The sequence below is a fragment of the Hyphomonas sp. NPDC076881 genome, assembly GCF_050269995.1.
GTDB lineage: Bacteria > Pseudomonadota > Alphaproteobacteria > Caulobacterales > Hyphomonadaceae > Hyphomonas.
Map to the genome: position 1 here is coordinate 1 of NZ_JBNNJJ010000015.1, position 55,264 is coordinate 55,264.

A 55,264-nucleotide genomic window follows, 5' to 3' on the forward strand; every position below is an offset into this window, starting at 1 on the left:
CACCAGCTGATGCGGATGAGCGCGCCCGTGCGGCCGGCGGCCTGGACGTGTTTTGCGGCGATCCGCATCTGCCAGACGAACACCCACCAGAAGAAAGGATGCACGAGCGCGAAATACTCCGCGAGCGCTGGTTCCTTGCTGAGACGGGCGACACTCATCATGGGACGGAGCATACGCCCGGCGCGGGAGGGGGTGGACAAGGATTGCGGGATTTATTTTTAAGGCGTTGAGGGGATTGGGGATTTTGTAGATTATGGCGTGGGAATTGTTGGATAGGGCGGCGGCCCTCACCTCCCATTGCTGCGCAATGGGCCCCTCCTCTCCCGCTTCGCGGGAGAGGGGTTTTGCGTTGCGCTTGCCGCAAAGTCCCAACCCCTCTCCCTCTGGGAGAGGAGGGGCCCGCGCCCGTCAGGGCGTGGGAGGTGAGGGTCTTGAGGGCGGCCGCCCTGCCCTAGACGAGATACCGCGCAAGGGTTTCGGCGAGGCGGGGGATGTCGCTGGCGTGGAGGCCGGCGATGTTGATGCGGCCGGAGGACGGCATGTAGATGCCATCGGCCTCGCGCGCCTTGGCGGTGTCCTCTGCCGAGATCGGCAGTTGCGAGAACATGCCGTTCTGCGTCTTGAGGGCGGCGAGCAGGTTTGAGCCGGTATGGCTGACCAGGGCATCGGCGAGGGCCACGCGCAGGGAGATCATCCGGGTACGCATGGCAGTGAGTTCGGCCTCCCATTCGGCGCGCAGGTCCCGATCCCCCAGCACCGTGGCGACGATGCCGGCGCCATGGGCGGGCGGCATCGACCAGGTGGCGCGGCCCATATCGGCGACATGGGTGGTGGCCGCCGCGATGCCTTCGGCATCCTTCCCGATGGCGAGGAAACAGCCGGTCCGCTCCCGGTAAAGGCCGAAATTCTTCGAGCAGGAATAGGAGACAAGCGCTTCGCCCGCCTCCTCGATGAAGGCGCGCACGCCGTCCATGTCCTTGTCGAGGCCGGAGGCGAAGCCGTGATAGGCGACGTCCAGAAGCGCGATGACGCCCTTGTCGCGGCAGAGCCTGCCCAGCGCGCGCCAGTCGTCCGTTGACGGATCGATACCGGTGGGGTTGTGGCAGGGGCCCTGCAGGATAATGCCGTCGCCGGGCTCGGCGGTGGAGAGGTCTGCCAGCGCGCCGAGCTTGTAGAAGGCGCCGTCGCGGGCATAGGCATAATCCTTGACCTCAAGGCCGAGGGATTTGACGACGTTGGGATGGTTGGGCCAGGTGGGCTTGGACACCCAGACGCGGCGGGTGCCCATGCGGCGCATCAGGCCGACGCCGAGGAACAGCGCGCCGCAGCCGCCGGGGGCGGTGAAGGAGAGGACGCGGTTTTCCTTCAGGGCCGGATGATCGGCGCCGAACACGAATTTCTCGATATGGGCGCAGAAATCGGTGTTGCCGCGCGGGCCTTCATAGACCTTGGTGGTCTGGGCAGCGAGGAGCTTGGCCTCTGCCTTGCGCACGGCGGAAAGGATCGGGGTTTCGCCATGCTCGTCCTTGTAGACGCCGACGCCGAGATCGAACTTCTCCGAACGCTCATCGGCGCGGTAGGCGGTCATCAGGCCCAGGAGGGCGTCGGGCGGGAGCGTGGAGAGCGGCGAGAAATGCGACATGAGGAGGGCCTTCCCTTTTCTTTCGCGCTGACCCGTATCGGCTTTCCGCCGCATAATAAACCCCGCCCGCTGGCATCTGCGCGCCAGGATTATGCAGAATGCTTCAGGCCGCGCAGGAGGGCTTCGAAGCCGGCGAAGAGTTCTTCGCGGGTGACATCCTGGTAGCTGGAGGCAAGGGCAAAGCCCGCGCCGTTGAGGGCGGACTGGAGCAGGACGGCGGCCGGGCGGATGCGGTCTTCCGGGACGAGGCCCTGGCTGGCGAGATAGGCGGCGCCGCGCATCATGTTGTTCATGCCGAGCTGGAAATCGAGCTCATGCCAGCGGGCCATGCCGAGGACCGAGGGGCCGTCGATCAGGACGATCGACTGGTAATCGGGGCGCATGGCCCAGTCGAGATAGACCCGGCAGCCGGCCAGAAAGGCCGCGTAGGGGTCTGTTTTCGAGCGGGCGGCGGTGGCGGCGTCCCGGGCGGCGGCATCCATTTCCAGCTGCAGCGCAGTCCAGACCTCGAGGAAAATGTCTTCCTTACTGCTAAAATAGTGAAACAGCGCGCCCTTGGTGGTGCCCGCAGACGCCACGATGGCGGCGATACTGGTGGCCGCAAAGCCTTGATTTGTAAACAATTCACGGGCCGCGCGCAGCAAGGCTTCGCGCGTTTCAGCCGCCTGTTCTTTTGTGCGTTTAGGCATCCCCACACCTCTTGCGTCTTACCATACCAGTGGTATGTAAAAAGGGTAACCTTTTTTTGGTTGCGGGTCTTACGGGGCCCACGCTGCTCACTTGATACACTGCAGGCTGGGTGACGCCGGTGGACGGCACGGACTGCATTGCACAGCCGCGAAGCGCTTCGGGAGGAGGAGCCTTCGCGGCTTTTTTTTGCGCTGAATTGACGGCCTGAGCGGGCCTGGGCGCGCCCCGGCGCAGGCGGGAGAGTTTTCTGAACGCACCCTGCGCCGATTGTTATCAAGCGTTCAGACTGGCATTATTACTCAGATTTCAGGGTCGGAAGGGCAAAGCTCACAAGGCGGCGCGCTTCCACGATGGGGAATGGCCCTTGGCGGCCCTCGCTTTGCGGCGGGGGCCGTTTTCACATCAGCTTTCCGCAGCGGCGCTCATATTCTGCAATCGCCTCAGGCATCCATTTGCGGAAGTTTTCGGCGCGGGTGGCGGAGGCCGGGTGGGTGCTCATCCATTCGGGCGGGCGCTGGCCGCCGCCGATCTCACCCATCCGCTCCCACAGCTCGGGCGCTTCGCGGGGGTCGTAACAGGCGCGCACGAGCAGATCGAGGCCGATCTTGTCGGCCTGGGTTTCATGTTCGCGGGAGAAAGCGAGGAAGCCGCCCTGGGCAGCGACGCCGAAAGCCTGCAGGACGGCCTGACGCTGGCCGGCATCCATATCCCCTACCCCGACCGCGAGGGCGACCTGACCGATCTGCAGCATCTGCTGCGTGCTCATCCGCGCGGCGCCGTGATGGGCCAGGGCATGGCCGATCTCATGCCCCATGACGACGGCGAGCTTGTTGACATCGGCGACATCCTCGAGCGTGACGCGGCCATCATAATTGCCGGTGATGTCGAGAATGCCGGTATAGACCGCCACATAACCGCCCGGCAGGCAGAAGGCGTTGGGCGTGGGCGAGTCGACGACATAATAGGTCCAGTCAAACTGTTCCACGACGCCGGGCATCCGGTAGCCCTGCGTGCGATAGTCGTTTTCCAGTTCCAGCGCGGCGCGCTCCAGCCGGGCGCCGATTTCGCGGACCGTTTCCGTCAGCCGGCGGGCGTCTCCCCGGCAGCTCGCCTCATCGGCGCAGAGCACGGTGTTGCCCTGGCTGTGTTCCTGCTGGAGGATCTGCAGATAGGATTGCTGGCCGAGCTTGATCTCATCGGCCACCGACAGGGTGTTGAACTGTTTCTTGCCGGGCGCGAAGGGCACCTCTTTCTGGTTTGACTGCCAGTAGATGAAGAGGCCGATGAGGGCGATGACGATGATCCCGCCACGCCCTCCCAGGATATCGCCGAGCCCGTTGGCGCGAATGGGCTGTCTGGACTGCGGCATCGCCGGGCGCTCCTGAAGATATGTCTGTGCAAGAGTTAACCCAGCGTCTGGCAGGCGAAAAGACACCGCGCGCTGCATTGCGAAGCGGGCCGGGATCGCTATGTTTGCCTCCATGACCGAGCAGACCCCCGCCCCGAAACTCGAGATCCGGATCATTCCGGTGACGCCGCTGCAGCAGAACACGTCCATGATCTGGTCCACCGAGACCAAGGAAGGCGTGTTCGTGGACCCCGGCGGCGAGGTGGACAAGCTGATGCAGGCGGCCGACCATTTCGGCGTCAAGATTGTCGGCGTGTGGCTGACCCATGGGCACCTTGATCATGTGGGCGCGGCGATGGACGTGAAGGCCCGCACCGGCTGTCCCATCATCGGGCCGCACAAGGACGACCAGTGGCTGCTCGACGAGGTGGAAGCCAGCGGCGCGCGCTATGGCATCCGCGACGGGAAGAATGTGCAGCCTGACCGCTATCTGGATGATGGCGACGAACTGGACCTTGCCGGCAATACATTCGGCGTGGCCCACTGCCCCGGCCATACGCCGGGCCATGTGGTGATCTATCATCAGGACGGGGCGCTGGCCTTTGTGGGCGATGTGCTGTTCCGGGGATCTGTGGGGCGTACGGATTTTCCGCGCGGGAACCATCAGCAGCTGATCGATTCCATCACCGGCAAGCTGTGGCCGCTGGGCGACCAGATGCGGTTTGTGCCCGGCCATGGGCCGATGTCGACCTTTGGCCAGGAACGCCAGGACAATCCCTTCGTGGCCGATGCGGTGACCGGCTATAATGGCACAGAGCGCGGCGACGCCGACGAAATGCTGCAACGCCTGTCCAAGCGCTATACCTGAACTCCCTGTAATTTAAGGAACTGATCCATCAAGGCTGCGTTTTCCATCCACTAACAGGAAAGGAACGACCCATGATCGGATACGTGAAACTTGCCGCGATCGGCGCCAGCGCGCTGGCCATGGCCGCGTGCACCTCTTCGGGCACGGCAGAGCGCAATGCGGCTGCAGGCGCAGCGATTGGCGCGGCCGCCGGCGCCGCTATCGGTAACAATGTGGGCGATGGCAATGCCACACGCGGCGCCGCCATTGGCGCAGCGGTTGGCGGTGTGGCCGGCGCAGCCCGCGGCTGCAGCCAGGCCGGGGATTGCGGCACGGGCAACCGCCCCGCCAATTATGATCCGTACAATTACGATAGCGATGGCGACGGCGTTGTCGATGCGCGCGACCGCTATCCCGATGATGCCCGCCGCTGGTAAGCCAGCATCGCTGCATTCCCGCTCCAGGGAGCATGCCCGGCTCATCGCAAGATGATGCCGGGCTTTGCTTTGTTTACTGACTATTTGAACTGACGGGTGGTTGTGGCGTCAATATCCGGATCACCACGTCATAAAGCCACGAGGGCATATCCTTCCGGTCCTGCATCTCCGGGGAGAGGATCTCGCGCTTGTGGAATGCGGTGACAGCGTCTCGCAGCATGGCGCTGGCCTGATCCTGAACGCCCGCCGCGCCGCCCTCCTTGTTCAGTTCCAACAGATAGGCTGTCATCCGGTTGCGTGCCTTGGCAACCTCCTCTCCCGGGGCCTCGGTGTCTCCTGCGGCGAGCGGTGTCCAGTAATCGTCCAGCGAATAGACGATGGAGCGGATGGCAGCTTCGCTACCGATGTATTCCGGCGTGAACCAGAGCGCACGATCAATGACCGCTTCGCCCGGCCCGCTATGAACGCCATACTTTCGCAGCAAGCTTTTCAGCTTGTTGACGTCTGTCTTGTCAAAATAGAAGGCAACGAATTCGTCGTCACCAAGATATGCTTTGGCATTGTCTTCAGCGGCAAGAAGCATCCGCTTAACTTCGTCCGGTTCTGTTACTTGTCCCGTATCGATCAGGCGCAGATACGCTTTCGCCAGCAAGGCACTTGGCGACAGGCTGGATCGGAGGGGCTGGTTCCGGCAGGCTTCGGCAGCGGCTTCCACGAAGGCCAGCAAGGGCGTGTCTGCGGCAGTGCTGATCTTGTAGCTGATGGTTTGTGCGTCAGAGACCAGCCAGCCTTTGCACTCTGGCGGTGTTGTGGCGGCAAGATAGGGATGGACCGTGCCGGCCAATGCCAGGGTCACCAGCTCTCCGATGATCGCGCCCCGGCTGTCTGAAGCGATACTGTAGTCCAGGGTATTATAGAAGTTGTAGCTGGTGGCGATGTTGGTGCGGCGATTACGGGTCTCGTCCGGCCCGGCGTAAAATACATTGGATCGCTCGAACGCCCGCGCAAGATAATTGACGGAATCCTGGGCCGGCGCGCCACCATTGGCCTGGCGCAGACCCCTGAAGACGATCAGATCGAGTTCACCCCCGAGAACATTGATCCAAGCTTGATTGGGACATGCTTTTACATAGCTGTCCATTTGCGGGACGTAGGCCGCCAAGGTCGTGCCATCCTTTATGACCGCCTGAACAGACTCCAGAGCGGCCCCCAGCTTTTCCGTCTCGCAGGTGGCGTCGTCGGCAACTGCCTGAAGCGCCGCGCCGGCCATGAGGGCGGCCGCGCACAGGGCGGATTTCAGGACGTGTCGCACTTGAATATCTCCAGAACCGGACGGCAGCATTGCGGGAGGTTGACATCCGCCGTCCCCGATCAGATTGGGCCGCGTTACTTTACTTCCGACACAATGATGAACTGCGGGGCCTCAACAAGGCCCATGAATTCGCCCATCACGGCCTGGACGGTTTGCCCGGCCATGTCCTCATTGGTGAAGCCATCGAGGTCTGGAATGGCGAAGGCTTCGATATAGGCGATGCCGGGGGCGCCCTCGCCGACGAGCAGGCGCTCGGCCCGGTAGGTGCGGAAGGACTGGACGCGGGCAAGGCTGCGCATGGCGGGCTGGTCGGTGGCGCGCACCCATTCCTCGAACTGCGCCGGGGTGACGCCCTCTTTCAGCGTGTAGAGGATGAAGAGGTTGGGCGTGACTTCGACCGGGGCTTGCCTGACGGCGTCCACCGTGCCGGCGGGGGCATCTGCGGCGGGCGCGGGCACCGGGGCATTGTCACAGGCCGCCAGAAGCAGGGCCAGGGCGGCGGCGGCGAGTTTGGTTTTCATGGGTCTTCCCTCCTGAAGCAGTTGGCAGATGTCACCTGATCGGCGGCCTGCGTTCCCCTTCCGGGCCCGTGCGGCGATAAGACCGGGCAGAAGCGGGACGAAACGCGCGTGTTTCATCTGGATTTCCTCTGCTTCAGCCCGTAGCACCGCGCCAGGCGCCGCGCTTCCCCCCGAAGAGGGGTGTTCGCGCACCTTGCGCCTTGCCCCCGCGCCCGACTCCCTGCTATCGGGCAGCCGTTTGACCGCCTGTGAGGAGACCACGACCCATGCCCAAGCGCACAGATATCTCCTCGATCCTCGTTATCGGCGCCGGCCCGATCATTATCGGCCAGGCCTGCGAGTTCGATTATTCCGGCGTTCAGGCCGTCAAAGCCCTGAAAGCAGAGGGTTACCGGGTGATCCTGGTGAACTCCAACCCCGCCACGATCATGACCGATCCGGAGCTGGCGGACGCGACCTATATCGAGCCGATCCTGCCCGAAGTGGTGGAAAAGATCATCGAGGCCGAGCGCCCCGACGCGCTGCTACCCACGATGGGCGGGCAGACGGCGCTGAACTGCGCGCTGGACCTGCATTATGCCGGCATCCTGGAGAAATACGGCGTCGAGCTGATCGGCGCAAAGGCCGAGGCCATCGAGATGGCCGAGGACCGCAAGCTGTTCCGCGAGGCGATGGACCGGCTGGGCCTGGAAAACCCGCGCGCAGCGATCATTGCCTCGCCAGAGCTGCCTGCCGAACCGGGCAAGCCCAAGCGCTATGACCGCCTGACAGGCCTGAAACAGGCGATGGACGCGCTGGAAACGGTCGGCCTGCCCGCCATCATCCGTCCGGCCTTCACCCTGGGCGGCACGGGCGGGGGCATTGCCTATAATGTGGAAGAGTATGAAGAGATCTGCCGCTCGGGCCTGGCCGCCTCGCCCAACGCGCAGATCCTGATCGATGAGAGCCTGCTCGGCTGGAAAGAATACGAGATGGAAGTGGTCCGCGATACGGCGGACAATTGCATCATCATCTGCTCGATCGAGAATATCGACCCGATGGGCGTGCACACCGGCGACTCGATCACCGTGGCCCCTGCCCTGACGCTGACGGACAAGGAATATCAGGTGATGCGCAACGCCTCGATCGCGGTGCTGCGCGAGATTGGCGTGGAGACCGGCGGCTCCAACGTGCAGTTTGCGGTGAACCCCAAGGATGGGCGCCTCGTCGTGATCGAGATGAACCCGCGCGTGTCGCGCTCCTCGGCGCTTGCCTCCAAGGCGACCGGCTTCCCGATTGCCAAGGTCGCCGCCAAGCTTGCCGTTGGTTACACGCTGGACGAGCTGGACAATGACATCACGGGCGTGACGCCCGCCTCGTTCGAGCCGACGATTGACTATGTCGTCACCAAGATCCCGCGCTTTGCCTTCGAGAAATACAAGGGCGCCGAGCCTGTGCTGACCACGGCGATGAAATCCGTGGGCGAAGCAATGGCGATTGGCCGCAGCTTCCAGGAGAGCCTGCAGAAGGCGCTCTGCTCGCTGGAAACCGGGCTTTCGGGCCTCAACGAACTGCCCTTCGAGAGCGAGAGCGCGCTGCGCCAGGCGCTCGGCATCCAGTCTCCCGACCGGCTGCGCGTGATTGCGCAGGCCTTCCGCATGGGGCTGAGCGTGGAAGACGTGCAGGCCGTCACCTCGTTTGACCCCTGGTTCCTGCGCCAGATCGAAGAGATCGTGAAGACCGAAGCCCTGATCGTGGCCAACGGCCTGCCGGGCAATGTCGCCAGCATGACCGAGATCAAGGCCATGGGCTTCTCCGACAAGCGCCTGGGGGAGCTGACCGGCCATACCGAAGACGCCGTGCGCGCTCATCGCCACGGTCTTGGCGTGCGCCCCGTCTACAAGCGCATTGATACGTGCGCGGCAGAGTTTGCGGCCAAGACGCCTTATCTCTACTCAACTTACGAGCACGCCCCCTTCGGCCAGGCGGCGGCAGAATGTGAAGCCGGCCCCTCTTCGCGCAAGAAAGCCATCATCCTGGGCGGCGGGCCCAACCGCATCGGCCAGGGCATCGAGTTCGACTATTGCTGCTGCCATGCGGCCTTCGCGATGGAAGACCTTGGCATCGAGTCCATCATGGTCAACTGCAACCCGGAAACGGTGTCTACGGACTATGATACATCCGACCGCCTCTATTTCGAACCGCTGACCATCGAGCATGTGCTGGAGATCATCCATGTGGAACAGTCCGCAGGTGAACTCGCCGGCGTGATCGTGCAGTTCGGCGGGCAGACGCCGCTGAAACTGGCAGGCCCGCTTTTCCATGAGCAGGTGCCGATTCTGGGCACGAGCCCGGAGTCCATCGATCTCGCCGAAGACCGCGAACAGTTTGCGGCCCTGCTCGACAAGCTGAACATCCAGCAGGCGCCTTCCCGCACCGCGCGCAGCGTGGAAGAGGCAGAGGTGAAGGCCAACGAGATTGGCTATCCGGTGATGCTGCGGCCTTCCTTCGTGCTGGGCGGCCGGGCGATGGAAATTGCCCGCAATGATGAAGACCTGCGCAAGTTTGCCGCCGAGGCCCTGAAGGTTTCGGGCGACGCTTCCCTCTTCATCGACCGCTATCTGGCCGATGCCATCGAAGTGGATGTGGACGCCATCTGTGACGGCGTGACCGTGCATGTGGCCGGCATCATGGAGCATATCGAGGAAGCGGGCGTGCATTCGGGCGACTCTGCCTGCGCCCTGCCGCCCTTCACGCTTTCGGCGGATCTGCAGAAACGCCTGGCCGAGCAGGCCGCCCAGCTTGCCATGGCGCTCAACGTCCGTGGACTGATCAACATCCAGTTCGCGGTCAAGGGCGAAGACATCTATGTGCTGGAAGCCAATCCGCGCGCCAGCCGCACCGTGCCCTTCGTGGCCAAGGCCGTCGGCGCGCCGATTGCCGGCATTGCGGCGAAGGTGATGGCGGGCGAGGCGCTGTCCAGCTTTGACCTTTCCAACGCCCGCCCGCGCCGCATCGCGATCAAGGAAGCGGTGTTCCCGTTTGCCCGCTTCCCCGGCGTTGACCCGCAGCTTGGCCCGGAAATGCGCTCGACCGGGGAAGTGATGGGCTGGGATGATGATTTCGGCATGGCCTTCCTCAAGAGCCAGCTGGGCGGCGGCGTGCGCCTGCCCGAAGAAGGCACCGTGTTCATCTCCGTGCGCGACAGCGACAAGAAGGGCGCCGAAGAAGCCGCCCGCAGCCTCGCCTCGCTTGGCTTCACCATTCTGGCGACCAGCGGCACGGCCGACCATCTCGAATCGAAGGGCATTCCGGTCAAACGGGTCAACAAGGTGCTGGAAGGCCAGCCCCATATTGTGGACGCCATGATCAATGGCGATGTCCAACTCGTGTTCAACACCACCGAAGGGGCCGCCTCGCTGTCGGACTCTGCGTCCATTCGCCGGACGGCGGTGGCCAGAAAAATTCCTTATTTTACAACGCTCGCAGCGTCTCTGGCAGCGGTCAAAGCCATTGCCAGCATGAAATCACAGGAAATCTCCGTCCGCGCCTTGCAAAGCGCCTGACCGGGCACCACTTGACGCCCTTGATTTTTGCGACAACGCTTTTTGCCGCTAAGAATGAGGGAAACTCTCGATGGAACGCATTCCGATGACCGCTGAAGGCCATGCCGCGCTTCAGGCCGAACTGAAGGTGCTCAAATCCGTTGAGCGCCCGAGCATTATTGCGGCCATTTCCGAAGCCCGCTCGCATGGCGACCTGTCGGAGAACGCTGAATACCATGCCGCCAAGGAGAAGCAGAGCTTCATCGAAGGCCGGATCAGCGAGCTCGACGACAAGCTGGCCCGCGCCGATGTGATCGATGTGAGCAAGCTCAGCGGCGGCAAGGTGCGCTTTGGCGCCACGGTGACGATTGCCGATGTCGATACCGAGGAAGAGCAGACCTACAAGATCGTCGGCGAAGACGAAGCGGATGTGAAACAGGGCAAGATCTCTGTGACTTCCCCCATCGCCCGCGCCCTGATCGGCAAGGAAGAAGGCGACGAGGCCGAAGTGGCCGCGCCCGCCGGCGCCCGCGCCTATGAAGTGATCAAGGTCGTCTACAAGTAAGGCCTAACCGCAAACAAAGGACCGGCCAGCATGGCCTCCCTCGGCCCATCGATCTGGGCGGTCTCCGATGGCCGCGCCGGCAATGCCGCGCAGGTGCGCGCGCTGACGGCCGCGCTGGGCGCGACCAGCCGCTGGATGAAGATTGCTCACATTGCGGGGTCGGCGCACCGTCAGGAGCCGCTGGTGCTGACGCCTCGCGCGCCCTGGCGCTGGCTGCCGGCGGACCGGTGGCCCTCCCCCCTGCATGCCTTGCCGAAGGACCAGCGCGCGCTGCTGACGCCGCCCTGGCCGACAGTGTGGATTGCCGCCGGGCGGCGCTCGGCGCCGATGACGAAGTATGCGCGCGCAGCGTCGGGCGGGAAAACCTTCACGGTACAGATCCTCGACCCTTATGTGGACCCGTCGAACTTTGACCTGCTGGTTGTGCCCGAGCATGACGCGGTGAGCGGGCCGAATGTGGTGCGCACAGTGGGCTCGCCGGCCTATTTCTCACCCGAGGCGCTGGAGGAAGCAGCGCAGGCCTTTGCCGGCCTTGCCGATGAAACGCGCCGGTCTGCGATTGTGATCCTGGGCGGGGATTCGCGGGTGCATACCTTCACCAACGCCGCCGCTGACCGGCTGGAAGGGCAGATGCGCGCGCTGGCGGCCGATGGCTGGCGCCTGCGGCTGACGGCATCGCGCCGCACGCCGGTGCCGGTTGCCGCGCGCTTCCGCCAGATGGCGGGCGATATCGGCGCCGCCTTCTGGGCCGGGCCGCAGGACGGGCCGAACCCCTATCTGGCGTGGCTGCTCTTCTCCAATGCGGCCATCGTGACCGAGGACAGCTCCAACATGCTGTCGGAGGCCGCCTGGCATGGCCTGCCGGTGCATATCGCGCGGCTGGAAGGGCGCGCCGACAAGTTCGACCGGCTGCATGACAGCCTGATCCAGCGCGGCGTGGCCCGCTGGTTTGGCGGACAGCTTGATCAGTGGTCGTACGAACCCCTGCGGGAGGCAGACCGCGTGGCCGACCTCATCGTGGAGAAGCTGCTGGAGCGCTACCCGCCGCCAAGCTTTTCAGGCAGCGTGAAGGCGCCGGACTGGCTGGGCTGAGCCGCTGGAACCTAGAGCTCAAACCTTTTTGCAATGATCTCTGCCGCCTTTTCGGGCGTGGTTTCAGTGGTGTCGACCTCAAGATCATAGCGTGCATTTACATGCACTCTGGCGTGCTGCCAGCGCGCCTGCCCCAGGTCCCGGTCTCCCCGCGCCCGCTCCCTTACCTCACAGGCCTCAAGAGAGGCGTACACACCGACAAAATGAACCGTATGCTCACGGAGGAGCGCTTCGTACGCATGCTGCTCATTCCCCTGCAGCCAGACATCGTCCACGACGAGATCCAGCCCTGCATCGGCAAGGGCTTTGACTGACCGGCGCATACCGTCGAGCAATTGCTGACAGAAATCCCCTGTTTCAATGGCGATCTCCGGCGGGTCAGCGCCCTCGACAGGCAGGAACACAAACGCATCCGGATGATTATTCAGCCGGGGCGGCTGCATGCCCAGGAAAGCGTCCATCTGCACATGCAGAAAATTCCTTGCGGCAGCTTGCTGCAAAGCGCGGGCAAGCGATGATTTGCCCGCGCTGCTGGTGCCGTTGAGAACAACGATAGCCGGCATCAGGCCGCCGCCACGCGCGCGTCGGCCGGCAGGGGCCGGGCGATGAAGCCGCCGCCGAGGATGCGGGTGCCGCCATCGGGGTCATAGAGCACAGCCGCCTGGCCGCGCGCGACGCCTTCATCGGGCGCATCGAAGAACACCGCTGGGGCGCCTTCTTCATAGCCGAGCCAGCCGGGCACGGGCGGACGGGTGGACCGCACACGGATCAGCACGCGCGCGCCCTGCGTGGCGGCCTCTTCCAGGCTGCCCTGCCCCAGCCAGTTGAGTTCTTCCAGCAGCAGGCCGCGCGTCATGAGCGCTTCGCGCGGGCCAACGATGACCCGGCGTTTCGGCGCGTCGATCTTCACCACGAACAGCGGATCGCCGGTGGCCACGCCAAGGCCCCGGCGCTGGCCGATGGTGTAGTGGATGACGCCGTCATGATTGCCGAGGATGCGGCCATCCAGATGCACGATCTCGCCGCCGCGGCCCGAACCGGGGCGCAGCTTCTCGACGACCCTGGCATAGGAGCCATCTGGCACGAAGCAGATGTCCTGGCTGTCGGGCTTGGCGGCGACCTGCAGGCCGAATTTCCCGGCGAGGTCGCGAACCTCCGTCTTCGGAAGGCTGCCCAGCGGGAAGCGCAGGAAATCGAGCTGTTCGCGCGTGGTGGCGAACAGGAAATAGGACTGGTCGCGGCTGGCATCATGGGCGCGGTGAAGCTCTGGCCCATCGGGGCCGTCCACGCGGCGGATATAGTGGCCGGTGGCGAGGCAATCGGCGCCGAGTTCCTTCGCGGTGGCGAGGAGATCTGCGAACTTGACCGTCTGATTGCAGCGGATGCAGGGGATGGGCGTGGAGCCGGAGAGGTAGGTGTCGGCAAAATCCTCCATCACCTGCTCGCGGAAGCGGGATTCGTAATCGAGCACATAATGGGGAATGCCGATGGCATCGGACACGTTGCGCGCGTCGTGAATGTCCTGGCCGGCGCAGCAGGCGCCCTTCTTCTCGATGGCGGCGCCATGATCGTAAAGCTGCAGCGTGATGCCGATCACGTCATAGCCTTCGGCCTTCAGCATTGCGGCCACAACGGAGCTGTCCACGCCGCCAGACATGGCCGCCACAACGCGGGTTTCATGGGGGGGCTTGGCAAAGCCAAGCGAATTGACGCGGCCAGCGGGCCACGCAGCGGTATCGGTCGTCATCTCTCACTCCCACCGGGGTCAAGGCCCGGAGCAGCTGGTTGGTTGGCGGGGATATAGGACAAAAAGGTCGTCGTTGCGAGAGGCCCGCTGACCCATATAATAAATTTACAAGACAGATCAAAATAGAGTTTGAAGTTATAATAAATTATGATACATTGTTCGTGCAACTAAGGAGACTTTCATGAGTAAGTATCACCGCCTAACGACCCACCTCGCCAACCTGAACAAATCTTATTGGCGCGCATCTTTCGATGAAATTGAGCAGGTTCTTGGCTTTGAACTACCGGCGAGCGCACACGAGCATCCCGCTTGGTGGGCGAACCAGGCGGGTGGACATGCGCAAAGTTCGTCTTGGCAGGATGCCGGCTGGCGCACAGAAAACCTTGATCTGGAAAATAAAACCATCACTTTCGTCCGGCGCAACGCTTTTGCCGGCATCGCGCCTTTCCACACCGGATTGGGGGAAGTGAGAGCGGTTGGAACAGCAGATCCCCGCTCTGCCCTCTCGCAACCAGTCCATGCACTGACCATTGCTCAAGCAAAAGCCGGCCTTGCTGCAAACTTTGGCGTACCTGAAGAAAATATAGAAATTATTATAAAGGGTTGAACTTTCAGTTCTAAGCCGCCGCCCTGTTCGCGGTCCCCGCTGCGACCCAGCCCTGGCGGATGTCGCGGGCGGGTTCGAGGAGGTCGGTGAGGCCCTGGAAGGTTTCCCCTTCCCCGAGGAGGATGACGGCGCCGGGCGCCATCTGGGCCACCAGGACTTCGGCGACGCGCATCCGCGCGGCCTTGGACATGCCCGAGAGGACATGGCGGCAGAAGATCAGGTCGAACTTGCCGAGGCCCGAGGCGGTTTCCATGAGGTTGTGCTGGCGGAAGCTGACACGGGAACGGATCGTCTCGTTTGCCTGCCAGTCTCCACTGTCCATCCGGGTGAAGTGTTTCATCAGCCGGAAGATCGAGAGGCCGCGCTGGGCTTCATAGTGGTTATAGACGCCGAGGCGGGCCTTTTCGGTGGAGTATTTGCAGTAATCGGTCGAGAGGATCTCGATCTTGGCGCTGCGCAGGCTGGCGCCGGGCTCATCCTCCAGCAGCATGGCGAGGGAGTAAGCCTCCTGGCCTGAGCTGCCGCCGGCGCACCAGACGCGCAGCCGGCCGGACTGGGTGGCATCGAGCCGCTCGGGCAGAATGGTGTTGATCACCGTATCGAAGACGGATCGTTCCCGGAAAAACCAGGTGTCATGCGTCAGCAGGGCCGAGGCGACTTCGTTGCGGAACACCGGATTCTGGCGCGATTCCAGGCAATGGACGAGATCAGACAGCGTGCCGAAGCCTTCGCGGCGGGCAAGCGGGGCCAGGCGCGCTTCCATGAGATAGGCGCGTGACGGCGGGATCGCCTGACCCGTGGCCTTCAAGGCCAGGTCTGCGAGCACGTTGAACACCGTCTCCTGCATATCCTGCTCCGCCACGAGGCGCGGGCGCCCCAAAGGTTACCGTTAGGCCGCTTTTTCTTAAGAAAGGCTTCAGATCAGCCCAACTTCAGCGAATTTGCTCTCCAGGATGTCCGCATCAAAAGGCTTCATGATGAATTCATCCGCGCCGGAGCGCAGGGCTTCATTGATGTGTTCGGGATCATTTTCAATCGAGCAGAACACAATCCGCGGCACCTTGCCGCCCTCTTCCCGGCGCAGGGCGCGCAGGAAGTCGATGCCATTCATGGTGGGCATGTTCCAGTCCAGCAGGATGGCATCGGGCATGGATTCCCGGCACATTTTCAGCGCTTCAGCGCCATCCCCGGCCTCGGTGACCGAGAAACCGAGATCCCGGACGATACGGGAGGCCACTTTGCGGACAACACGGGAATCGTCGACGATGAGGCAGGTGCGCATGGACGGCAGGGCTCCGGATGGGCGGGAATGCGGCTAACCGGCCACATGCCTGCCTGAAGCGGGTTAACAAAGCCTGACCAGGCGGGATCAGCCCTGAGGTTTGAGGCCCGTGGCCATGAACACGACGGTGCCATCGGCCATCTGGCGGGCATGCAGCGTGCCGCCCAGGCTGTCGCAGGTGAGCTTGGCGAACAGGGGCTGGATATTCTCCGGGCGCCAGCCATGGTCTGGCTCCTCGCCCTTGAGGGCTTTCACCACATCCTCCTTGAGCTTCAGCCGGTCGCCCTTGCAGGTCAGCGTCAGCGTCTTCTGGCCGTTGTCCTCGCGGACATTCACATGGATGACCCCGCCGCGCACGGTGGCGGTGAGGCAGACCATGACGAGGTTCATGATCAGCCGGGCTTCGGCAAAGCTGAGTTCGGGCGCGCCCAGATCCCAGTCGATGCTGGGCTTCTGGAAGCGGAGATAGTCGTCGGTCAGCTTCTTGAACTGATGAACATCTGCGGTGCCGGCCTGCAGGCCCATCGAACCGAAGGCGTAGCGCAGGAACTGCAGCGTGGCGGTCACCCCATGCGCGCCCTCGCGGAGCATCCGTTCGGACTGCTCCTTTTCCTCGGCGCTGCCGGGGCTGTCGAGCATTTCCAGCGAGAGCGACATCGTGGCTGCAGGAGAAACGATGTCGTGACAGAGCCGCGCGGAGAGAAACGCGGCGAATCGCGCATGATCGAGGTTCATTGGTTCAGCCCGTGTGTTGTCAGCATATGCCGCAGGATCAGGTGAGCCGCCGGGACTGTCAACAAATGAGCGATGACACTCCGGTAACAGCCGTGTGGCTCAGGTGCTGGGGCCATCAATATCATCGTGACCATGGCGGGCGCTGTGGAATGTCAGCAGAAAAAGACCCATCGAGAGCGCCAAAGTGAACACGCCGCCCAAAATGAAGGCAAACCAGCCATGGCCGCTGATGCCGATTCCCATTCCCTGCCAGAAAATGGCGAGGCCCCAGAGCAGGACGCCCAGGGCGGCAAAAGCGGCGGCAATCCAAAGGATCAGGCGAAGCGACATGGGGTCATAACCAGGACAAATCCGGACAGTTCCGGACAATTTCGGACATTTCCAGACACCGGATGGACAGCCTGGCACCCGAAAAGGCAAGCCCCGGACGGCTTTCGCCATCCGGGGCCATGCTGTTGCCGAAGCTTACTTCTTTTTCCAGGAACCGGACTCGTCCATGTAGAACTCACCCGCCTGGACCCGCTCGGCGAGCTGTTTCTCGCCGGCGATGCGGGCGACCTGCTGAACGGTTGTGCCGGTTTCAGCCGCCGTCTTCTCATAGAGGGCGCGGCGGCGGTTGTTGATGTCCTGCACCTTGCGGACGACTTCAGCGTCGGCCGAGCCGACCACGCCGAGATAGCCGTCGATACGCTCGCCGATGACGCCGGTAGACCGGGCGGTCTGGATCTGCGGGTCGCCTTGCGCGAAGGCCTGGCTGGCCGTGATGCCACCAAACACCAGAACAAGGCCGAGGATCAGAGTACGAAGAATGGTCATGTGTGTCTCCCCAGGGGACCTGGCTATCAGAACAGGTCAGGGTTGTTCGCGATCAGGTCGGACACTTCACGGTCCAGCTTGATGCGCACTTCCTGCGTGATGTTGACGTTGAGGTCGATCTTGATGGGCTTGTCCGACGGCTCGAGCTTCACGACGTGCGTGCAAGCCGACAGGGCGATGGCCCCTGCCGCGGCAAGTATGACTGGCTGGAACCTCATAAGGCGAAAACTCCTCATATTGCAGGCGGACAATGACACGCCCGTTCTTAACGTCAATCGACGCGGCTGTTGCCTGTCATTCAGGTGGCGGCTGGCCGCCCTCCTCCAGGCCGGTGGCAATGCCGATCAACGTGCTGGCATTGGCTGACTGGAGCCCCTGCTCGATCAGCTGGGTGAGCGGCAGGTTGAAGTTCATCGAAAACTCGAAAGCCTGGCCGGGCGGCATGGTGATGGCCCCGCCCACAGGCACCGAGCGGATATTGCGCCCGGCCAGAATGATGCCTGCCTGCATCTGGTCTGCCAGATCTCCCGACAGGCTGACTTCCAGCACATAGAATTCAAGATCCCGCAGCGCGTTGAAGGCCATGGCCGCGGTGGGATCGTTCTCGGCGGCGGCATTCACCGCCCCGCCGGTATAGGAGAGGCGCCCACCTTCATCGGCCCGCAGGCGCGCATCGCGCACATAGACGGAGGTGGGCGTGAACTCGATCGGGAAGGACCCGCTGACCGTGCCTTCAGCGGCGGTATCGGGCAGTTTCAGCACTTCGATCAGCTGGGTGAGGTTGATCCGGCTGGCGGTGACCTCGACGCGCTGGTCTGCGCCTTCGCTGAGCGACCAGTCGAGCGGGGCAAGCGCCAGCTCTCCCCCGGCGAAGGGGAAGGACACCTCGTCCAGATGCAGGGTCTTGCCCTCTTCCAGATTGAACAGGACGCGGCCATTGGAGAAAGGAATGCCGGGATTGACACTGCTGATGGTGATTTCCTGCTGCGGCGCCGTGGTGAGCTTCATCACATCGGTGAAGCGGACATTGCCCGCGATGCCGCTGACCCGGCCAAGGCGGGTGGTCTGGAAGCCGAAATTGCTGACCGTGAGATCCGCCGTGCCCTGAATATCGCCGCCATTGATGGTGAAGGCCGCGTCACCGTTGAACTCGCCTTCAGCGGCGGTGAAGAGACCGACGAGGCGGCGGGAAATCATCGAAGGCTGAATGCCGCCGGGGAAGAAGACCAGCCGCTGCGAATTGATGGCGGCGGTGCCTTCCAGATCGAAGATGTTGAGGTCGGCGCGGGCTTCGGCGATCTGCGTGCCGGACGTTTCCAGCCGCAGGGGGCCGGAGGCCACCAGGCGCTGGCCTTCGATGCGGCCGGCAAAATCGCCCAGCACAGGCTCATAGATCGGGTCTTCCAGCGTGTCGGCAATCCGGACGCTGCGGGCCGAGACATCGCCCGACAGACCGCCAGGGGCGCTGGTGCCTTCAAAGCCGAAATGCGCCGCCGAGACATTCGCCGGGATCATGCCGCCGCCAAACTGGGTCTGGCCGAGGCCTGCGATGATACGCACCGGCCCGGAACCGGTAGCAAGGCGGATTTCCGGCGCGCCGCTGTCTATCGTGAGGGTGTTCTCGCCCAGCGTCATCGGCATACTGAGCGTATCGGCGCCGACAATCATCTGGAAGCCGTTTGAGAGGGTCCAGTTCACCTTGGCGCTGCGCAGGGCGAGTGTGCCTTCGCCGCCGGAAAACTGCATCGGGACATCGACATTGCCAAGGCTGGCGGCGCCGCTGAGCGGGCTGCCCTGACGGATAAACCGTCCGTCTACGGGGCAAATATTGAAGGAAGCATACGGAATGGTGATGCCGCCCGTGACGATGCCATCCGAGGTGACGGCGAGGCATGGATTGCCATCGGACTGGACACGCAGGCCAGCCGCATCCTGCACGGCGCTGAGCCCGCCGGCGAGGCGCGTGCGCTGAAGGGTGACGCCTTCCAGCTCTCCGGTGAGGGTAAACTCCCCCTGCCCGCGCGCCTGGAAGCCGCCCGCCTCTGCGGTGTAATCAAAGGCGCTGAAATCTGCCGCGATGGTGCGCCCGCCGGCCGGCCAGGGGGCGAGGTTGAGCGACGCGCCTTCGAGGCTGAGCGAGGTCTGGCTGAGGCGCGTGGCGCCGAGGTCTGCCGCCATGCGGGGCATGCCGCCCCCGGAAAGGCGCAGGCTGCCGCTCATCAGCACGTCCCCGCCCTGCACGCGCAGCCAACTGCCGCCATCCGGACCATCCGCCTCCAGACGAAGCCCGGAGGCCGCCGCCAGCGCGGAAGGCCCATCCGCATCAACGCGCAGATCGCCGTCCCGCAGGGTGGCGCGCAGGCCGAAGGCGGTGTCGAAATCCTTCGAGGCGCGCGTCAGGGCGCCGGAGAGGGCTGCGCCATGGGCCTCCAGAACGCCCGGCAGCTTCAGGGCATTGGTGACCGGGGCGAGCGTCTCTGCCGTCAGCGCGGTGCCGTTGAGCTGAACGCCGCCGGTGAAATCGATGCGGCGATCGGCTGAGCGGGCAAGATCGCCGGCCAGGCGCCATTCGGTGGCCGTGCCGGGCGGGCCGGCCAAATTGCTGGCCTCCAGCGAGACCGGGCCCTGAAAGGCGCCGTTCCTGCCTTCAAGCTCGGTATTGAAAGCCGTTTCGCCAACGGACCAGCCGGAGGCCTCTGCCCGGTCGAACTCGACCTGCGCCACCGCAAGGGTGAGCGCGCCGAGGATACTGCCGGCGGACATATCCGGCAGCACGTCAAACTCCGCCCGGCCGCGCGTGCGCAGACCGCTGAGGCTTGCCTCGGGCGAGGCCCCCTGCGCCAGGCGGGCGGACCATTCGAGCGCCGTGGCGCCGTCGCCGCTGAGCGGGAAACTCGTTTCGGCCGCAAGGCTGAAGCCGGTAGCGGTATAGCCGCCAGCCTGCGCCGAATCTGACGCCAGACGCAGCTCGCCGGTGACCTCGCCGCCGGTGATCCGGGCTTTCAGCAGCGCTTCGCCCAGCACCATCCGCGCGTCACCCAGCGCCAGGCGCGCCGGATCAAGCGCCAGGGAGGCGGTGGCGTTCTCCGGAAAGCTGCCGGAGACATTCAGCGTGGCGGCCGCCGCGCCAAAGGGTGTCTGAAGGTAAATGCGGGCGTCACGGATATCGATGGGGGGCGCAGCGGCGCCGCCCTCACCGGAGGGCGCGGCCAGACGTTCCAGCCCGTAAAATTTCAATCCTGTGGCATCCAGAGTGCCCCGCATTTGGAGGCCAGTGATCGAAATTCCATCAATCTGGGGGGTAAACAGCTTTGGCCAGGACAGGCGCGCAATGATCTCCTCGGCTTCTGCCGGCACGTCCGGGCCCGACGCGATGCGCACCCCCGTCAAGGTGGCGCCGCCAAAGCCGATGCGGGTGAAACGGGCGTCGCAGATCAGATCCCGCTCGGCACACCAGGCGTCAAGTGCTTGTTCTGAAATGGGTTTTCGCAGCATCCAGACAAGACCAGTGGAGGCCACAAGGAAGATGGCGGAGCCATAGAGCAGCCGTCTCGGCCAGACATGCTGGCGAGGCGACGCCTCCCCTGAGAGGCGCTTCATCTCCAAAGAGTCGACAGGCTTCACTGGTCCGACCGGCTTGCTTCTTGCTTCTACTACGCCATAAAGTCCTAAAGTGGCATGTAATTCAGGCGTTCCAACCTCTCGAATCCTTAAGTTGATCAGGAGACGAAAATAGGGCGCTGAAGTTCCATTCCAGCCCAAAGGGCCGGGGGGCGTCAGAAGACAGGATACCGAGCTTGAACCAGGACGACTTTCCCATCGCCCCGGCAAACCCGCCGAAACGCAACCTTTCCCAGGGTATGAAAAGCCTCGTTGTGCTGGGTGTTCTGGGGTCGGCCTCAGCGCTTGCAGGCCTAGTAATGGCCGGGCGGCCGGACGCTGCGATCGTGCATACGGCAGACGCGGCGGTGCCCCTGCCCCTGGCCGCGCGGCTGGTGTCCGCGGTGGATGTGGCCGATACGCCGCGCCAGCTGGTGAAGGCTGAAGGCAAGCTGGAGCGGAATGAAACCCTGACCGGCCTGGTCAGCCGGCTGGGCGCGCCTGTGGGCGAAGCCAATGCCGCGCTGCAGGCTGTCTACAGCAAGGATCTGATCGATCACCGGCGCCTGCGCCCCGGCCTGGAAGCGGAAACCTTCGTCGAAGACGGCCGGCTGACGGCGCTGGCCATCAAGGCGGACGCCGATCGCAGCCTGCTGGTGACGCGCACGCTGGAGGGCGGCTGGCAGGCAACGCAGCTGAACGCGAAACTGACCCCCAGCTACAAGCGGGTGGCCGCAGAGATTGACGGATCGATCTATAACGCCGCCCTGAAGCTGGGCGCGGGGGATCAGCAGGTCGTCGATTTTGCCAGCGCCTTTGCCTATGACATTGACTTTCAACGGGAAATTCACCCCGGCGACCGGTTCGAGATTTTCTTCGAGACCTTCGTGGATGAGCGCGGCAACCCCGTGCGCCATGGCGAGGTGTTGTATGCGGCGCTCGACGGGAAGGCGCTGAAGCGCGGCTTCTACCGCTTTGCGCCCAGCGATGACGGCGTGCCGGATTATTTCGACGAGAAGGGCGAAAGCGCCACGAAATTCCTGATGAAGACGCCGATCAACGGGGCGCGCATCTCCTCCAATTTCGGCACGCGGCGCCACCCTATCTCGGGCTATACCCGCCTGCACAAGGGCACCGACTTTGCCGCCCCCACGGGCACGCCGATCTATGCGGCCGGCTCGGGCACCGTGCAGCGGGCGAGCTGGAATGGCGGCTATGGCAATTTCATCAAGATCAAGCATACGCGCGGCTATGAGACCGCCTATGCCCACCTCTCGCGCTATGCCAGCGGACTGAAGCCGGGCATGAAAGTGCGCCAGGGGGATGTGATCGGCTATGTCGGCTCCACCGGCGCATCGACCGGCCCGCACCTGCATTATGAAGTGTATGTGGACGGCAAGCCGGTGAATGCGATGTCGCTGAAACTGCCGACGGGGCGCAAGCTTTCCGAGGAACCGGCCATGCTGGCCGAGTTCCTGCAGTACAAGCAGAGCATCGACTCCCTGCGCAATGGCGGGACGGGCCCGATGGCTCAACTAATGCCTCAGGAAGCGCCTGTAAGCCCCTGAACAGACATCAGAATTCTTAACCCACAGCGAGACTGGCTGCACAAGAATCTCTCCTCTGGGGCGATTCTGGTCCCTTTCTTGCTTCCTCACTGCCAGACCTAGGCCCTTCTCGGCCCCTGGATGGGAGAAACGGCATGAAACGAACGCGAAAACCGCCTCGGATTCCTGTCGCCGTACGGCGTCTGGACATGACTTCCCGTACCGCTGAACGCATCGGCGGGGGCGCGGTTATTCTCATCATCCTGGCGCTTTTCCTGCTGGTGCGGGCCGAACCGGAAACCCTGAAACCGCTGAGCCTGCTGCAGATCAACGATTTACGCGCCGAAGCGGGGCAAACCGAAACCGTGACCCGCAATGGCACGGTGACGGCCAGTGTTTCGGCTATGGATGTGCTCGAAGTGCTGGGCGCGAGCCCGGAAGATGCCACAGCCGCCGCCGTGGCGCTGCGCGACGCCTCACCCACGCGCGGCCAGCGCCTGCGCCCCGGCACGGCGCTGTCGGCTTGGTTCGAGGCGGGGGAAGACGGGCGCGAGCGGCTGGCCGGCGTCAGCGCCAAGCTGAGCCCCAAGGCAACCCTGGTGGCCAGCCGGAGCAGCGATGGCCGGTTCACGGCCAATCTTCTGTCCGCCCGCACGACCACAGCCCTGCACCGCGTTGCGGGCCGCATCGACACGAGCCTCGCTGACGCCATCATCGCCGGGGGCGGCACCCGCCAGCATGCCGACATGTTTGCCGGCCTCTTCCCCGAAGATCCTGCCCTGGCCAAAGGCGGGCGCAGGGGCGAGCGGTTTGATGCCGTGATTGAAGTGGTCACCGATGAGCGCGGCAATTTCCTGGAGGCAGGCGATCTTGTCTTTGCTGCCTTCAATGGCGCCAAAACCTCCGGCAGCTGGTACCGGTTTACGCCGGAAGATACGGGCCTGCCCGAATTCTTCAGCCGCAGCGGCATTGCGGGCGACGAATTCCTGCTGCGCGATCCGGTGCGCGGGGGCGAGATGAGCTCCGGCTTCGGCAACCGCATGCACCCCATCACCGGCGAAATGCTGCTGCATGCCGGTATCGATTTCCGCGCGCCGGTGGGTACGCCGATCCGCGCGGCGGGCTCGGGCCTCGTGACCGATATGCGCTATGGCGAAGGCTATGGCTGGTTCGTCCGCATACGGCATGAACGCGGCTATGAAACCGTTTATGCGCATATGTCCGGCTTTGCCGAGAATCTGACGCCGGGGCGCACCGTGATGCGCGGCGAGGTGATCGGCTATGTCGGCTCCACCGGTTCCAGCACCGGCGCGCATCTGCATTATGAAGTGCTGCGTAACGGCTTCTATGTGAACCCGGAAACGCTGGCGCTGCCGACGGGGCGCGACATTACCGGCAACAAGGCCGTGCTTGCCGCCTTCGAAGCCCAGCGCGACGCGATCGACACTTTCCGGAATGAAGCGGCCGGCAGCCAGCTTTTCGCCGCCACCGCCAGCACCGCCCGGATGACCAACGCCCCGGCGCCTTGAGGGGCGTCCGCGATCAGCTCAGCCGTATAAGTATACTACAGTTGACATATTGTGGATACTGGCGTATACAAAATTCGCCGGAGGCTGAATGAAAATCGAACAGACCGATGCCTTTGAACAATGGTTCGGCGGGCTGAAGGACAGAAAAGCCAAAATCCGCATCACGGCGCGACTTGTTGCGATCCAGGAGAGCGGGCATTTCGGCGACCATAAATCTGTCGGCCATAAGGTTTCGGAACTGCGCTTTCATTTCGGACCGGGATACCGGGTCTACTTCACGCTCAGAGGAGAAGAACTCGTTCTTCTTCTTGGCGGCGGAGACAAAGACTCTCAGGACAAGGATATTGCCAGAGCTGTCCGGCTGGCAGAGGAGACCGAAGGTGACAATTAAGACAAAACCTTTCCGCCCCGGCGATCATATTCAGACGGCTGAGGATGTTATTGTCTTCATTGAAGCGGCGATGGAGGAAGTCGGGCCTGAAAACATCAAGCCACTCCTTCGCGCGATCGCTGACAGCGTGGGAATGACGGCTCTCGCCGAGAAGTCTGGCCTTACGCGCGCGGGGCTTTACCGAGCCCTGAGCGAAGAGGGCGATCCGAAACTCTCGACATTGACGGCCATTCTCGACAGTCTCGGGCTTCAGCTTCAAGTGGTTCCCAAGGAAGCGGCATAACCGCATGTAAAAGCCCCGGCGCCTTCAGACGCCGGGGCTTTTGTTCGATCCGGGATGATCCCTGTCGCTTAATTCAGCGCCACCTTGCCCTTGGCGAAGGTGTTGGGCACGCCGTTGATGGAGAGGCCATCGCCTTCGACGCCGACATGGATCGTTTCGCCATCGAGGATGCGGCCTTCCAGCAGCAGGCGCGCGAGCGGGTCCTGCAGCTCTTTCTGGATCACGCGCTTCAGGGGGCGCGCGCCATAGACCGGATCATAGCCACGGGCGGCCAGCCAGTTGCGGGCGTCCAGGCTGAGATCGAGCTTCATCTTCCGGTCCTTGAGCAGCTTTTCGAGGCGGCTCATCTGGATATCGACGATATGATCGATCTCGCCGCGGCCGAGCCGCTTGAAGAAGACGATCTCGTCGATCCGGTTGATGAATTCCGGGCGGAAATGGCGGCGGATGGCGGCCATCACATGTTCGCGCGCCTGTTCGGAAACGTCACCCTCCTCCCCGCTCGCCAGCGCGTCTGCGCCGAGGTTCGAGGTCATGATGATGATCGTGTTCTTGAAGTCCACCGTGCGGCCCTGGCCATCGGTGAGGCGGCCATCATCGAGCACCTGAAGCAGCGTGTTGAAAAGGTCCGGATGGGCCTTCTCCACCTCGTCGAACAGGACGACCTGATAGGGCCGGCGCCGGACAGCCTCGGTCAGTACGCCGCCTTCATCATAACCGACATAGCCCGGAGGCGCGCCGATCAGTCTGGCCACGGAGTGTTTCTCCGAGAATTCCGACATGTCGAGCCGCAGGATGGCGGTGTCGTCATCGAACATGAATTCGGCAAGTGCCTTGGTCAGCTCCGTCTTGCCCACGCCCGTGGGGCCGACGAACAGGAACGAGCCGATAGGACGGTTGGGATCCTGCAGGCCGGCGCGGGCCCGGCGCACGGCATTGGAGACCGCGACGAGCGCATCTTCCTGGCCGACGACACGGCCCCGCAGGGAGTCTTCCATGCGCAGCAGTTTCTCGCGCTCCCCTTCCATCATCTTATCGACGGGAACACCGGTCCATTTGGAGACGACGCCCGCGATATGCTCTGGACGGACGACTTCGGAAACGAGACCGCCTTCAGCGTCCCCCTTGGCCTCAACTTCCGCAATCATCTTTTCCAGCCGCGGGATGGTGGCGAATTTCAGCTCAGAAGCCTTGGCAAGGTCGCCCTGACGCTGGGCTTCGGCCATGTCGGAATAAGCCCGGTCGAGTTGTTCCTTGGCAGAGGCGGCGCCTTTCAGCTTGTCCTTCTCCGCGCTCCAGGCCGTGGTGAGTTCGCGCGAGCGGGTTTCAAGCCCGGCGATCTCGCCTTCCAGCGTTTTCAGCCGGTCCTGCGAGGCAGTGTCTTTTTCCTTCTTGAGGGCTTCGGCCTCGATCTTCAGCTGCAGCAGGCGGCGGTCGATCTCGTCGAGTTCCTCGGGCTTGGAATCGACCTGCATCCGAAGGCGCGATCCGGCCTCATCCATCAGGTCGATGGCCTTGTCGGGCAAGAAGCGGTCGGTGATGTAGCGATTCGAGAGAGTCGCGGCGGCAACAATGGCCGCATCGGAAATGCGCACACCATGGTGGGCCTCATACCGGCCCTTCAGACCCCGGAGGATCGAGATCGTGTCTTCCACTGTCGGCTCGTCCACATAAACAGCCATGAAGCGGCGGGCAAGCGCCGGGTCGCCTTCGACATATTTGCGGTATTCGTCGAGCGTGGTGGCGCCGATACAGTGGAGTTCGCCGCGCGCGAGCGCCGGTTTCAGAAGGTTCGAAGCATCCATCGCGCCTTCAGACTTGCCTGCGCCGACAAGGGTGTGCATTTCGTCAATGAAGAGGATGATGCCGCCTTCTGCCTGCTGAACTTCGTTGAGGACGGCTTTCAGGCGCTCCTCAAACTCACCGCGGAATTTGGCGCCCGCGATCAGCGCGCCCATGTCGAGCGCGAGGAGTTTCTTGTCCTTCAGGCTTTCGGGCACGTCGCCATTGACGATGCGCAGGGCAAGGCCTTCGGCGATGGCCGTCTTACCGACGCCCGGTTCACCGATCAGGACGGGGTTGTTCTTCGAGCGGCGGGAAAGCACCTGGATCGCGCGGCGGATTTCCTCATCGCGGCCAATCACGGGATCGAGCTTGCCTTCGCGGGCGTCCTTCGTCAGGTCGCGGGCGTATTTCTTCAGCGCTTCATAGCCTTCTTCCGCATTCTGACTGTCTGCGGTGCGGCCCTGGCGCAGCTGGGCGATGGCGCCTTCCAGCGTCTTGGCGGTCACCCCGGCTGTTTTCAGAACGTCGGCTGCGGGGTCTCCGGCAAGGCCCGCAATGGCGAGCAGCAGGCGCTCGGCGGTGACGAAAGCGTCGCCGGCTTTCTTGGCGCCCGCCTCAGCGTCCTGGAAGAGTTTGGCGCCCGATTGCTCCAGGCGCAGGCCGCCTGCCCCGGCGCCGGAAACCTTCGGCAGCTTGCCAAGGGCCGTGTCGACGCCCTGCACGGCCAGCTCCGGCCGGCCACCGGCGGCGCGGATGAGGTTGGCCGCAAGCTGGTCGCGGTCTTCAAGCAGGGTTTTGAGAATGTGCGCCGGGGTCAGCACCTGATGGCCGGCGGCCAGCGCGGAGGTTTGCGCGCCCTGGATGATGGCGCGGGCACGTTCGGTATATTGGTCAAGGTTCATGGGTTCATCCCCTTCTGAAGGCAGATTTGTAATGCTTGCCGGCCCCGCTCAGCGGCAGCCGTCTCGTTGAAGCCGATGTGGGAATGCCGGGCGAAAGCTGCAAGCACTTGCCCCGCAAAACGAAACGCCCCGCCGGAAGGCGGGGCGTCGCAGTAGATTTACGTAGGCCGGTGGCGGGTCAGTCCGCACGGATCTGCCGCAGGGTGGCAATTACGACACGCATTGATGAGAGAAATGTCTCGGCGGCCTGTTCATCCAATTCGCTCAGCGCCTGCTGGTTCAGACGGGCAGCTGCCGACTTTGCCGGCCCCTCCAGTTGCCGCGCGAGATCCGTTACCCAGATCAGCCTGGCGCGGCTGTCTTCAGGATGCGGTGTCCGGACGATAAGACCGTCACGCTCCATCCGGACAAGCGTGTTGGCAAGCGTTGCCTGCTCGACGTCCAGACGCTCAACCAGGTCTGACTGAGTGAGGCCATCGCCCGCCCAGAGCTCCAGAAGCGCCATGAACTGGGCTGGGGCAAGCCCAAGAGGGGCAATCTCGACTGCCAGCTGATTGGCAAACAGCCGCGCGAGATGATTGACGAGGAAGCCCGCAGATTTTGTTTTTTCAAATGCCATGAGCCAACCGCCTAAGGAAATATAGCTTGCTGTCAATTTTTATATAGCATACTATGTATATGTTGAGCATGAAAGGCACAGCTATGACACCCCCCGCCCTGGGCACGCCTTCGGGCGTCCGCCAGAAACTCCATCCCATCGCCGGAGCAATTGCGCTGGCGACCATTCTCATCTTTTGGACATCGACGGTTATTTCGGAAGTATCGGGCGTATACCCACTTGTTCTCGCCGTGAAGATGGCGGTGCCCTGGGGCTTTCTGCTGCTCATTCCTGCGCTCGCGCTTACGGGCGCAAGCGGGGCAGCCCTCTCAAAGGGCCGTCAGGGCAAACTTATCGCGGCCAAGCAAAAGCGCATGCGGATCATTGCCGGAAACGGCATCCTGGTGCTCGTTCCTTCAGCGCTGTTCCTTGCGGTCAAGGCCCGTGACGGCGACCTGGATACCGCCTTCTATGCCGTGCAGGCCATTGAACTTGCCGCCGGCGCCGTAAACGCTTGGCTACTCAGCCTGAATATGAGGGACGGCTGGAAAATGACGGCCCGCCGCCGGCAGGCCCGTCAGTCCGGCTGACACTCAGTCGGTTGTCTCGGCTGGCGCGGCTTCCTCTGCCGATGGGCGGCGGCGGCCGCGCGAGAGGGTTTTCATCACGCCATCGGTTTCGGAAACGGCCTCGGAGGCGCCGTCTTCTTCCTTCTGGCGCGGGGCGCGCTCCTCGCGGGCCTTGTAAGGCTTGCGGCGGCCTGTGGTGCGGCTGCCCCGCTCTGCGCGGTCGCGCTCAGCCGGGGCGGCCTCTTCGGCAGCGGCTTCCTCGGCCTGCTCAGCAGACGAATCATCGGCCTCGTCATCGGTATCGATCACGCGGAGCGAATCGGCGCGCTCGCCTTCATCCTCGTGACGGGAATGGGTGGAAGTGACAACGACGGCCTCGCCCGCATCCTCTTCGCCGGTATCGGCGCCTTCGGAGGGCTGGTTGCCGCGATAATCCCGGTCACCGTTCGGGCGATTGTCGCGATCGTCGCGCCGGTCGCCCCGGTTCTGGTGCTGCTGTTGCTGCTGGTTACGCGCTTCGAGCTGCTTGGCGACGATGCGCTGATAGTGCTCGGCGAACTGGAAATAGGCTTCGGAGAGAATGCGGTCGCCGCTGGTCTGCGCGTCACGGGCATATTGGAGGTATTTCTCCAGAACCTGCTGGGCAGAACCGCGGATTTTCACGTCCGGACCGACACTCTCATAGTGGCGGTTGGGATTGTTGAAAGCATTCTGCGGATTGCCGCCTGAGCGTCTGTTGCGCCCGCGTGAGCGTTTCATTCGGGGTATCCTGTTTCAAAGTGTGCCTAAAATTGCCGGCAAGCAGTTGTCAGAACCGTTAGCTTCTGCGTGCAGGTGGGGCCTGAGTATCGACGCTGCCGTTTCAACCGATCCCTGGCGGGAGCTTGCATCTGCACCCGCAGGAAATTGCGGGCGGCCCCTCGCCGAGCCCTTATGTAACGTGGAATGCAGGGTCCGCCAAGGGAAAATGTAAGCAGAATTAACGCGGTCTGCAGCCCGCCACCCAGCGGTCATTGCTGCCCAGATCCTGACCAGTGGCGAGGCTTTCAAAGCCGGCCAGCGTCATCAGGCCCAGAACGGCCTCTTTCTGATCATAGCCGATCTCCAGCACCAGCCAGGCGCCGGGCTTCATGCCGGCAGCGCCCAGCGCAATGATCTCCCGGTAGCAGTTGAGCCCGTCCCGGCCGCCATCAAGCGCCATCAGCGGCTCATGATCGCGCACTTCCGGCTCAAGCTCGCCGATCACATCCGAGACGATATAAGGCGGGTTGGAGATGATGAGGTCCGCCTTTGGCCAGCCCTGCCAGTCTTCCCAGCTGCCGATGAAGATGGCCGAGCGATCCGTCAGGCGGTGCTTTTCCAGATTCGCGCGGGCAAGGCGCGCGGCTTCGGGGCTTGCCTCCACCCCTTCCCCGCTGGCCTCCGGGCGCTCTGTGAGCAGCGCGGCGAGGAGGCAGCCTGTGCCGGTGCCGAGATCAGCCAGCCAGAGCGGGCCATCCTTCGGCAGGCGGTCAAGCGCCGCGGTGACGACGCACTCGCTGTCGGTGCGCGGAATGAGGGCGCGCGCATCGGTGAGGATGTCGAGGCCGTAGAAATGCGTCTCGCCCATGATGTGCTGGGCCGGCTCGCGCGCGGCCCGGCGCGCGACAGCGGCGAGGAATTCATCTTCCACCGATTTGGGCACCGGCGAATTTCCGGACGTGATCAGCGCCAGATGCGACCCGCCGAAGGCATGGATCATCAGCATCATCGCTTCTGATCTGGGATTGCCGATACCTGCTTCTCCAAGTTGGCGGGCAGCGGCCCTGATCAGCGCGTCATAGGTGGGCGGTGTCACGCGCTCGCCTCAAGCGCCGCGAGACGCCGCGACTGATCTTCCGTGATCAGAGCTTCGATTACATCGCCGAGCTTGTCGCCGGCAATGATCCGGTCCAGCGAATAGAGCGTCAGGCCGATACGGTGATCGGTGACGCGGTTTTCCGGATAGTTGTAGGTGCGCACTTTCTGGCTGCGGTCACCGGAACCAATCTGGCTGGCGCGGGCCTCTGCGCGGGCGGCGTCCTTCTCAGAGCGTTCCTTTTCGTAGAGGCGGATCTTCAGCTGCTGCATCGCCTTGTCGCGGTTCACATGCTGGGATTTCTCGGAGCTTGTAACCACGATGCCGGTGGCAAGGTGGGTGATGCGCACAGCCGAGTCGGTCTTGTTGACGTGCTGGCCGCCAGCGCCGGAGGCCCGCATCGTATCGATACGGATGTCTTCGGGGCGAACCTCAATCTCGATATTTTCCGGAGCCGGCAGAACCGCGACCGTGGCGGCTGACGTATGGATGCGGCCCTGCGTTTCGGTGGCGGGCACGCGCTGGACGCGGTGGACACCGCTTTCCCATTTCATCCGCCCGAACACGCCATCCCCGGACACGTTGGCGATGATTTCCTTATAACCACCAGCGTCCCCCGGAGAGGCGTCCACGATCTCCACCTTCCAGCCCATGATCTGGGCGAAACGGGTGTACATCCGGAAGAGGTCGCCCGCGAACAGCGCGGCTTCATCCCCGCCCGTGCCCGCGCGCACCTCCAGAACAATGTCGGCCTTGTCATCGACATCCTTGGGCAGAAGCAGGATCTGCATCTCCTGTTCCAGCACTGGCAGGCGCTCGCGCAGATCTTCAATCTCCATCTCGGCCAGTTCGGCCATTTCCTTGTCGCCGGAGGCGAGCATCGCTTCGGCTTCGGCCAGGCCCTTGCGGGCCGACATCAGGTCGCGCGCCTTCTCGACCACCGGGCGGAGCTCGGCGTGTTCCTTGGAAAGGGTGATGATCTCCGTGGAGTCGGAGGTTGCGCCCATCCGGGCCTCAACCTCCTCGAACCGGTCGATCACCTGCTGAAGGCGCATCTGGGACAGGGCTGACATGCCCGCCCTTTAATCCGCTTTCAGGCGGCATGGAAGCCCGCGCCGCTGTCAGGCGAAGATACGCAGGGCTTCCTTCCCCGCCAGGAAGAACAGGCAGAATGTGCCCAGCGAGAAGACCAGGAAGCGCAGCGGCACCGAGCCGATCACGATCTGCACGAAGGAATGCACCACCCGCAGCGCCACATAGGCCCAGGCAACCAGGGTGGAGAGATTGTCCCCGCCCCCGGTGAGCGCAGCGAAGAACATGAGGGCGTAGAAGATCGTCGGCTGTTCGTGCAGGTGGTTGTAATTGTCCGCTGCCGAGCGGACATGCGAGGGAAGCTTGTCCGAATAGGTGCCCGGATGGCGCGCCTCATCCGGCTTGATGCCCGCCTTGCCGAAGGCTGGCAGGCGCAGCGCATACATCCAGATCCACAGCACGCAGGTCCAGATAACCAGCGCCAGCACCGGTTTCAGGAATTCGATTTCAGGTATTGCCATTGTTGTTGCCTCCCACAGCAGTGTTGGGAGAGATTAGGGCGCTGTCACCTGGCTTGGCAACTGAGCTGTTTTCTGCAGATGCGCCTTCAGGAAGGCCAGGAAGGCCTCAATGTCATCGTCCACGATGCTGTGGCCGCCGGGGCGCAGGAAAAAGGAGATATCGGCGGCCGGATCGAAATGGGCCATATCGTCTTTCAGGCCCGTCTCGCCATAGGCGCGCCAGACGGCGCTGGCCGCATAGGCCGCGCGATAGCTGGAATTGGGATCGGCCCAGACATCCCGGCGCGCATTACCCAGGAAGAGCGGACGCGGCGCGATCAGCGCCAGCAGGTGATGCTGATCGAAAGGCAGCGTGGCGGGGTCGGCCGCATAGGGCGCCGCGCTGGGGGCCAGCCAGTGCGGATAGGATTTCACCATCCGGTCCAGCCGCTCACCCAAGGGCGAGCGCGAGAGCGCCGCGCCGCCAAAGCCCGACTGGTGCGCGATCACGGCATCAACGCGCGGATCCCAGGCGGCCGCCAGAAGCGCGGCCTTGCCATGGCGGGAATGGCCGAGGATGGCCGTGCGATTGTTGTCGATCCGCTCGTCAGACTCCAGCGCCGTGATAACGGCCGAATAGGCATAGGCCCAGGCCATCAGCGTGCTGCCGGGATTTGGGTTTCCGCCAAGCGCCTCAATCGCGGGGCCGGCTTCGTCCTTGTCATCGGGCACGAAATCGCTCGCGTGGAAGCTGGCATAGGCAAAGCCGGCATCGAAATAGAGGTCGATGGGCGCCTCGGCGATATATTCCCCGAACACGGCGGAAATGACCATGCTGGCGAACTTGCCAAAATCCCGCACGGTGCAGGCGTCCCCATCCATGCTGGTGACGGGCTGCTCCGGAAAGGTGGCGCAGTTGGACCCGAAGGTCTGCGCAATGACGACCGGGACATGTACCGCGCCCGACGGGAAGGCCGCCACGAGCTGGAAAGTGCGCGCGCCGGGGCCTGCGCCGATGGTGATGTCCAGCTCTTCCAGCGTGCCGCGGCCTTCCAGATAGTCCGGAACGATCACCCGCCAGTCCCCAAAGCTGACCGGCAGGCCTTCCGGCCAGGCGCCATACAGCGTGTCCTGCAGTAGCCCCTTGAGGCGGGCGCGCTCGCCTGGATCGGAAACCAGCGCGGCGACATCGATCGGCGGGGTGGCGGCGGGCTTGTTGGCGGTATCCAGGCTCGCATAGTTCAGGCCGAGCATCGTGCAGCTTGACCCGACAAGAAGCAGCACACCCGCCAGAAGGCTGAGGCCGGTCCAGCGCAAAACTCTCAACACCATGAACAAACCTGGAAAGATGCCCGCTAAGGCATGTGTGCTAGCGCATTGCGGGGGCGCCTCCCAGCCCCCTTCTGTTTTCCTCTTGCAGGCGGCTGCAGTCACGATAGCGTGAGCGGATGCGGATTGTTGTTCTTCTGATTGGTGGTGTGCTGGGCCTGGCGGCGGGGGCGGTTACGGCTCTCTTTGCCGCTGGCATGTTCGGCGCGGGCGCGGGTTTCGGCGATGAAATCAATGTAAACGGCTGGAAAAGCGACTGGACCATCGGGTCCACGGCGGCCAATCCCTGGACGCGGGCGCGGGTGGCCCGCCACGGCCTCCTGGCCCTGACCAAGGAAGAAGCGGTCTATTTCACCAAGGGCGTGGACGAGGACGGCCAGCGCCTTTCCGAAGACTGCACCTATGAAGTGAGCGGGGGCGACATGCCGGGGCTCTGGTGGTCGGTGACCCTCTATGACGCCGAGAGCTATCTGCCCCTCAACAAGGATAACGCGCTCTCCTTCGACAAGACCAAGGCGGCAGCCGCCAGCGCCGGCAGCACCTGGTCCTTCACCGTGGCGGCGGATGGCCCGGAGACCGGAAACTGGGTGTCCAGCCAGAATGCCGGCACGTTCGATCTGATGCTGCGCATCTACAAACCCACGCCCGAGCTGATTGCGGCCCCTGAGGACGCGCTGCCCGCGCCGGTGATCAAACGCCTTTCCTGCGGAGGGGCTGCCTGATGCGTGCCTTCTTCACCGGGCTTGCCGCCTTTGCCGTTACCTTCCTGATTGCGCATTTCGTGGTGCTGACCGCCCTGCCGGGCAGGATCATGTCAACGGTCCGTGGGCAGATGGTCGAGCGGGGGATGCCGGTGCATGCCTGGGCGATGAGCCCGCGTGTCACCCCGGAAAGCCAGCCCGTGGTGCGCCCCTCCCCCGATCTGGCCTATGCCATCTGCCTGATTGACCTCTCCAACGGGCCGGTGGAGCTTTCCGTGCCAGCCTGGCCGGAATACGGCTCGCTCTCGGTCTTTGAGGCGGATACGGACAATGTCTATGCCAGCTCTCTGGATGCGCGCGCGGAAGGCACGCCGGGCATTCGCCGGGTGATCGTGGCACTGGAGGGGCAGGATCTCTACCAGTATGGCGAGGCCGAGCAGGTGATCGTGTCAAAGCCCGAAGCCCTCGCCCTGATACGCAGGCTGGCCCCTTCGCAAGCAGCCTATGAGGCCGCCGCCGCGCTGATCCCGGCAAGCCGCTGCGCGCCGCTGTGAAAGAGAAAATAACCACCCGCAAGCCGGTTTCCGATATTTCCCGCTTGCATAATTGAGAATCATTCTCAATTATATTCTGACAGCACAAGCTGTCGGGAGGCTGGTATGGGCGGCAAACGCATCTGTGTGATCGGCGCTGGCCCATCTGGCCTGGTCGCAACCAAGACGCTCGCGCAGGCGGGACTGGATGCCCAGTGTTTTGACCTTTCCCCCGTTGTGGGCGGCCAATGGGTGATCGACAATCCCAATGGCCGCTCCGCCGCTTACCGGTCACTAAAAACCAACACCCCGCGCCGGATGAACCGGTTCAGCGATTTTCCCATGCCGGAAGACTGGCCGGTCTTTCCCTCCGCTGCGCAGGTCGCCGAATGGCTGACATCCTATGCAGAGGCCTTCAACCTTGCTTCGCGGCTTCATCTGAACACCGAAGTTCTCAAGGCCACTCCGTTGACGGATCAAGGCTGGATTGTTCAGGTCCGGGGCCCGGACGGTACAATCCGCGATGAGGCATTCGACGCCATCCTGGTTGCCACCGGAACCTACTGGCAACCGCGCCTTCCGGTATTCGCAGGAACCTTCTCCGGAACGTTATTCCACGCGCAGCGCTACCGCGACCCGCAGACCCCCGTCGATACGGCAGGAAAACATGTGATCGTCGCCGGCATTGGCAACACGGGCTGCGAGATTGCCGTGGAAATGGCGCGGGCGGGCGCAGCTTCCGTAACCCTGTCGGCGCGCAGCGGCACATGGATCATGCCCAAGCTGGTCAACGGCAAGTCCCTTTCGGACAAGACGCCCATGGTACACCCCGAAGACCCGGTCTTGCCGGTCTTCAAACTCCTGCCCGAAAAGCTCCACCAACCGCTCTTCGCCTGGATCGCCAAGAAGGCGATCCGCAAGCAGTTCGGCGGGCAAATGAAGCGGATGGTCGAACTGGGACTTCCTCCGCCGCCGGACCATCCTTTCGACAAGCGGCCAACCGTGGCCCAGGATCTTCTGGCAGCCCTGGAGGCGGGCGACGTGCAGGCGCGCGGCGAGATCCTGGCCCTTGAAGGCCGGGAAGCCGTCTTCGCAGATGGCCGCCGGGCGCCAGCGGATGTGATCGTCTGCGCCACAGGCTTTCACCTGGCCTTCCCTTTCCTGGACGCATCCCTGGCCGACACGGCAGGCGATGATCTGCGCCTCTTTCGCGCCGTGATGTCCCCTCGCCGGCATGATCTTTTCTTTGCCGGGTTAGGAAGGCCGACTGGCGCCTTCTGGCCGGTTTCGGAAGTTCAGGCCCGTTTTGCAGCCGCCGTCCTGTCCGGCGCCTACGCCCTGCCGCCCCAGGCTGAGATCGACCGGCACGCCTCCGGCGTGAATTCGGGCAAGGCTTTCAACCCGGCGCTTTACGCACGCGCGATGCGGAACGAGATGAGGCGCGGAGCGGCGCGCCGGCAGCGCTGAGTTCCCGCCTATTCGGCGGGCACTTCCGCCGTTTCGGCTTCACGTTGCGCCTTGAGGCGGGCGGCCTTTTCTTCGACCAGCTTGACGATATGTTCCACCATATCGGCGTTCGAGACGTTATGGTCTGCCCGTCCGTTGACGAACATCTTGCCGCTTTCCTTGCCGCCGCCGGTAAAGCCAAGATCGGTCATCGCCGCCTCGCCGGGGCCGTTGACCACGCAGCCGATGATGGAGAGCGAAATCGGCTCGGAGACATGCGCCAGGCGCTTCTCCAGCGTCTCGACCGTGCGGATCACGTCAAAGCCCTGGCGCGCGCAGCTCGGGCACGCCACGATATTGACCCCGCGTGTGCGCAGGCCGAGGGATTTGAGCATCTCGAAGCCGACCTTCACCTCCTCTTCCGGCTCAGCCGAAAGCGAGACGCGGATCGTGTCGCCGATGCCCGCCCAGAGCAGCGCGCCCATGCCGATCGAGGATTTGACCGTACCCGTACGAAGTCCGCCGGCCTCAGTGATGCCAAGGTGCAGCGGCGCATCAGTGGCCTCGGCAAGGGCCTGATAGGCGGCAACGGTGAGGAACATGTCCGACGCCTTCACCGAGATCTTGTAATCATGGAAGCCGAGATCATCGAGGATACGCGCGTGATCAAGCGCGCTTTCCACCATCGCGTCCGGGCAGGGCTCGCCATACTTCTCCAGCAGGTGCCGCTCCAGGCTGCCGCCATTGACGCCGATCCGCATTGAGCAGCCATTGGCGCGCGCCGCAGCGACGACTTCCTTCACGCGCGCGGGCGAGCCGATATTGCCGGGATTGATCCGCAGGCAGGCCGCGCCCGCATCCGCCGCCTCGATGCCGCGCTTGTAATGGAAATGGATGTCGGCCACGAGCGGAACTGGCGAGGCTTTCACGATCTCGCGCATGGCCTGCGTCGACTCTTCGGTCGGGCAGGAGACGCGCACGATGTCGGCGCCCGCTTCGGCGCAGCGCAGGATCTGCGCGATGGTGGCGGCCGCGTCCTCGGTCGGGGTGTTGGTCATCGTCTGCACGGCGATGGGCGCGTCCCCGCCCACCAGCACATTCCCCACCCGCACCTGACGGGACTTGCGGCGCTCGATATTGCGCCAGGGACGGATCGGATTGTGGCTCATGAGGCGTCTCGCACGGGCTTGGACTCATCGGCAGATGAGGTCAGGCCAGATGTGGCGCGTGGAACGCGCCCCGTAAAGGCCTCAAGGTGTCGCCTTGGTGCTCCCGGTGGCAGCCACTTCCGGCGGCGCGAGAAGTTCGGCGGCACGCGGCAGCTGTTCATCGACCGACAGGGAGAAGACCTGCGCGCCTTCCGGCCCGACCGTTCCGACCACCACATCGCCCACACGCCACTGGAAATCGCCGCCATTGCGGGCCGAGACGGTCCAGCCGGCATTGAGGCGCGGGAAGAAGGTTTCGCCCTCTGCCAGGGTGCGGCTGAGGAAGATGGTGCCATCGGCGCCGCGCACTTCCAGCCAGCCCTGACGGACGGCCACGATCTCCAGCGGCAGATCGACCGCCGGGCGCGTTTCGGTGCGCACATTGTCAAACAGGCTGTCCCGCGCGCCGGAAACGGCCACCGGGGCCTCGCTCAGCGGCTCCTCGGGGGCATTGTTCATCATCACCATGGCGGTGACGCCTGCCGCAATCACGGCGGCCAGCATGGCGGCGCCCGCGACGATCAGCGGCCATTTGGTGCGCTGTTTCTGGATCTGGCCGATCTTGGGCACCGGCGCGGCCGTCTTGACCTCATCCACGCCGCCACATTCCCGGGTGTAACGCTGCACCACTTCCTGCTCGGGCAGGCCCAGATAGCGCGCATAGGTCAGCAGATAGGCCTTCAGATAGCCCGGGGCGATGGACTGCACCTCCATCCGCTCGATCCCCATGAGGAAATTCTCGCGGATGCGGGTTTCCTTGGCGATGTCGGTCAGCTGGAAGCCGAGGGCTTCGCGGACGCGGCGCAGCACCTGCCCCATGCGAAGGGCTTCACCTTCATATTCGGCGGTGCGGAAAATCTCTTCAGCGCGGACACGGCCCTCGCGCACTTCCAGCTCCCGCGCGGCGCGCGGCGAGATGGGCGTAACATTCGAACGGTCCGTTCCGTTTTCAGCCACAGTTGCTTCGGACTTCTGTCCGTCCTCTACCGGTTCAGGCGTCATGATGTGTGCCATATTCTACCAGTCTCTTCGACCGCTGCCATATGGGTATCAAATTTGGCAAAAAACGGTCCAGGCCAAGAAAAATCCGCCATCATCCCGTCTAAATCCGGCTTCAGGTGTCCGGTATATCCGCCCCATGCTCTAGTGCTATCCTTAACACTTGGTTACGGAACGCTTCGTTCGGCTCATTCAGGGCTTGATCCAGCCCGCGCCGGAACCCTGCCAGATCAATGGAGCGCAGGGCCTGCTTGACCGGGCCAATGGAGGACGCCGACATCGACAGGCTGGTATAGCCGAAAGCGGCAAAGCAGAAGGCCGCCAGCGGCGTGGCCGTCGCCTCACCGCAGACCGACAGCCGGATACCGGCGGTCTGGCAGGTCTCCGCCACCATCCGCAGGAAACGCAGCGCCGAGGGGCTGATCAGGGCGTACCGGTCTGACACAGACGGCGTCATCCGGTCTGCCGCGAAGAAGAACTGCAGAAGGTCGTTGGTGCCCACCGACAGGAAATCGATCTCACCGGCGAGATCCGGCAAGGCAAAGGCCAGGGCAGGCGTTTCCAGCATCACCCCGATTTCCAGCTTCGAAGGCTTCTGGCCGGTCCGCTTCAGCGTCCAGGCCACTTCTTCCTCAAGCAGGGCGCGCGCCTCGCGGAACTCTTCCGGGGTGGTGACCATCGGGAACATAACCGTCAGCGCCCCCTTCCCCGCCGCGCGGACGAGCGCGCGCAGCTGGCGGCGGAAAAGGCCCTTGTGATCGAGCGCAAACCGGATCGACCGCCAGCCCAGCGCCGGGTTTTCCTCGCGGAGCTGGTTGAGGATAGGCAGCACCTTGTCGCCGCCGAGATCGAGCGTGCGAAAGATCACCGGCTTGCCCGCCGCCCGGTCCAGCACCCGGCGGTAGAGCGCGATCTGATCTTCCAGGCGCGGCAGGGTTTCGGAGACGAGGAACTGGAACTCGGTGCGGAAGAGGCCAACCCCGTCTGCCCCGGCCTGATCCATCATGTCGAGATCAAGATCGAGGCCGGCATTGAGCATCAGCGAAACGGCCTTGCCGTCTTTTGTCTGCGCCGGAAGGCCGCGCAGGCTGGCATAGACGGCCTGACGCTCCGAGCGCAGCGCCACGCGGGACTTGTAGGCGTCATACACCGCATCATCGGGGCGGATATGCGCCTGGCCCTGCTCCGCATCGACGATCACATAATCGTCCTGCTCGATCAGCGTGGTCAGCCCCTCGATGCCGCCGATGGCGGGAATGGACAGCGCGCGGGCCACGATCGCAGCATGGGAGGAGGCGGCGGCCTCTTCCATCAGGATGCCCTTGAGGCCCAGCTTGGCATATTCCAGCAGCTCTGCCGGGCCGAGGCGCCGGGCCACGAGCACGCTGCTCTCGCCGGTGATCTGGGGTTTGCTCTCTTCCCCCCCGAGCACGCGCAGCAGGCGGTTGTCGAGATCTTCCAGATCATGCAGCCGCTCGCGCAGGTAAGGATCGCGCGCGGCCTGCAGCTTGGCGCGGTGTTCGCGGCGGGCCCGGTCGACCGAGGCTTCTGCCGACAGGCCCGAGCGCACGCCCTCCTGCAGCTTCTCGGCCCAGGACGAGTCATGCGCCAGGAGGCGGTAGGCCTCCATCACATCGCGCGGGTCTTCGCCGAGCGCGGCCCCGTCGATCAGCATCATCCGGTCAATGGAGGCGCGCAGATCCTTGAGGCCCTGCTCCAGGCGGAGGGCTTCCTCTTTCTGGTCTGCGGCAAAGAAACGGGCAGCCGGAACGACCGGATCGTGCAGCACGGCGCGGCCATAGCCGAGGCCTTCGCAGAAGATGCGCCCGCGCAGATTGCCGCCATTCTGCCCGCGGGCGCGCCGCTCGGGCTGGGCACTGGACTGGTCTTCGCTGATCCGGTGGACAATTTCGGCCAGAACCATGGCGATGGTCTGGAGGGTTTCGACCTCTTCATCGCGGTAAACCCGCTCGGTGCGGTTCTGCACGACGAGGACGCCGATCACCCCGCCGGTGCGCAGGATCGGCACACCCAGGAAAGCGTGGAACGGGTCTTCCCCCGTTTCCGGCCGGTAGGAGAAAGCCGGATGGCGGGGCGCATCTTCAATGGCAATCGGCTCGGCCGTTCGGGCGACATAGCCGACAAGGCCCTCGGAGGCGCCCATGCGCGTCTTGTTGACGGCTTCGGGTTTGAGACCCTCGGTGGCGATCAGCAGCAGGGTGCCATCGGCCTCGCGGTGATAGATCGAGCACACATCGGCGACCATGGTGGACGCGATCAGATGCACGACCTGATCAAGACGCGAACGGGTCTCTCCATCCTCCGCCATAACCTGGCGAAGGCTGTTCATCAGAACTCGGGTGGCCGGCAGATTATACGGCATGTTCCCCCGGTCTACGGTGACCCGTCAGTCTGCGTCCAGCCCGAATGCTGTATGAAGTGCCCGGACCGCCAGTTCTGTATAAGGCGCCGCGATCAGAACGGAAATCTTGATCTCGGAAGTGGCGATGACGTCGATGTTGATGCCTTTCTCTGAGAGGGCAGTGAACATCTTTTCGGCAACACCGGTGTGGCTTTTCATGCCAACGCCGATGATCGAGATTTTCGAGACATCGCGGGTCACCTCGATCCGCTCATAGCCGACTTCGGCCTGGAGCTTCTCAAGCGTGTCACGCGCAAACGGGCTGTCCCGGTCGGTGCAGGTGAAGACGAGGTTTGCCTTGGAGGCTTCGCGCGAGGACGCCTGGACGATCATGTCCACGTTCACGCCGGCGCGGGCCAGCGCGGAGAAGATCTTGGCCGAGGAGCCGGGCTTGTCGGGCACGCCATACAGCGTGACCTTGGCCTCATCCCGCGAATAGGCAACGCCGCTGACGACCTGTTTTTCCACGATCTCTTCCTCTGAACAGACGAGGGTGCCGGGGCTCTCCTCGCCGGGTTTCACAAAACTGGACAGCACGCGCACCGGCACGCCATGGTTCATCGCCAGCTCGACCGAGCGCGTCTGAAGCACTTTGGCGCCAAGCGAGGCCATTTCGAGCATTTCCTCATAGGAAATCTTGTCGATGCGCTGGGCCTTGGGAACGATGCGGGGATCGGTGGTGTAGACCCCGTCCACATCGGTATAGATGTCACAGACCTGCGCGCCGAGGGCGGCGGCGACAGCCACGGCGCTGGTATCAGACCCGCCCCGGCCGAGCGTGGTGACGCGGAACTCGTCGGTCACGCCCTGGAAACCGGCGACGACGGCGATCTCGCCGCTATCAACCGAATCGGGCAGCGAGCTGTCATCAAAGCCCATGATGCGGGCGCGGCCATGGCTGTTATCGGTCTTCAGGCGCAGCTGCCAGCCGAGCCAGGACCTGGCCTTCAGGCCGCGGCGGCGCAGCGCCAGCGCCAGGAGGCCTGCGGTGACCTGCTCCCCGGAGGCGACGACCACGTCATACTCGTCATCATAGAGATGGCGGGGCAGATCCTTGCCGGCCGCCCCGTCCGCCAGGGCGACGAGCTTGTTGGTCTCGCCCGACATGGCCGAGACGATGACAGCCATCTTCTCGCCTTTCGCCGCCCGAGCGGCTACGATCTCCGCCACATTCGCAATACGGTCGAGATCGCCGACCGAGGTGCCGCCGAATTTGAGTACTGTCCGCGCCATTTCGCCCCAAATACCTTCTGGCCCCTTGAGGCCCGCTCATTTATCGGCCCCTCTAGAAGAAAGTTCGGCCGGGATCAAACAGGATTGCTAAACAATGGCGAGAACAATTGCCGCGTCTGATGCCCCGCCGGTCACCCCCAGCATAGACCCTGCGGAAGTTGCAAAATTTTCGGCCATGGCGGCCGATTGGTGGAACCCCGATGGCAAGTTCAAGCCGCTCCACCGGTTCAACCCCACCCGGCTGAGGTTCATCCGGGAGACGGCCGAGCGGCATTTCGGCCTGCCGCCCCGGCAATTGCGCCCGCTGGAAGGGCTGCGCCTGCTCGACATCGGCTGCGGCGGCGGTCTCGTTTCCGAACCGATGGCGCGGCTGGGCGCGTCGGTCACCGGGGTCGACGCCTCGGAAGCCAACATCAAGACCGCCCTCACCCATGCCGCCGAGCAGGGGCTGAAGATTGATTACCGCGCCGGCACTGCCGAGGGCCTGCTGGCCGCTGGCGAGGCGGCGTTCGATATCGTGCTGAACATGGAAGTGGTCGAGCATGTGGCCGACCCGGCGCAGTTCCTGATGGATACCGCGCGCCTCGTGCGCCCCGGCGGGCTGATGATTGTCGCGACGCTGAACAAGACGGCCAAGGCGCTCGCCACGGCGGTCATCGGCGCTGAATACATCCTGCGCTGGCTGCCGCCGGGCACGCATGACTGGTCGAAATTCCTGGCGCCGGAAGATGTTTCCGGGCCGCTGGAAAGCGCCGGCCTGGAAACCGAGCCGGCCATCGGGGTGAGCTTTCAGCCGCTGAGCGGCGCGTGGAAACTCTCCGGAGATACCAGCGTGAACTATATGGTCGTTGCCCGGAGGCCTGCCGCATGATCGCCCTTCCCTCCCCCGCGACCGTTCACGGCTTCTGGTTTGGCGGATCGGCTTCGTCCCCCGATGTGCTCGAAACCCACGCCCCGCTCTGGTTCAATGGTGGAGACGCCTTCGACCGGCTGCTGACCGCGCAGTTCCAGCCGCTGCTGGAAACGCTCTCGGCCGGGCCGCTGGCGCATGGCTGGGCCGCACGCGGCGCGCGGGAGCGCCTGGCGGCGATCATCGTGCTGGACCAGATGAGCCGCAACATTTTCCGGGGCAGCCCGCGCGCCTTTGCGCAGGACATGCTGGCGCTTCATCTGTGCAAGGAAGGCCTCGCCGCCGGGGAGGACCGCGCGCTGTCCGAAGCCGAGCGGGTGTTCTTCTATCTGCCGCTGGAACATTCCGAAGCGCTGGCCGACCAGGAGCGGTCAGTGGCCCTCTTCACCCGCCTGGCAAATGAGGCGCGCGATGCGTTCCGTGACTTTACAAAGACCACGCTGGACTATGCGCATCAGCATCTCGACGTGATAGCCGAGTTCGGCCGCTTCCCGCATCGCAATGCCGCTGTGGGCCGCGAAAGCACGGACGCAGAGAAGGAATGGCTGGCCGAGGGCGGCGGTTTCTGACCTCAGCTGCCTGCGGCGCCTTCCGCCGGGCCTGAAGCAATCTCTACACGGCCTTCCAGCTTGCGGGCGGTTTCTTCCTGCACTGCGCGGGTAAGCGGATACCGGCGCGCCAGCTGGCCGGCCAGCAGATAGAGAAGCCCGGGAAGGAAGCCGAACACCAGGACGAGGCCAAAGGTTGCCCCGTCCGAATTCTCCTGCCCCGGACGGAAGCCCGCAATCCGGCCAACCAGGAAATATCCTACGCCGAAGGCAATGCTGGAGCCGACCTTGTTGAAGCTGGTCAGCAGGGCATAGAAATTGCCCGCCCGGTTCTCGCCGGTCTGGGCGGCCTGCCATTCAACCACATCTGCCGTCATGGCGCGCGACAGGAAGATCGGCGCGCTGAACGGAATGCCCGCAATCAGCGAGGCAATCAGGAAGGTGGTGAAGTTGCTGAAGGGCGCCAGCGGGATGAAGGCGATGAAGGCAATGCCGGAAAAGGTTGTGGCAATGAAGAAGGCGTTGCGCTTCTCGGTCCTCTTGGCCAGCCAGAGCCAGAATGGCAGAGCGAGGATTGCCATGACGAAGAACAGCATCAGCGTCATGCTGGTCTGCGCGTCATTGGCCCCGAAGGCATATTCGGCCACGAAGAGGAAGTTTGCCGCCGTTACGGAGATGGCCGTGGAGACGAGCAGCTCCATGGTCACCAGGCGGCTGAACATCGGCCCGCGCAGCGCTTCGATCAGTGGACGGATTTCAAACTTCTCGACAGACTTTGACTCGCCCCGCAGGCGCGGGTCGGGCACGAAGAAGCAGGAGAGCGCGGCGGCAATTGGCAAGGAGAGGATCATCATCCAGCCCATCACGGCCACCTGGCCAAACCGGTCTGCCTCCACGCCAAGGGTGGAGAGGATCAGCGGAACCGCAAGCAGGACGAGCATCGAGAGGACCGAGACGATCTCCGGCCAGAGGAAAAGGCGCGAGCGGTCGTCATAGTCACTGGCAATCGCCGGCACCCAGGAGGAGCGCGATGTCTGCAGCAGCGTAAAGCCGACATAGAAAACCAGCATCCAGCCGATGAAATAGCCCGGCCCTGCCCCGACGGGCGGCATGTAGACGAAGAAGGTGGAGATGCCGAGCACCGGCACGCACAGGATGATCCAGTGGCGCACCCGGCCGAGCGGCGTGCGGTAGCGATCAACCATATAGCCCATGACCGGATCGGTCACGATGTCCCAGAACCTCAGGAGCATGAACAGGAGGCCCGTCAGCTCCAGACCAAGGCCAACGCCATGGGGCGCTTCATTGGCGTAGAGCGGGGCAAGATATACGCCCAGCGGCAACCCGACACCGGCGATGGGTATACTGAGGGACGCGAACGCCAGCACCCGCGGAAACGACAAACGCTTTGACTGTGATTGGGACATGCGCCGCACAGTGCCTTGAGCGAAGGTGACGGCCAAGTCATTTTTTAAATCTCCGGTCGCTTGACGTGGCGGCGATGCCACGCAAACTGCAGCACCAAAAGCAGAGGGAGGATGCGGCGCCATGATCCGCAATATAGTGATTGGCCTGGGAGCCATCATCGGCATCGTCATTGCCGTCGTCCTGTTCCGCACGGCTAGCTATGGCGCAGAGCCGGTTGGCGGGCGGGTTGAGCTTCCCGCCGCGCCGGCCATCTCGTCTGAACGCGGCGCACAAAATCTTTCCGCCGCGATCCGCTTCCGCACCATCACGGTGGCCCCCGGCGATCCTCGTCCGGGTCAGGAGGAACCGTGGATCCAACTGCATCAATGGCTGGAGGAAACCTACCCCGCTGCGCATGCTGCAATGCAAAAAGAACTGGTGCCCGGCACGCTGACGCTGCTCTACACCTGGGCCGGATCTGACCCGACGCTGAAACCAATTCTTCTCATGGCCCACCAGGATGTCGTGCCGGTAAATATCGGCACCGAGGGCGACTGGACGGGCGCGCCCTTCGATGGCGACATCGTGGACGGCTATATCTACGGGCGCGGAACGATTGACGACAAAGGCTCGCTGGTTGCGCTGATGGAGGCCGCCGAAGCGCTGGCCGCATCAGGCTTTCAGCCGCGCCGCACCGTCTATTTCATGTTCGGGCATGACGAGGAAGTTTCCGGATCGGGCGCGGAGACAGGCATAGCCCTGCTCAAATCGCGCGGCGTCGAGCCGGAAATGGCGCTGGATGAAGGCTTCATGATCGTGGACCCCTCCCCGCTGACGGGCAAGCCGATGGGGTTCATCGGCATCGCCGAGAAGGGATATCTGACGCTGGAAATCATCGCCACCGGCGAGGGCGGGCATTCTTCCACGCCGCCGCGTGATTCGGCGGCCGTGCGCCTTGCCCGCGCGGTGGTGGCGCTGGACGACAATCAGATGAAAGCGGATTTCAGTAAACCTCCGGTGTCTGACCTTTTCCGCTCGGCGGCCAATGACATGCCCTTCATGCAGAAGATGGCGTTTGCCAATCTCTGGCTCTTTGAAGGCATGATCGATCAGCAGATGAGCGGGATTGCGGCGGGCAATGCGATGATCCGCACGACCACCGCGCCGACGATGCTGGCAGGATCGGCGAAGGAAAACGTTCTGGCCCAGCGCGCCAGCGCAATGGTGAACTTCCGCATACACCCCAACAATACCGAAGCGGATATTATCGAGCATGTCCGCACGGTGACAGCCGGGATCGAGGGCATCGAGATCAAGGTTGGGCAGCAGGGCATTCGCGGTGAGGGCGCTTCGCCGGTTTCGCCTACGGACAATCTTGCCTATGCGGTTCTCGCCAGCGTGGCCGAGGCAATCTCCGGCGGCGCGCCCGCGGCGCCGGGCCTGGTGCTGGGGGCGACGGATGCGCGCTATGCCAGCGCGATCACGCCGAATGTCTATCGCTTTGCCCCGGCCATCATGTCTCCCGACGATCTGACCGGGTTTCACGGCACGAATGAACGCCTGGCGGTGGAGAATATGGGCCGGCTGGCGACGGGCTATGCCCAGATCATCCTGGCAATGGACGCGGGGGAATAAGCCGGCAGCGGCGGCCGGAACGCGCGGCCGGTTTTGGGGAAAGGGCGGAAGGCCCTCACCTCCCACCGCCTTTGGCGGCGGGCCCCTCCTCTCCCGGAGGGAGAGGGGTTTTGCGTTGCGCTTGGGGGAAGTCCCAACGGCGCTCCAACGCCTCAGGGCACCAGGACGACCTTGCCGACGACTTGCCGGCTGCGCATCATGTCGAAGGCACGGGGCCAGTCTGCCAGGGGGATCTCGGCGTGGATGCAGGGTTTCACCTTGCCTTCTTCGGCCCATTTCCAGATGGCTTCGAGATTCTGGCGGCCTTTTTCCGGGAACTGACGGCCATATTCACCGGCGCGGACGCCGACGACGGAGAAGCCCTTGATAAGCGGCATGTTCACGCTGATCGTAGGGATGCGGCCCGAGGTGAAGCCGATGACGAGCAGACGGCCATCAAAGGCGATGCAGCGGACGCTTTCATCGAACACATCGCCGCCAACCGGATCGTAGATCACGTCTGCCCCGCGCCCGCCGGTCAGCGCCTTGACCTCTTCGCGGAACCCGCGCGTAACATTGATGACGTGATCGGCGCCGCGCGCCTTCACGACTTTCAGCTTTTCATCCGAGGCCGAGGTGGCGATGACGGTGGCGCCGAGCAGCTTGCCCACTTCAACCGCCGACATGCCGACGCCGCCGCTGGCGCCGTGGACAAGCAGGGTTTCGCCCGGCTGGAGATTGCCGCGCAGGACGAGGGAGACATAGGCGGTGAGGTAAGCCGCGCCATAGGCAGACGCCTCCGCGAAACTGAGCGCGGCGGGCTTCTTGCGCAGGCCGGCCGCAGGCAGGACAAGGTATTCGGAGAAGGCGCCGATGCGGCTGCCCCCGGCGACTTCATCGCCGGGCTGAAACTCCGTTACCCCCTCCCCGACCGCATCCACCACGCCGGCCAGTTCCATGCCGAGGGTGAAGGGAAGCTCCGGCTTCAGCTGGTATTTTCCTTCCGTCATCAGAAGGTCTGGGAAGTTGAGGCTGGCGGCCTTTATGGCCACGCGCACCTCGCCCGCTTTGGGCTGAGGCAGAGGCAACTCTTTCAGGCCCGTACCGGCAAAGTCCGGGGCCAGTTCACTGACAACAAGAGATCTCATTATTTTTTGGCCGCATACATATCATGGACCATCCGGGCGATTTCGGCGCAGGCGGCGCGCGAGCCCGGCGAGAGGAAGGTGAAGGCGGTAAAGGCGTGGGCGAGAGCGTCGTAGCGCTTGTGCTTTACCTTCACGCCAGCAGCCTTCAGTCGTTCGGCATATTCATCCCCCTCATCCACCAGCGGATCATGCCCGGCGGTGATGACGACGGCAGGCGGCAGGCCGGTGAGATCCTGCTCCTGGCCGGGCGAGACGTTGAGATCGGTATAATCGAAGCCTTCGGGGAGATATTGCTTCATGAACCAGTCCATCGTGTCCTGGCTTAGGGAGAAGGTGTTTCCGAAGGCGGTCTTGGAAGGATAGTGCTTCGAGATGTCGATGGCCGGATAGATGAGCAGCTGGAGCGCGGGCAGCGGGCCACCTTCACGTTTCATCCGCTGACTGATGATGGCGGAGAAATTGCCGCCCATGCTGTCGCCGCCCACGGCCGCCTTGCCCGCCGGGGCGCCGTATTTCTCCGCATTCGCCACGCCCCATCTATAGGCGGCAAAGCAATCATTGAGGCCCGCCGGGAAGATATGCGGGGGCGCGAGGCGGTAATCGACGGAAAGAACAGGCGCCTGGGCGCCCTGGGCGAGCATGCCGCAGAAGGCGTGGCAGGTGTCCATATCGCCGATGACGCCGCCGCCCATATGGAAATAGACGATCAGGGGGTGACGCGGATCCTGCGAGGCGGGCGTGTAGAGGCGCACGGGGATCTGGTTTGCGTCCGGCCCCGGAATGGTGAACTCCTCAACGCCGACACCGCCGGGCAGCTTATCCTGGAAGAGGGCAAGCTGGGCTTTCACCGCCTGCTGGACCATCTCTGCCGGCAGGGTGGACATGGGCGGGGCGTTGCGGCCATTCCAGGCGACGAGCTGGAGCTGTGGCTCCAGCGTGCGGCCTTCGGTGGTCATGGGCTTGCCGCCGGCCATATTCACGATCATGCCACCCGGCAGGCTGGCGATCGCCTTGGCGATCACGCGCTGAAGGCTCATGGAACTTCCTCCCTCTTGTCTCTCTGAGGGGAGAAGGTGACGGCATTTTCGCCCGCCGCCAAGGGGTTCCCCGGCGGCGGGAGACTTATCTCTGCGCGTCGAGCGTTTTCATGCCCGAAAGCAGCAGCGTGCAGGCAAAATGCGTGGCGCCTTCGACATCGATGGGCCGGCGCTTGAGCATGTAATCGCCCATCTCGCGGGCAATGCCGATGGCGGCGGCGGTGAGGTATTCGGTGTCGACGGTTGGCTTGATGCCCTGTTTTTCAAGGATGTGTTCCAGGTCCGCCCGGATTTCCTGGGCCACGGCCTGCATTTCAGGCGTATCGACGCGCACGCCGATCAGGGCGATATGGGGCGCGCCATTGTCGATGGCCTCTTCATTCTCCCGCGCGATGAAGCCGAAATAGGCGCGGTAGGCGTGTTCCATATAGTCTTCGAGGTTTTCGGCGCGGGCGCGGACATCGGCCAGCCGGTCGCGGAAACGCTGGGTGGAATCCTCGGCGATGGCCTGGAAGACTTCCTCTTTCGACTTGAAATAATTGTAGAAAGTGCCCGAGGCGAGCTGGGTTTCGCGGATAATGTCGCGCACCGTGGTGGCCTCAAACCCGATGCGGGCGAAGACCTGGCGGCCGGCCTGCAGGATGGCGCGGCGGTTGGCAGCCTTGGTGCTGGCGCGCTTGCCGGAGAGGGGGGCTGGGAGTGTGGTATCGGCCATGGAGAGTCTTCCCGAGTGATATGGGCTGACACTGCACCCGGCGTCATCTCGCGTCAACTTTGCGATCTCGTAGAGCAGCCATGCGTCCGGCATTGGTCAATCTCCGCCCTGCCCCGGCCCGATCCAGGCCATATCCCGGCCTGAGCGGGACCGTTCATGAACCCCTCCCAGCATAGATGGGACACTTTGCGCCTGAAGGGCGCAAGTCCGGAAAGTTACGTATTGCCTACAGGATTTCGTCCGATGGGCGGCCGGGACGGCTTTTATAGCCGGGGATGGACCAGCCGAACTTCATCGCCCCGCCCCGGATGGCGAAGGCGACGAGGGCGGCGGGGATGGCGGCGGCCATGACAGGCAGGCCGGCGAGGTGCAGCCCGGTATAGGTGGCCGCGCCGGCGAGCGCCGCGGTGATGTAGATTTCCGGGCGCAGCAGGATGCAGGGCTCGCCGGCGAGCTGGTCGCGCAGGATGCCGCCGAAGCTGGCGGTGATGACGCCCATCACCACGGCGATGACCGGAGAGCCGGTCGCCTCCAGCGCCTTCCACGCGCCGAACACGCAATAGGCGCCCAGGCCCACGGCATCGAGCCAGAGGAGCAGCTTGTAGCGGGACTCAAAGAGGTGGGCGGTGAAATAGACCAGCACGGCGGTGACGAGGCAGATCATCAGATAGTCGTGATTGACCACCCAGAAGACGGGCACATCGAGGATGAGATCACGCACCGTGCCGCCCCCTACCCCGGTGAAGGCGGCGAAGAACAGGAAGCCGATGATGTCGAGCTGCTTGCGCGACGCCGCCAGCGCGCCGGTGGCGGCGAAGACGGCGATGCCGGCATAGTCGAGGATCAGGATGGGGTTCATGGCGCGCTCCCTGTGCTTGAGGCAGAGGGATGGGGGAGAGCGGCGGGGGCGTCAATTGGGGGCAAATTCAACCCCACTTAATCAACGCCCGACTACCATTCCTGCAGTTCCTCAGCGTAGTCATGAAAATCCGGTGGCCATTGCCTGCGGACCTTTGCGTCCAACGCATCTATTGTAACTTTAAATGACACATGAAGCGTGGATATCGCTTCATCGATACTGCAAATATCTCCAATATGTGACTCTCGGCCTCGACCGTATTCATACGCTCTGTCTACCAACTTTCTAAGACAAAGAGTGTCGTAAAAAAGCTGGACAATATCCAGCTCCGATATCGATCGAGCGGCATCCGTTGAACGTTGGAGAAGTCGGTTGAACCGAGATTCATAAATTTGCCCCCAAGCAAGTATTCCTGCAAGCTTTTTGGCGTCCTCTAAATGACAACATTCGATTGTGCTACTTAACTTGGAAGCAGCGGAGTTGGGGTAGGAAGGAACGTCCACAGCAACGAAATCGCCACCTTCATCTAAGAATTTCCGAAGCTCATGAATTCGAGCTAAACAATTATCCGTATACTTTGCATATTCTGACAACGCCGAAGGCAGAGCGGCCCTCAAGGCTCGCGATCTGCGTTTTAGTCGATCTTCTTCAAGTGCGTTCTGTTGAGAAATTTGATCCCTAATTGCTCGAACTGTTATGAATGCCGCCAAAATGGCAAAGCTGCCAGCAATCAACGCTTGGTCCAAATATATCCAATAGAGCGGATATGAAATATAATTTGGCAACCAATCAACGGGTCCCATGCCGATATCCTGCCCCTCCCTCTTATGCTAACTTCATAAATCGATTCTCCAAAGATAATGCTGCGCTGAAATTAGTCAGCGTATAAGCTGTAGGTAGCGGCAGATAGATATTGCAATTAGCTTCTCCGGGATGGGCACTCTGACGGGCTTTGCCCGTCGAGTGTGACGAGAGGGTAAGGATTGTTCGCCAACCGCTTTGCAGCGGTTGGCCTTCTCGGGGAAATCGCAGGGCGATTTCGGGTCCCTCGAAGCCCCCTCCGTCCGCTTCGCGGCCACCTCCCCCGCTGCGCAGGGGAGGATTGCGTTGCACTTCATTGAGGGGGCGCGGTGATATCCTCCCTTGCGAAGCGGGGGAGGTGGATTGCGCGGGACGCGCAAGACGGAGGGGGCCTTGTGACGGAGGGAAGGTCCCGGACAACCGCTTTCGCGGTTTCCGGGATGACACGGGGTTAGACGGTGGCGGCCTTCCCGTCCACACGCTCCGCCAACTGACGATCCCGTTTCATCCGGCGGCGGATGGCGAGGATCATGCCGAAGGTGACGCGGATGAGGATCAGGAGGAGGACGCCCATCAGGGGTTCGTCCGTGCCGAAGGCGAACATGGCGCCCAGGATGATGGCGACGTGCAGGGTGACGATGCGGCCATAGGGGGCGGTCATTTCGGCGTCGAGCCTGGCGCGGGTGATCTCTCCGCGGGCGATGAAGTCTGTCAGGAAGACAGCGAGGTTTGCCGCGAGGATGGCGCCGAGGAACCAGAGCATGTGGGGCCCCGTGCCCAGCGCCCAGGTGATGAGGCCCTGGGGCGAGGGCAGGCCGATTTCCTGGTTCGAGAAATTTGCGATGAAGACGCCGTGACCCCAGCAGAAGGCGCCGTAATGGACGCAGAAGAAGGGCACGAGAAAGAAGACAGCCGCCCCGCCTATCATTCCTTTGCTGAGCTGGGTGAGGCCGGCCCCCAGCATACGGGCGGCGGCGAAGAGGCCGATGACGAGGTTTTCCAGCCAGTAAAGCGCCACCAGCGGCGTGGCGCCCCAGCCGAACTGAAAGATGGCCCAGATGGGCAGGAGATCAACCGCCAGATTGAGCCAGGACAGCGGATCGGCATAGGCGCGCGCGATCAGCGATGGCGTGTATTTTCCTGTCATGGCGGCCCCCTGCCCCGATCCCCGCCGGGGAGCGTTGCAGATCAGTATCCGGCCTGCAACGCCCCTTCATAGGGGGGGAAGGAGAAGGGATCGTGCGAGGTGAGGCCGTAGGAGCCGCTGGGATTGTCGATATTGCCGGTGAGAATTTCGTAGTGCAGGTGGGCGGCCTGGGCATTGCCGGTGGCGCCCATCTGGCCGACGGGCTGGCCAAAGCCGATGGAAACGCCGGGCGTGATGCCGGGGGCGAAATAATCGAGATGGGCGTAGCGGGTGTAGACGCCGTGGCCATGATCGAGCACGACATTCAGGCCGTAGCCGGAGGAATTCTTGGCCTCGATCACACGGCCAGGCGCGCCGGAATAGACAATGCCGGGCGGGCGGTTTGTCAGATCGATGCCGGCATGCAGGCGCCCATCCCGCTGGCCATAGCCGGAAGCGAGGCAGACATCATTGACCGGCGCCGACGCCAGGATCACGCCATAGACGACGATGATGGGCTTGAACTCGGTCAGCCAGCGCTCGCCATCCATCAGCGGCGCATTGGACACACGCATGCCGGGGCAGGCGCGCAGATAGGCGTTTGGCTGAAACGGGCCCTGGGGCGGATTGCGGATGTCGCCGGGCGGGCCATAGTCCACCGGCGGCATCCGCAGGATGGCCCGGGAGGGGCGCTGGTCGATGGGCGCAGGCGCGGAGGCGCAGGCAGCGGCAAGCAGAAGCCCCGCCAGAGCCAGACCAGACGCCCCTGCCCTCACGCGCGGACCTGCGCCCGCTTTGCCCCGCGCTCGATCTCTTTCAGCAGATCGCGGACATAGAGATTGAAATCCACCTGCATCCGGTGGCGCGGGCTGTCATAGAAATGGCCGAGATGGGCCTGTTCATCGGCAATCGTCACGCGGTCCATCTCCTCATGCGAAGGGAAAGCGTAGCGCCCCTGCAGCGCGGCGGCCACCAACTTTGACTGTTGTTCTGCAAAGTTAACCAAAGTGGGCAGCGGCTGGGCGAGGCCGAGGAAGAACAGTGTTTCGCGGCCGGGCTTTACCATCCGCTTGTAAAGGGAGAAGACGTTGTCCTTCGGGGTCAGCTCATCCTGCTTGAAGAAGGGGAAGGTCGTGTTGTAGCCGGTGGCCCAGACGATGGCGTCGATTTCCTCGGTGGTGCCGTCAGTGAAGTGGACGGTGTTGCCGTCGAACCGGTCGATACCGGGCTTGGGAAGAATGTCGCCGCAGCCGACGCGGGTGAGGAATTCTCCGGAGACGGAGGGGTGGCCTTCCAGCGGCTCATGGTCTGGCTTGGGCAAGCCATAGTCTTCCATGTTTCCGATGGTTTTCTTGATCTTCTTCTTGGCCAGCGACCGGCCGAGACTGGGGGGCATCCAGGCCGGGAGGACGGCTTTATCCGCAGGGCGGCCATCCATGTACTTCGGCATCACCCAGACGCCGCGCCGCATGGAGATGAACAGCTTTTCCGCAATCGGGCGCTGGGAGAGCTCAGACGAAATGTCCATCGCCGAGTTGCCCGCGCCGACGATCATCACGCGCTTGCCGCGGAAATCATAGGGGTCGAACGGGTCGCGGTAGTGGTGGGAGTGGACCTGATAGCCGGTGAAATTGCCCGGATAGGTGGGCGTGCGGGCATCCCAATGGTGGCCGTTGGCGACGCAGACGGCATCATAATCGCGGGTTTCGCCGGTGGAGAGGGTGACACGGTAACGCCCGCCGGGGAGGTCTGCGACATCGGTGACGGAAGTGTTGAAGGTGATCGTCTCGCGCAGGCCGAAATGGTCCACATAGTCGTGGAAATACTGCAGCAGTTGGGCATGATGGGGGAAGTCCGGCCAGTCTGCGGGGACGGGGTAATCCTCGAAGGCGAGGCGCCATTTAGAGGTGTCGATGTGCAGGGACTGGTAGCAGGAGGAAACCCCGTTGGGGTTATTATAGTACCAGTTGCCGCCGATATTGTCGGACTTCTCAAAGCAATCATATGGCAGGCCGGCATCCTTCAGGCGCTTGGCCATGGTGAAGCCGGAGCATCCAGCGCCGATGATACATGTTTTGGGCTTTGCCGCTGCGTCAAATGCCATTTGGGGCGTCTCCTCTTCCGCCGGGGCGGGTCATGTTTGCCGTTTCTTTGGAATTGCTGCGATGTTATCCGGCTTGGATAAGGCGTCAAATCCGGACGCGGGGTAAGCCTCAGATGAATGATGACAAAAACGATCCCGACCGTATCGCCGCCGTGATGCGCGAACATGTCGACCTGATGAACTCGGCCGTGCCCTGGGGCAATGAGGTGGGGTTCCAGGTGACGAAGGTGGAGCGCGGGCATGTGTGGGGCGTGCAGCCCTGGGCGGAGAAGCTGGTGGGCGACCCGGAAACCGGCGTGATCCATGGCGGGGTGATCACCACCTTCCTCGATAATCTCTCCGGCATGGCCTGCACGGCGGCAATGACCAAACTGCGCTTCGTGGCGACGATCGATCTGCGGATCGACTATATGCGCCCGGCCGAAAAGGGCCTGCCGATCATCGGCGAGGCAGAATGCTACCGCGTGACCAGGAGCGTGTGCTTTACCCGCGCCTGGGCCTATCACGAGACGCGCGACCGGCTGATCGCGACATCGGCGGGCACCTTTGCCATCAACAAGCCGCGCTTTGGCTCTCAGAGCCCGCAAGGAAAGACGCTGCCATGAACCCGAACCTGACCAATCCGCGGGCGGATGAAGTGGACGCCATCCTGAAGCGCGTGCCGTTTGCGCAGACACTCGGCATGCGCTGCGAGGTGATGGGCGACGAGATGACGGCGATCCTGCCCTTTCAGGAAAAGCTGATCGGGAACGTGACCATCCGCGCGCTGCATGGCGGGGCGATTGCGTCTTTCCTGGAACTGACGGCAATGCTGCAGGTGTTCCTCGTTTCCGACATGCCGCGCCCGCCGAGGCCGATCAACATCACCATCGACTATCTGCGCCAGGGCCATGCCAAGGATCTTTATGCGCGCGCCTTCGTGATGAAGATGGGGCGGCGGATGGCATCAGTCCGGGCCGAAGCCTGGCAGGAGAACCGGGCAGACCCGGTTTCGGCCATCACAGCGCATTTCATGGTGGCGCAGGACTGAGCAGCGCCCCTGCCCGGCTTTCCAGAAGCTGTACTGATGACTTCACACCGGGCGCCGGGATGGTATCCTTGCGCGGAAGCTTGCGGATGATCCGTTCGCACGCAAAGCAGACAGGCCCGGACGGGCCGGAGATTGGTGGACATATGAAACGCGCCTTTGTAGCCCTCGCCCTCGGCCTGACGGCCTGTGCCAGCGCCCCTTCAGCGGCCCATGCCGACGATCTCGACTGGATGAGCGGCTGCTGGCGCAATGACGAGCGCACCTACAAGGAAGTGTGGACCAAGCCCGAGCATGGCTATCTGTTCGGCTATGCGCTGAACCTCAATGGGGAGGTGGCGACCTATTTCGAGCAGACG

At 63.4% G+C, this 55,264-nt stretch carries 54 protein-coding genes (1 of these 54 cut by a window edge); 20 read left to right on the top strand and 34 right to left on the bottom strand.

What is annotated here, in order from left to right:
- Positions 1-451: 451 nt before the first annotated feature.
- The 3 genes from ACQKI2_RS15280 to ACQKI2_RS15290 all read right to left on the bottom strand — a co-directional run bounded on the left by ACQKI2_RS15280 (position 452) and on the right by ACQKI2_RS15290 (position 3,701).
- Complete coding sequence (locus ACQKI2_RS15280; protein ID WP_427380466.1) at positions 452-1,642, bottom strand: amino acid aminotransferase; 1,191 nt, start codon at positions 1,640-1,642, stop codon at positions 452-454.
- A gap of 89 nt (positions 1,643-1,731) precedes the next feature.
- A complete protein-coding gene (locus ACQKI2_RS15285) occupies positions 1,732-2,331 on the bottom strand; it encodes a TetR/AcrR family transcriptional regulator (protein ID WP_427380467.1) in 600 nt (199 codons plus the stop codon).
- 398 nt (positions 2,332-2,729) lie between these two features.
- Positions 2,730-3,701, bottom strand: coding sequence for a M48 family metallopeptidase (locus tag ACQKI2_RS15290; RefSeq protein WP_427380468.1), 972 nt, complete (start codon positions 3,699-3,701; stop codon positions 2,730-2,732).
- A gap of 112 nt (positions 3,702-3,813) precedes the next feature.
- Here ACQKI2_RS15290 and ACQKI2_RS15295 point away from each other — a divergent pair, with 112 nt between their 5' ends.
- Both ACQKI2_RS15295 and ACQKI2_RS15300 read left to right on the top strand, forming a co-directional pair.
- A complete protein-coding gene (locus ACQKI2_RS15295) occupies positions 3,814-4,548 on the top strand; it encodes an MBL fold metallo-hydrolase (protein ID WP_427380469.1) in 735 nt (244 codons plus the stop codon).
- Between the two features lie 71 nt (positions 4,549-4,619).
- The gene (locus tag ACQKI2_RS15300; RefSeq protein WP_427380470.1) at positions 4,620-4,964 is read left to right on the top strand and encodes a YMGG-like glycine zipper-containing protein; all 345 of its coding nucleotides are present in this window, start codon (positions 4,620-4,622) and stop codon (positions 4,962-4,964) included.
- Positions 4,965-5,037: 73 nt separating this feature from the next.
- On the opposite strand, the gene ACQKI2_RS15305 is transcribed toward ACQKI2_RS15300, so the two are convergent.
- Both ACQKI2_RS15305 and ACQKI2_RS15310 read right to left on the bottom strand, forming a co-directional pair.
- On the bottom strand, positions 5,038-6,276 hold the full coding sequence (locus tag ACQKI2_RS15305; protein ID WP_427380471.1) for a hypothetical protein: 1,239 nt from the start codon (positions 6,274-6,276) through the stop codon (positions 5,038-5,040).
- A 74-nt stretch (positions 6,277-6,350) separates the two neighbouring features.
- Entirely contained in the window at positions 6,351-6,797 is a 447-nt protein-coding gene (locus tag ACQKI2_RS15310) for an REDY-like protein HapK (RefSeq protein ID WP_427380472.1), read from the bottom strand.
- A 266-nt stretch (positions 6,798-7,063) separates the two neighbouring features.
- Here ACQKI2_RS15310 and carB point away from each other — a divergent pair, with 266 nt between their 5' ends.
- From carB to ACQKI2_RS15325, 3 genes are all read left to right on the top strand, one after another.
- Complete coding sequence (gene carB / locus ACQKI2_RS15315; protein ID WP_427380473.1) at positions 7,064-10,342, top strand: carbamoyl-phosphate synthase large subunit; 3,279 nt, start codon at positions 7,064-7,066, stop codon at positions 10,340-10,342.
- A gap of 70 nt (positions 10,343-10,412) precedes the next feature.
- The gene (gene greA / locus ACQKI2_RS15320) at positions 10,413-10,886 is read left to right on the top strand and encodes a transcription elongation factor GreA (RefSeq protein ID WP_035598329.1); all 474 of its coding nucleotides are present in this window, start codon (positions 10,413-10,415) and stop codon (positions 10,884-10,886) included.
- Between the two features lie 30 nt (positions 10,887-10,916).
- Entirely contained in the window at positions 10,917-11,978 is a 1,062-nt protein-coding gene (locus ACQKI2_RS15325) for a mitochondrial fission ELM1 family protein (protein ID WP_427380474.1), read from the top strand.
- Between the two features lie 11 nt (positions 11,979-11,989).
- Here ACQKI2_RS15325 and ACQKI2_RS15330 read toward each other — a convergent pair whose 3' ends face one another.
- Both ACQKI2_RS15330 and mnmA read right to left on the bottom strand, forming a co-directional pair.
- Positions 11,990-12,541, bottom strand: coding sequence for a chloramphenicol phosphotransferase CPT family protein (locus ACQKI2_RS15330; protein WP_427380475.1), 552 nt, complete (start codon positions 12,539-12,541; stop codon positions 11,990-11,992).
- On the bottom strand, positions 12,541-13,725 hold the full coding sequence (mnmA, locus tag ACQKI2_RS15335; protein WP_427380476.1) for a tRNA 2-thiouridine(34) synthase MnmA: 1,185 nt from the start codon (positions 13,723-13,725) through the stop codon (positions 12,541-12,543). The genes ACQKI2_RS15330 and mnmA overlap by 1 nt, the downstream gene beginning before the upstream one ends.
- A 181-nt stretch (positions 13,726-13,906) precedes the next feature.
- Between mnmA and ACQKI2_RS15340 the strand changes: the two genes are divergently transcribed.
- A complete protein-coding gene (locus ACQKI2_RS15340; RefSeq protein ID WP_427380477.1) occupies positions 13,907-14,332 on the top strand; it encodes a DUF7662 domain-containing protein in 426 nt (141 codons plus the stop codon).
- A 10-nt stretch (positions 14,333-14,342) separates the two neighbouring features.
- Here the strand turns inward: ACQKI2_RS15340 and ACQKI2_RS15345 are convergent, their stop codons facing one another.
- The 7 genes from ACQKI2_RS15345 to ACQKI2_RS15375 all read right to left on the bottom strand — a co-directional run bounded on the left by ACQKI2_RS15345 (position 14,343) and on the right by ACQKI2_RS15375 (position 20,765).
- A complete protein-coding gene (locus ACQKI2_RS15345; RefSeq protein WP_427380478.1) occupies positions 14,343-15,179 on the bottom strand; it encodes a CheR family methyltransferase in 837 nt (278 codons plus the stop codon).
- A gap of 69 nt (positions 15,180-15,248) precedes the next feature.
- A complete protein-coding gene (locus ACQKI2_RS15350) occupies positions 15,249-15,614 on the bottom strand; it encodes a response regulator (protein WP_114106457.1) in 366 nt (121 codons plus the stop codon).
- An 87-nt stretch (positions 15,615-15,701) separates the two neighbouring features.
- Positions 15,702-16,349, bottom strand: coding sequence for a histidine phosphotransferase family protein (locus ACQKI2_RS15355; RefSeq protein WP_427380479.1), 648 nt, complete (start codon positions 16,347-16,349; stop codon positions 15,702-15,704).
- Positions 16,350-16,448: 99 nt separating this feature from the next.
- The gene (locus ACQKI2_RS15360; RefSeq protein ID WP_427380480.1) at positions 16,449-16,790 is read right to left on the bottom strand and encodes a hypothetical protein; all 342 of its coding nucleotides are present in this window, start codon (positions 16,788-16,790) and stop codon (positions 16,449-16,451) included.
- A gap of 24 nt (positions 16,791-16,814) precedes the next feature.
- A complete protein-coding gene (locus tag ACQKI2_RS15365) occupies positions 16,815-17,165 on the bottom strand; it encodes a YdbL family protein (RefSeq protein ID WP_427380481.1) in 351 nt (116 codons plus the stop codon).
- 26 nt (positions 17,166-17,191) lie between these two features.
- The gene (locus ACQKI2_RS15370) at positions 17,192-17,383 is read right to left on the bottom strand and encodes a YnbE family lipoprotein (protein ID WP_035598353.1); all 192 of its coding nucleotides are present in this window, start codon (positions 17,381-17,383) and stop codon (positions 17,192-17,194) included.
- A 76-nt stretch (positions 17,384-17,459) separates the two neighbouring features.
- The gene (locus ACQKI2_RS15375; RefSeq protein WP_427380483.1) at positions 17,460-20,765 is read right to left on the bottom strand and encodes an intermembrane phospholipid transport protein YdbH family protein; all 3,306 of its coding nucleotides are present in this window, start codon (positions 20,763-20,765) and stop codon (positions 17,460-17,462) included.
- A gap of 197 nt (positions 20,766-20,962) precedes the next feature.
- Between ACQKI2_RS15375 and ACQKI2_RS15380 the strand changes: the two genes are divergently transcribed.
- The 4 genes from ACQKI2_RS15380 (at position 20,963) to ACQKI2_RS15395 (ending at position 24,515) form a co-directional block, all read left to right on the top strand.
- Entirely contained in the window at positions 20,963-22,333 is a 1,371-nt protein-coding gene (locus ACQKI2_RS15380; protein ID WP_427380484.1) for a peptidoglycan DD-metalloendopeptidase family protein, read from the top strand.
- Positions 22,334-22,521: 188 nt separating this feature from the next.
- A complete protein-coding gene (locus ACQKI2_RS15385) occupies positions 22,522-23,841 on the top strand; it encodes a M23 family metallopeptidase (RefSeq protein ID WP_427380486.1) in 1,320 nt (439 codons plus the stop codon).
- 88 nt (positions 23,842-23,929) lie between these two features.
- Positions 23,930-24,232: a type II toxin-antitoxin system RelE/ParE family toxin gene (locus tag ACQKI2_RS15390; RefSeq protein WP_427380487.1), complete on the top strand. Its 303-nt coding sequence runs from the start codon at positions 23,930-23,932 to the stop codon at positions 24,230-24,232.
- On the top strand, positions 24,222-24,515 hold the full coding sequence (locus tag ACQKI2_RS15395; RefSeq protein WP_114106462.1) for an addiction module antidote protein: 294 nt from the start codon (positions 24,222-24,224) through the stop codon (positions 24,513-24,515). The genes ACQKI2_RS15390 and ACQKI2_RS15395 overlap by 11 nt, the downstream gene beginning before the upstream one ends.
- A gap of 68 nt (positions 24,516-24,583) precedes the next feature.
- On the opposite strand, the gene clpB is transcribed toward ACQKI2_RS15395, so the two are convergent.
- Positions 24,584-27,202 (bottom strand): ATP-dependent chaperone ClpB, encoded by a 2,619-nt coding sequence (gene clpB, locus ACQKI2_RS15400; RefSeq protein ID WP_427380489.1) that lies wholly within the window; start codon positions 27,200-27,202, stop codon positions 24,584-24,586.
- Between the two features lie 178 nt (positions 27,203-27,380).
- Entirely contained in the window at positions 27,381-27,821 is a 441-nt protein-coding gene (locus ACQKI2_RS15405; protein WP_427380490.1) for a MarR family winged helix-turn-helix transcriptional regulator, read from the bottom strand.
- 83 nt (positions 27,822-27,904) lie between these two features.
- Here ACQKI2_RS15405 and ACQKI2_RS15410 point away from each other — a divergent pair, with 83 nt between their 5' ends.
- Positions 27,905-28,390: a hypothetical protein gene (locus tag ACQKI2_RS15410; RefSeq protein ID WP_427380491.1), complete on the top strand. Its 486-nt coding sequence runs from the start codon at positions 27,905-27,907 to the stop codon at positions 28,388-28,390.
- Positions 28,391-28,393: 3 nt separating this feature from the next.
- On the opposite strand, the gene ACQKI2_RS15415 is transcribed toward ACQKI2_RS15410, so the two are convergent.
- From ACQKI2_RS15415 to ACQKI2_RS15435, 5 genes are all read right to left on the bottom strand, one after another.
- Positions 28,394-29,128 (bottom strand): DUF4167 domain-containing protein, encoded by a 735-nt coding sequence (locus ACQKI2_RS15415; RefSeq protein WP_427380493.1) that lies wholly within the window; start codon positions 29,126-29,128, stop codon positions 28,394-28,396.
- 220 nt (positions 29,129-29,348) lie between these two features.
- Complete coding sequence (prmC, locus tag ACQKI2_RS15420; protein WP_427380494.1) at positions 29,349-30,206, bottom strand: peptide chain release factor N(5)-glutamine methyltransferase; 858 nt, start codon at positions 30,204-30,206, stop codon at positions 29,349-29,351.
- Complete coding sequence (prfA, locus tag ACQKI2_RS15425; protein WP_427380496.1) at positions 30,203-31,279, bottom strand: peptide chain release factor 1; 1,077 nt, start codon at positions 31,277-31,279, stop codon at positions 30,203-30,205. The genes prmC and prfA overlap by 4 nt, the downstream gene beginning before the upstream one ends.
- A 48-nt stretch (positions 31,280-31,327) precedes the next feature.
- The gene (locus ACQKI2_RS15430) at positions 31,328-31,759 is read right to left on the bottom strand and encodes an MAPEG family protein (RefSeq protein ID WP_427380497.1); all 432 of its coding nucleotides are present in this window, start codon (positions 31,757-31,759) and stop codon (positions 31,328-31,330) included.
- Between the two features lie 33 nt (positions 31,760-31,792).
- Complete coding sequence (locus ACQKI2_RS15435) at positions 31,793-33,070, bottom strand: hypothetical protein (protein WP_427380499.1); 1,278 nt, start codon at positions 33,068-33,070, stop codon at positions 31,793-31,795.
- Positions 33,071-33,186: 116 nt separating this feature from the next.
- Between ACQKI2_RS15435 and ACQKI2_RS15440 the strand changes: the two genes are divergently transcribed.
- The 3 genes from ACQKI2_RS15440 to ACQKI2_RS15450 all read left to right on the top strand — a co-directional run bounded on the left by ACQKI2_RS15440 (position 33,187) and on the right by ACQKI2_RS15450 (position 35,768).
- A complete protein-coding gene (locus ACQKI2_RS15440; RefSeq protein WP_427380500.1) occupies positions 33,187-33,789 on the top strand; it encodes a DUF1214 domain-containing protein in 603 nt (200 codons plus the stop codon).
- Positions 33,789-34,322, top strand: coding sequence for a DUF1254 domain-containing protein (locus tag ACQKI2_RS15445; RefSeq protein WP_427380502.1), 534 nt, complete (start codon positions 33,789-33,791; stop codon positions 34,320-34,322). Before ACQKI2_RS15440 ends, ACQKI2_RS15445 begins: the two co-directional genes overlap by 1 nt.
- A 105-nt stretch (positions 34,323-34,427) precedes the next feature.
- Positions 34,428-35,768, top strand: a complete 1,341-nt coding sequence (locus tag ACQKI2_RS15450) for a flavin-containing monooxygenase (protein ID WP_427380503.1) — start codon at positions 34,428-34,430, stop codon at positions 35,766-35,768.
- Between the two features lie 8 nt (positions 35,769-35,776).
- Here ACQKI2_RS15450 and ispG read toward each other — a convergent pair whose 3' ends face one another.
- From ispG to ACQKI2_RS15470, 4 genes are all read right to left on the bottom strand, one after another.
- A complete protein-coding gene (gene ispG, locus ACQKI2_RS15455; protein ID WP_427380506.1) occupies positions 35,777-36,916 on the bottom strand; it encodes a flavodoxin-dependent (E)-4-hydroxy-3-methylbut-2-enyl-diphosphate synthase in 1,140 nt (379 codons plus the stop codon).
- 81 nt (positions 36,917-36,997) lie between these two features.
- A complete protein-coding gene (locus ACQKI2_RS15460) occupies positions 36,998-37,969 on the bottom strand; it encodes a helix-turn-helix domain-containing protein (RefSeq protein ID WP_427380508.1) in 972 nt (323 codons plus the stop codon).
- Positions 37,970-38,069: 100 nt separating this feature from the next.
- Complete coding sequence (gene ptsP, locus ACQKI2_RS15465; protein ID WP_427380509.1) at positions 38,070-40,337, bottom strand: phosphoenolpyruvate--protein phosphotransferase; 2,268 nt, start codon at positions 40,335-40,337, stop codon at positions 38,070-38,072.
- A gap of 24 nt (positions 40,338-40,361) precedes the next feature.
- Positions 40,362-41,609 (bottom strand): aspartate kinase, encoded by a 1,248-nt coding sequence (locus tag ACQKI2_RS15470; protein ID WP_427380511.1) that lies wholly within the window; start codon positions 41,607-41,609, stop codon positions 40,362-40,364.
- A gap of 94 nt (positions 41,610-41,703) precedes the next feature.
- On the opposite strand from ACQKI2_RS15470, the gene ubiG reads away from it, so the two are divergent.
- Both ubiG and ACQKI2_RS15480 read left to right on the top strand, forming a co-directional pair.
- Positions 41,704-42,480, top strand: a complete 777-nt coding sequence (gene ubiG, locus ACQKI2_RS15475) for a bifunctional 2-polyprenyl-6-hydroxyphenol methylase/3-demethylubiquinol 3-O-methyltransferase UbiG (RefSeq protein WP_427380512.1) — start codon at positions 41,704-41,706, stop codon at positions 42,478-42,480.
- Positions 42,477-43,088 (top strand): DUF924 family protein, encoded by a 612-nt coding sequence (locus ACQKI2_RS15480; protein ID WP_427380513.1) that lies wholly within the window; start codon positions 42,477-42,479, stop codon positions 43,086-43,088. Before ubiG ends, ACQKI2_RS15480 begins: the two co-directional genes overlap by 4 nt.
- A gap of 2 nt (positions 43,089-43,090) precedes the next feature.
- On the opposite strand, the gene ACQKI2_RS15485 is transcribed toward ACQKI2_RS15480, so the two are convergent.
- Positions 43,091-44,494: an MFS transporter gene (locus tag ACQKI2_RS15485; RefSeq protein WP_427380515.1), complete on the bottom strand. Its 1,404-nt coding sequence runs from the start codon at positions 44,492-44,494 to the stop codon at positions 43,091-43,093.
- 121 nt (positions 44,495-44,615) lie between these two features.
- Here ACQKI2_RS15485 and ACQKI2_RS15490 point away from each other — a divergent pair, with 121 nt between their 5' ends.
- Positions 44,616-46,109 (top strand): M20 family peptidase, encoded by a 1,494-nt coding sequence (locus ACQKI2_RS15490; RefSeq protein WP_427380517.1) that lies wholly within the window; start codon positions 44,616-44,618, stop codon positions 46,107-46,109.
- Between the two features lie 152 nt (positions 46,110-46,261).
- Here the strand turns inward: ACQKI2_RS15490 and ACQKI2_RS15495 are convergent, their stop codons facing one another.
- The 8 genes from ACQKI2_RS15495 to ACQKI2_RS15530 all read right to left on the bottom strand — a co-directional run bounded on the left by ACQKI2_RS15495 (position 46,262) and on the right by ACQKI2_RS15530 (position 53,878).
- Entirely contained in the window at positions 46,262-47,236 is a 975-nt protein-coding gene (locus ACQKI2_RS15495; protein WP_427380518.1) for an NADPH:quinone oxidoreductase family protein, read from the bottom strand.
- The gene (locus tag ACQKI2_RS15500; RefSeq protein WP_427380520.1) at positions 47,236-48,273 is read right to left on the bottom strand and encodes an alpha/beta hydrolase; all 1,038 of its coding nucleotides are present in this window, start codon (positions 48,271-48,273) and stop codon (positions 47,236-47,238) included. The genes ACQKI2_RS15495 and ACQKI2_RS15500 overlap by 1 nt, the downstream gene beginning before the upstream one ends.
- Positions 48,274-48,358: 85 nt before the next feature.
- A complete protein-coding gene (locus ACQKI2_RS15505) occupies positions 48,359-48,988 on the bottom strand; it encodes a TetR/AcrR family transcriptional regulator (RefSeq protein WP_427380522.1) in 630 nt (209 codons plus the stop codon).
- A gap of 226 nt (positions 48,989-49,214) precedes the next feature.
- The gene (locus ACQKI2_RS15510; protein WP_427380524.1) at positions 49,215-49,847 is read right to left on the bottom strand and encodes a trimeric intracellular cation channel family protein; all 633 of its coding nucleotides are present in this window, start codon (positions 49,845-49,847) and stop codon (positions 49,215-49,217) included.
- A 92-nt stretch (positions 49,848-49,939) separates the two neighbouring features.
- The gene (locus tag ACQKI2_RS15515) at positions 49,940-50,650 is read right to left on the bottom strand and encodes a hypothetical protein (protein ID WP_427380525.1); all 711 of its coding nucleotides are present in this window, start codon (positions 50,648-50,650) and stop codon (positions 49,940-49,942) included.
- A 449-nt stretch (positions 50,651-51,099) separates the two neighbouring features.
- Positions 51,100-51,795: a DUF6498-containing protein gene (locus ACQKI2_RS15520; protein WP_427380526.1), complete on the bottom strand. Its 696-nt coding sequence runs from the start codon at positions 51,793-51,795 to the stop codon at positions 51,100-51,102.
- 41 nt (positions 51,796-51,836) lie between these two features.
- A complete protein-coding gene (locus ACQKI2_RS15525) occupies positions 51,837-52,550 on the bottom strand; it encodes a M23 family metallopeptidase (protein ID WP_427380527.1) in 714 nt (237 codons plus the stop codon).
- Entirely contained in the window at positions 52,547-53,878 is a 1,332-nt protein-coding gene (locus ACQKI2_RS15530) for a flavin-containing monooxygenase (RefSeq protein WP_427380528.1), read from the bottom strand. Before ACQKI2_RS15530 ends, ACQKI2_RS15525 begins: the two co-directional genes overlap by 4 nt.
- Before the next feature lie 113 nt (positions 53,879-53,991).
- Here ACQKI2_RS15530 and ACQKI2_RS15535 point away from each other — a divergent pair, with 113 nt between their 5' ends.
- The 3 genes from ACQKI2_RS15535 to ACQKI2_RS15545 all read left to right on the top strand — a co-directional run.
- Positions 53,992-54,483, top strand: coding sequence for a PaaI family thioesterase (locus ACQKI2_RS15535; protein WP_427380530.1), 492 nt, complete (start codon positions 53,992-53,994; stop codon positions 54,481-54,483).
- Positions 54,480-54,908 carry a PaaI family thioesterase gene (locus tag ACQKI2_RS15540; protein ID WP_114106483.1) on the top strand — a complete coding sequence of 143 codons (429 nt, stop codon included), beginning with the start codon at positions 54,480-54,482 and terminating at the stop codon, positions 54,906-54,908. Before ACQKI2_RS15535 ends, ACQKI2_RS15540 begins: the two co-directional genes overlap by 4 nt.
- Before the next feature lie 86 nt (positions 54,909-54,994).
- Positions 54,995-55,264 carry the 5' portion of a DUF6265 family protein gene (locus ACQKI2_RS15545; RefSeq protein ID WP_427380532.1) on the top strand. It continues 225 nt past the right edge of the window, so 270 of the gene's 495 nt are visible here — the first part of the coding sequence; it begins with the start codon at positions 54,995-54,997; its stop codon lies beyond the right edge, outside the window.

What these genes read in the sequence shown, in the direction of transcription:
- ACQKI2_RS15280 (WP_427380466.1), bottom strand. Translation starts at nt 1,642, where the DNA reads ATGTCGCATTTCTCGCCGCTCTCCACGCTCCCGCCCGACGCCCTCCTG.
- ACQKI2_RS15285 (WP_427380467.1), bottom strand. Translation starts at nt 2,331, where the DNA reads ATGCCTAAACGCACAAAAGAACAGGCGGCTGAAACGCGCGAAGCCTTG.
- ACQKI2_RS15290 (WP_427380468.1), bottom strand. Translation starts at nt 3,701, where the DNA reads ATGCCGCAGTCCAGACAGCCCATTCGCGCCAACGGGCTCGGCGATATC.
- ACQKI2_RS15295 (WP_427380469.1), top strand. Translation starts at nt 3,814, where the DNA reads ATGACCGAGCAGACCCCCGCCCCGAAACTCGAGATCCGGATCATTCCG.
- ACQKI2_RS15300 (WP_427380470.1), top strand. Translation starts at nt 4,620, where the DNA reads ATGATCGGATACGTGAAACTTGCCGCGATCGGCGCCAGCGCGCTGGCC.
- ACQKI2_RS15310 (WP_427380472.1), bottom strand. Translation starts at nt 6,797, where the DNA reads ATGAAAACCAAACTCGCCGCCGCCGCCCTGGCCCTGCTTCTGGCGGCC.
- carB (WP_427380473.1), top strand. Translation starts at nt 7,064, where the DNA reads ATGCCCAAGCGCACAGATATCTCCTCGATCCTCGTTATCGGCGCCGGC.
- greA (WP_035598329.1), top strand. Translation starts at nt 10,413, where the DNA reads ATGGAACGCATTCCGATGACCGCTGAAGGCCATGCCGCGCTTCAGGCC.
- ACQKI2_RS15325 (WP_427380474.1), top strand. Translation starts at nt 10,917, where the DNA reads ATGGCCTCCCTCGGCCCATCGATCTGGGCGGTCTCCGATGGCCGCGCC.
- ACQKI2_RS15330 (WP_427380475.1), bottom strand. Translation starts at nt 12,541, where the DNA reads ATGCCGGCTATCGTTGTTCTCAACGGCACCAGCAGCGCGGGCAAATCA.
- mnmA (WP_427380476.1), bottom strand. Translation starts at nt 13,725, where the DNA reads ATGACGACCGATACCGCTGCGTGGCCCGCTGGCCGCGTCAATTCGCTT.
- ACQKI2_RS15340 (WP_427380477.1), top strand. Translation starts at nt 13,907, where the DNA reads ATGAGTAAGTATCACCGCCTAACGACCCACCTCGCCAACCTGAACAAA.
- ACQKI2_RS15345 (WP_427380478.1), bottom strand. Translation starts at nt 15,179, where the DNA reads ATGCAGGAGACGGTGTTCAACGTGCTCGCAGACCTGGCCTTGAAGGCC.
- ACQKI2_RS15350 (WP_114106457.1), bottom strand. Translation starts at nt 15,614, where the DNA reads ATGCGCACCTGCCTCATCGTCGACGATTCCCGTGTTGTCCGCAAAGTG.
- ACQKI2_RS15355 (WP_427380479.1), bottom strand. Translation starts at nt 16,349, where the DNA reads ATGAACCTCGATCATGCGCGATTCGCCGCGTTTCTCTCCGCGCGGCTC.
- ACQKI2_RS15360 (WP_427380480.1), bottom strand. Translation starts at nt 16,790, where the DNA reads ATGGCGAAAGCCGTCCGGGGCTTGCCTTTTCGGGTGCCAGGCTGTCCA.
- ACQKI2_RS15365 (WP_427380481.1), bottom strand. Translation starts at nt 17,165, where the DNA reads ATGACCATTCTTCGTACTCTGATCCTCGGCCTTGTTCTGGTGTTTGGT.
- ACQKI2_RS15370 (WP_035598353.1), bottom strand. Translation starts at nt 17,383, where the DNA reads ATGAGGTTCCAGCCAGTCATACTTGCCGCGGCAGGGGCCATCGCCCTG.
- ACQKI2_RS15375 (WP_427380483.1), bottom strand. Translation starts at nt 20,765, where the DNA reads ATGAAGCGCCTCTCAGGGGAGGCGTCGCCTCGCCAGCATGTCTGGCCG.
- ACQKI2_RS15385 (WP_427380486.1), top strand. Translation starts at nt 22,522, where the DNA reads ATGACTTCCCGTACCGCTGAACGCATCGGCGGGGGCGCGGTTATTCTC.
- ACQKI2_RS15390 (WP_427380487.1), top strand. Translation starts at nt 23,930, where the DNA reads ATGAAAATCGAACAGACCGATGCCTTTGAACAATGGTTCGGCGGGCTG.
- clpB (WP_427380489.1), bottom strand. Translation starts at nt 27,202, where the DNA reads ATGAACCTTGACCAATATACCGAACGTGCCCGCGCCATCATCCAGGGC.
- ACQKI2_RS15405 (WP_427380490.1), bottom strand. Translation starts at nt 27,821, where the DNA reads ATGGCATTTGAAAAAACAAAATCTGCGGGCTTCCTCGTCAATCATCTC.
- ACQKI2_RS15410 (WP_427380491.1), top strand. Translation starts at nt 27,905, where the DNA reads ATGACACCCCCCGCCCTGGGCACGCCTTCGGGCGTCCGCCAGAAACTC.
- ACQKI2_RS15415 (WP_427380493.1), bottom strand. Translation starts at nt 29,128, where the DNA reads ATGAAACGCTCACGCGGGCGCAACAGACGCTCAGGCGGCAATCCGCAG.
- prfA (WP_427380496.1), bottom strand. Translation starts at nt 31,279, where the DNA reads ATGTCAGCCCTGTCCCAGATGCGCCTTCAGCAGGTGATCGACCGGTTC.
- ACQKI2_RS15430 (WP_427380497.1), bottom strand. Translation starts at nt 31,759, where the DNA reads ATGGCAATACCTGAAATCGAATTCCTGAAACCGGTGCTGGCGCTGGTT.
- ACQKI2_RS15435 (WP_427380499.1), bottom strand. Translation starts at nt 33,070, where the DNA reads ATGGTGTTGAGAGTTTTGCGCTGGACCGGCCTCAGCCTTCTGGCGGGT.
- ACQKI2_RS15440 (WP_427380500.1), top strand. Translation starts at nt 33,187, where the DNA reads ATGCGGATTGTTGTTCTTCTGATTGGTGGTGTGCTGGGCCTGGCGGCG.
- ACQKI2_RS15445 (WP_427380502.1), top strand. Translation starts at nt 33,789, where the DNA reads ATGCGTGCCTTCTTCACCGGGCTTGCCGCCTTTGCCGTTACCTTCCTG.
- ACQKI2_RS15450 (WP_427380503.1), top strand. Translation starts at nt 34,428, where the DNA reads ATGGGCGGCAAACGCATCTGTGTGATCGGCGCTGGCCCATCTGGCCTG.
- ispG (WP_427380506.1), bottom strand. Translation starts at nt 36,916, where the DNA reads ATGAGCCACAATCCGATCCGTCCCTGGCGCAATATCGAGCGCCGCAAG.
- ACQKI2_RS15460 (WP_427380508.1), bottom strand. Translation starts at nt 37,969, where the DNA reads ATGGCACACATCATGACGCCTGAACCGGTAGAGGACGGACAGAAGTCC.
- ptsP (WP_427380509.1), bottom strand. Translation starts at nt 40,337, where the DNA reads ATGCCGTATAATCTGCCGGCCACCCGAGTTCTGATGAACAGCCTTCGC.
- ACQKI2_RS15470 (WP_427380511.1), bottom strand. Translation starts at nt 41,609, where the DNA reads ATGGCGCGGACAGTACTCAAATTCGGCGGCACCTCGGTCGGCGATCTC.
- ubiG (WP_427380512.1), top strand. Translation starts at nt 41,704, where the DNA reads ATGGCGAGAACAATTGCCGCGTCTGATGCCCCGCCGGTCACCCCCAGC.
- ACQKI2_RS15480 (WP_427380513.1), top strand. Translation starts at nt 42,477, where the DNA reads ATGATCGCCCTTCCCTCCCCCGCGACCGTTCACGGCTTCTGGTTTGGC.
- ACQKI2_RS15485 (WP_427380515.1), bottom strand. Translation starts at nt 44,494, where the DNA reads ATGTCCCAATCACAGTCAAAGCGTTTGTCGTTTCCGCGGGTGCTGGCG.
- ACQKI2_RS15490 (WP_427380517.1), top strand. Translation starts at nt 44,616, where the DNA reads ATGATCCGCAATATAGTGATTGGCCTGGGAGCCATCATCGGCATCGTC.
- ACQKI2_RS15495 (WP_427380518.1), bottom strand. Translation starts at nt 47,236, where the DNA reads ATGAGATCTCTTGTTGTCAGTGAACTGGCCCCGGACTTTGCCGGTACG.
- ACQKI2_RS15500 (WP_427380520.1), bottom strand. Translation starts at nt 48,273, where the DNA reads ATGAGCCTTCAGCGCGTGATCGCCAAGGCGATCGCCAGCCTGCCGGGT.
- ACQKI2_RS15505 (WP_427380522.1), bottom strand. Translation starts at nt 48,988, where the DNA reads ATGGCCGATACCACACTCCCAGCCCCCCTCTCCGGCAAGCGCGCCAGC.
- ACQKI2_RS15510 (WP_427380524.1), bottom strand. Translation starts at nt 49,847, where the DNA reads ATGAACCCCATCCTGATCCTCGACTATGCCGGCATCGCCGTCTTCGCC.
- ACQKI2_RS15515 (WP_427380525.1), bottom strand. Translation starts at nt 50,650, where the DNA reads ATGGGACCCGTTGATTGGTTGCCAAATTATATTTCATATCCGCTCTAT.
- ACQKI2_RS15520 (WP_427380526.1), bottom strand. Translation starts at nt 51,795, where the DNA reads ATGACAGGAAAATACACGCCATCGCTGATCGCGCGCGCCTATGCCGAT.
- ACQKI2_RS15530 (WP_427380528.1), bottom strand. Translation starts at nt 53,878, where the DNA reads ATGGCATTTGACGCAGCGGCAAAGCCCAAAACATGTATCATCGGCGCT.
- ACQKI2_RS15535 (WP_427380530.1), top strand. Translation starts at nt 53,992, where the DNA reads ATGAATGATGACAAAAACGATCCCGACCGTATCGCCGCCGTGATGCGC.
- ACQKI2_RS15540 (WP_114106483.1), top strand. Translation starts at nt 54,480, where the DNA reads ATGAACCCGAACCTGACCAATCCGCGGGCGGATGAAGTGGACGCCATC.